Origin of the sequence: Shigella sp. FJ200513 (genome assembly GCF_040495915.1) — a bacterium.
In the GTDB taxonomy this organism is placed as follows: domain Bacteria; phylum Pseudomonadota; class Gammaproteobacteria; order Enterobacterales; family Enterobacteriaceae; genus ECMA0423.
In genome coordinates this window covers 1-48,083 of record NZ_JBDYCV010000023.1, presented here as the reverse complement: position 1 = coordinate 48,083, position 48,083 = coordinate 1, and the positions used below count along the sequence as shown (strand labels likewise).

The 48,083-nt window shown below is 51.7% G+C and carries 39 protein-coding genes, 1 tRNA gene and 5 pseudogenes; 30 read left to right on the top strand and 15 right to left on the bottom strand.

The window, feature by feature from the left end:
- Both ABZJ92_RS07610 and hokA read left to right on the top strand, forming a co-directional pair.
- Nucleotides 1–312, top strand: a 312-nt coding sequence (locus ABZJ92_RS07610; RefSeq protein WP_032170455.1) for an IS3 family transposase, incomplete at its 5' end; no start/stop codon positions are given.
- Nucleotides 313–413: 101 nt separating this feature from the next.
- A complete protein-coding gene (gene hokA, locus ABZJ92_RS07605; RefSeq protein ID WP_001135734.1) occupies nucleotides 414–566 on the top strand; it encodes a type I toxin-antitoxin system toxin HokA in 153 nt (50 codons plus the stop codon).
- Here hokA and ysaE read toward each other — a convergent pair.
- The 3 genes and pseudogenes from ysaE to ABZJ92_RS07590 all read right to left on the bottom strand — a co-directional run bounded on the left by ysaE (nucleotide 543) and on the right by ABZJ92_RS07590 (nucleotide 1,536).
- Nucleotides 543–614, bottom strand: a complete 72-nt coding sequence (gene ysaE, locus ABZJ92_RS07600) for a protein YsaE (protein ID WP_214282303.1) — start codon at nucleotides 612–614, stop codon at nucleotides 543–545. The two genes, hokA and ysaE, sit on opposite strands and share 24 nt — an antisense overlap.
- A 138-nt stretch (nucleotides 615–752) precedes the next feature.
- A complete protein-coding gene (gene cspE, locus ABZJ92_RS07595) occupies nucleotides 753–965 on the bottom strand; it encodes a transcription antiterminator/RNA stability regulator CspE (RefSeq protein ID WP_000014594.1) in 213 nt (70 codons plus the stop codon).
- 280 nt (nucleotides 966–1,245) lie between these two features.
- Nucleotides 1,246–1,536 (bottom strand): annotated as a pseudogene (locus ABZJ92_RS07590) (HTH-type transcriptional regulator).
- A gap of 433 nt (nucleotides 1,537–1,969) precedes the next feature.
- Here ABZJ92_RS07590 and ABZJ92_RS07585 point away from each other — a divergent pair.
- On the top strand, nucleotides 1,970–2,680 hold the full coding sequence (locus tag ABZJ92_RS07585; protein WP_000190516.1) for a DUF3053 domain-containing protein: 711 nt from the start codon (nucleotides 1,970–1,972) through the stop codon (nucleotides 2,678–2,680).
- Nucleotides 2,681–2,729: 49 nt separating this feature from the next.
- Here ABZJ92_RS07585 and ghrB read toward each other — a convergent pair whose 3' ends face one another.
- Nucleotides 2,730–3,704, bottom strand: a complete 975-nt coding sequence (ghrB, locus tag ABZJ92_RS07580) for a glyoxylate/hydroxypyruvate reductase GhrB (protein ID WP_000804996.1) — start codon at nucleotides 3,702–3,704, stop codon at nucleotides 2,730–2,732.
- A gap of 103 nt (nucleotides 3,705–3,807) precedes the next feature.
- Nucleotides 3,808–4,468 (bottom strand): annotated as a pseudogene (locus ABZJ92_RS07575) (OmpA family lipoprotein).
- Between the two features lie 152 nt (nucleotides 4,469–4,620).
- On the opposite strand from ABZJ92_RS07575, the gene ABZJ92_RS07570 reads away from it, so the two are divergent.
- Nucleotides 4,621–6,819 (top strand): molybdopterin-dependent oxidoreductase, encoded by a 2,199-nt coding sequence (locus tag ABZJ92_RS07570; RefSeq protein ID WP_000013926.1) that lies wholly within the window; start codon nucleotides 4,621–4,623, stop codon nucleotides 6,817–6,819.
- On the opposite strand, the gene ABZJ92_RS07565 is transcribed toward ABZJ92_RS07570, so the two are convergent.
- Entirely contained in the window at nucleotides 6,788–7,228 is a 441-nt protein-coding gene (locus ABZJ92_RS07565) for an N-acetyltransferase (protein ID WP_000617478.1), read from the bottom strand. The genes ABZJ92_RS07570 and ABZJ92_RS07565 overlap by 32 nt on opposite strands.
- On the bottom strand, nucleotides 7,225–7,788 hold the full coding sequence (gene tag / locus ABZJ92_RS07560; RefSeq protein ID WP_000438970.1) for a DNA-3-methyladenine glycosylase I: 564 nt from the start codon (nucleotides 7,786–7,788) through the stop codon (nucleotides 7,225–7,227). The genes ABZJ92_RS07565 and tag overlap by 4 nt, the downstream gene beginning before the upstream one ends.
- Nucleotides 7,789–7,945: 157 nt before the next feature.
- Here tag and ABZJ92_RS07555 point away from each other — a divergent pair, with 157 nt between their 5' ends.
- The 9 genes from ABZJ92_RS07555 to dppF all read left to right on the top strand — a co-directional run bounded on the left by ABZJ92_RS07555 (nucleotide 7,946) and on the right by dppF (nucleotide 18,849).
- Nucleotides 7,946–8,644, top strand: a complete 699-nt coding sequence (locus ABZJ92_RS07555; RefSeq protein ID WP_001296791.1) for an autotransporter outer membrane beta-barrel domain-containing protein — start codon at nucleotides 7,946–7,948, stop codon at nucleotides 8,642–8,644.
- Nucleotides 8,645–8,872: 228 nt separating this feature from the next.
- Nucleotides 8,873–10,081 carry an L-lactate MFS transporter gene (locus tag ABZJ92_RS07550; protein ID WP_000189006.1) on the top strand — a complete coding sequence of 403 codons (1,209 nt, stop codon included), beginning with the start codon at nucleotides 8,873–8,875 and terminating at the stop codon, nucleotides 10,079–10,081.
- A gap of 323 nt (nucleotides 10,082–10,404) precedes the next feature.
- Nucleotides 10,405–12,096: a kdo(2)-lipid A phosphoethanolamine 7''-transferase gene (gene eptB, locus ABZJ92_RS07545; RefSeq protein ID WP_001269240.1), complete on the top strand. Its 1,692-nt coding sequence runs from the start codon at nucleotides 10,405–10,407 to the stop codon at nucleotides 12,094–12,096.
- A 91-nt stretch (nucleotides 12,097–12,187) separates the two neighbouring features.
- A tRNA-Pro gene (locus ABZJ92_RS07540) sits at nucleotides 12,188–12,264 on the top strand.
- Between the two features lie 743 nt (nucleotides 12,265–13,007).
- Nucleotides 13,008–14,615: a dipeptide ABC transporter substrate-binding protein DppA gene (gene dppA, locus ABZJ92_RS07535; RefSeq protein ID WP_025745420.1), complete on the top strand. Its 1,608-nt coding sequence runs from the start codon at nucleotides 13,008–13,010 to the stop codon at nucleotides 14,613–14,615.
- A gap of 307 nt (nucleotides 14,616–14,922) precedes the next feature.
- Nucleotides 14,923–15,942 (top strand): dipeptide ABC transporter permease DppB, encoded by a 1,020-nt coding sequence (gene dppB / locus ABZJ92_RS07530; protein WP_000938867.1) that lies wholly within the window; start codon nucleotides 14,923–14,925, stop codon nucleotides 15,940–15,942.
- 9 nt (nucleotides 15,943–15,951) lie between these two features.
- On the top strand, nucleotides 15,952–16,854 hold the full coding sequence (dppC, locus tag ABZJ92_RS07525) for a dipeptide ABC transporter permease DppC (protein ID WP_000084666.1): 903 nt from the start codon (nucleotides 15,952–15,954) through the stop codon (nucleotides 16,852–16,854).
- Nucleotides 16,855–16,864: 10 nt separating this feature from the next.
- The gene (gene dppD, locus ABZJ92_RS07520) at nucleotides 16,865–17,848 is read left to right on the top strand and encodes a dipeptide ABC transporter ATP-binding protein (RefSeq protein ID WP_001196486.1); all 984 of its coding nucleotides are present in this window, start codon (nucleotides 16,865–16,867) and stop codon (nucleotides 17,846–17,848) included.
- On the top strand, nucleotides 17,845–18,849 hold the full coding sequence (dppF, locus tag ABZJ92_RS07515) for a dipeptide ABC transporter ATP-binding subunit DppF (protein WP_000107041.1): 1,005 nt from the start codon (nucleotides 17,845–17,847) through the stop codon (nucleotides 18,847–18,849). The genes dppD and dppF overlap by 4 nt, the downstream gene beginning before the upstream one ends.
- Before the next feature lie 29 nt (nucleotides 18,850–18,878).
- Here dppF and ABZJ92_RS07510 read toward each other — a convergent pair whose 3' ends face one another.
- Nucleotides 18,879–20,150, bottom strand: coding sequence for an SLC5/6 family protein (locus ABZJ92_RS07510; protein WP_005052340.1), 1,272 nt, complete (start codon nucleotides 20,148–20,150; stop codon nucleotides 18,879–18,881).
- Between the two features lie 475 nt (nucleotides 20,151–20,625).
- Between ABZJ92_RS07510 and ABZJ92_RS07505 the strand changes: the two genes are divergently transcribed.
- The 4 genes from ABZJ92_RS07505 to ABZJ92_RS07490 all read left to right on the top strand — a co-directional run bounded on the left by ABZJ92_RS07505 (nucleotide 20,626) and on the right by ABZJ92_RS07490 (nucleotide 22,182).
- Complete coding sequence (locus tag ABZJ92_RS07505) at nucleotides 20,626–20,733, top strand: type I toxin-antitoxin system toxin Ldr family protein (protein ID WP_001295224.1); 108 nt, start codon at nucleotides 20,626–20,628, stop codon at nucleotides 20,731–20,733.
- Between the two features lie 375 nt (nucleotides 20,734–21,108).
- Complete coding sequence (gene ldrD, locus ABZJ92_RS07500; protein WP_000141634.1) at nucleotides 21,109–21,216, top strand: type I toxin-antitoxin system toxic polypeptide LdrD; 108 nt, start codon at nucleotides 21,109–21,111, stop codon at nucleotides 21,214–21,216.
- 375 nt (nucleotides 21,217–21,591) lie between these two features.
- Entirely contained in the window at nucleotides 21,592–21,699 is a 108-nt protein-coding gene (locus ABZJ92_RS07495; protein WP_001295224.1) for a type I toxin-antitoxin system toxin Ldr family protein, read from the top strand.
- Between the two features lie 375 nt (nucleotides 21,700–22,074).
- Nucleotides 22,075–22,182 (top strand): type I toxin-antitoxin system toxin Ldr family protein, encoded by a 108-nt coding sequence (locus ABZJ92_RS07490; protein WP_001295224.1) that lies wholly within the window; start codon nucleotides 22,075–22,077, stop codon nucleotides 22,180–22,182.
- A gap of 86 nt (nucleotides 22,183–22,268) precedes the next feature.
- Here the strand turns inward: ABZJ92_RS07490 and bcsG are convergent, their stop codons facing one another.
- Genes bcsG through bcsE form a run of 3 tightly spaced genes read right to left on the bottom strand, consistent with a single transcriptional unit; the run spans nucleotide 22,269 to nucleotide 25,704 of the window.
- Nucleotides 22,269–23,948 (bottom strand): cellulose biosynthesis protein BcsG, encoded by a 1,680-nt coding sequence (bcsG, locus tag ABZJ92_RS07485; RefSeq protein WP_353765433.1) that lies wholly within the window; start codon nucleotides 23,946–23,948, stop codon nucleotides 22,269–22,271.
- A complete protein-coding gene (bcsF, locus tag ABZJ92_RS07480; RefSeq protein WP_000988299.1) occupies nucleotides 23,945–24,136 on the bottom strand; it encodes a cellulose biosynthesis protein BcsF in 192 nt (63 codons plus the stop codon). The genes bcsG and bcsF overlap by 4 nt, the downstream gene beginning before the upstream one ends.
- Nucleotides 24,133–25,704 carry a cellulose biosynthesis c-di-GMP-binding protein BcsE gene (gene bcsE, locus ABZJ92_RS07475; protein ID WP_001204920.1) on the bottom strand — a complete coding sequence of 524 codons (1,572 nt, stop codon included), beginning with the start codon at nucleotides 25,702–25,704 and terminating at the stop codon, nucleotides 24,133–24,135. The genes bcsF and bcsE overlap by 4 nt, the downstream gene beginning before the upstream one ends.
- Nucleotides 25,705–25,976: 272 nt before the next feature.
- Here bcsE and bcsR point away from each other — a divergent pair, with 272 nt between their 5' ends.
- The 10 genes and pseudogenes from bcsR to ABZJ92_RS07430 all read left to right on the top strand — a co-directional run bounded on the left by bcsR (nucleotide 25,977) and on the right by ABZJ92_RS07430 (nucleotide 38,854).
- On the top strand, nucleotides 25,977–26,165 hold the full coding sequence (gene bcsR / locus ABZJ92_RS07470) for a cellulose biosynthesis protein BcsR (protein ID WP_001063318.1): 189 nt from the start codon (nucleotides 25,977–25,979) through the stop codon (nucleotides 26,163–26,165).
- Nucleotides 26,166–26,176: 11 nt separating this feature from the next.
- Nucleotides 26,177–26,929, top strand: coding sequence for a cellulose biosynthesis protein BcsQ (gene bcsQ / locus ABZJ92_RS07465; RefSeq protein WP_000279535.1), 753 nt, complete (start codon nucleotides 26,177–26,179; stop codon nucleotides 26,927–26,929).
- A pseudogene (gene bcsA / locus ABZJ92_RS07460) lies at nucleotides 26,926–29,543 on the top strand (UDP-forming cellulose synthase catalytic subunit). The gene bcsQ and the pseudogene bcsA overlap by 4 nt, the downstream one beginning before the upstream one ends.
- A 10-nt stretch (nucleotides 29,544–29,553) precedes the next feature.
- Nucleotides 29,554–31,893, top strand: coding sequence for a cellulose biosynthesis cyclic di-GMP-binding regulatory protein BcsB (gene bcsB / locus ABZJ92_RS07455; RefSeq protein ID WP_005099967.1), 2,340 nt, complete (start codon nucleotides 29,554–29,556; stop codon nucleotides 31,891–31,893).
- Between the two features lie 6 nt (nucleotides 31,894–31,899).
- Nucleotides 31,900–33,006, top strand: a complete 1,107-nt coding sequence (bcsZ, locus tag ABZJ92_RS07450; protein WP_005052370.1) for a cellulose synthase complex periplasmic endoglucanase BcsZ — start codon at nucleotides 31,900–31,902, stop codon at nucleotides 33,004–33,006.
- Nucleotides 33,007–33,064: 58 nt separating this feature from the next.
- Nucleotides 33,065–33,400: pseudogene (locus ABZJ92_RS22440) on the top strand (cellulose synthase); the annotation flags it as partial.
- Nucleotides 33,339–33,590, top strand: a pseudogene (locus tag ABZJ92_RS22435) (cellulose synthase subunit BcsC-related outer membrane protein); the annotation flags it as partial. The pseudogenes ABZJ92_RS22440 and ABZJ92_RS22435, both read left to right, overlap by 62 nt.
- A gap of 81 nt (nucleotides 33,591–33,671) precedes the next feature.
- A complete protein-coding gene (gene hmsP, locus ABZJ92_RS07440; RefSeq protein WP_001266306.1) occupies nucleotides 33,672–35,660 on the top strand; it encodes a biofilm formation regulator HmsP in 1,989 nt (662 codons plus the stop codon).
- A 190-nt stretch (nucleotides 35,661–35,850) separates the two neighbouring features.
- Nucleotides 35,851–37,137 (top strand): C4-dicarboxylate transporter DctC, encoded by a 1,287-nt coding sequence (gene dctA / locus ABZJ92_RS07435; protein ID WP_000858217.1) that lies wholly within the window; start codon nucleotides 35,851–35,853, stop codon nucleotides 37,135–37,137.
- Nucleotides 37,138–37,357: 220 nt separating this feature from the next.
- Nucleotides 37,358–38,854, top strand: a complete 1,497-nt coding sequence (locus ABZJ92_RS07430) for a M16 family metallopeptidase (protein WP_001161570.1) — start codon at nucleotides 37,358–37,360, stop codon at nucleotides 38,852–38,854.
- A 95-nt stretch (nucleotides 38,855–38,949) separates the two neighbouring features.
- On the opposite strand, the gene kdgK is transcribed toward ABZJ92_RS07430, so the two are convergent.
- Nucleotides 38,950–39,879, bottom strand: coding sequence for a 2-dehydro-3-deoxygluconokinase (gene kdgK / locus ABZJ92_RS07425; RefSeq protein WP_000037560.1), 930 nt, complete (start codon nucleotides 39,877–39,879; stop codon nucleotides 38,950–38,952).
- Nucleotides 39,880–40,110: 231 nt separating this feature from the next.
- On the opposite strand from kdgK, the gene pdeH reads away from it, so the two are divergent.
- Together pdeH and ABZJ92_RS07415 are read left to right on the top strand one after the other, a co-directional pair.
- The gene (pdeH, locus tag ABZJ92_RS07420; RefSeq protein WP_005106017.1) at nucleotides 40,111–40,878 is read left to right on the top strand and encodes a cyclic-guanylate-specific phosphodiesterase; all 768 of its coding nucleotides are present in this window, start codon (nucleotides 40,111–40,113) and stop codon (nucleotides 40,876–40,878) included.
- A gap of 69 nt (nucleotides 40,879–40,947) precedes the next feature.
- Nucleotides 40,948–43,008 (top strand): AsmA family protein, encoded by a 2,061-nt coding sequence (locus ABZJ92_RS07415; RefSeq protein WP_005052388.1) that lies wholly within the window; start codon nucleotides 40,948–40,950, stop codon nucleotides 43,006–43,008.
- Nucleotides 43,009–43,189: 181 nt separating this feature from the next.
- Here the strand turns inward: ABZJ92_RS07415 and ABZJ92_RS07410 are convergent, their stop codons facing one another.
- From ABZJ92_RS07410 to ABZJ92_RS07400, 3 genes are all read right to left on the bottom strand, one after another.
- Nucleotides 43,190–44,512: an MFS transporter gene (locus ABZJ92_RS07410; protein ID WP_001149006.1), complete on the bottom strand. Its 1,323-nt coding sequence runs from the start codon at nucleotides 44,510–44,512 to the stop codon at nucleotides 43,190–43,192.
- Nucleotides 44,513–44,922: 410 nt separating this feature from the next.
- Nucleotides 44,923–45,936, bottom strand: coding sequence for an inner membrane protein YhjD (yhjD, locus tag ABZJ92_RS07405; RefSeq protein WP_000191257.1), 1,014 nt, complete (start codon nucleotides 45,934–45,936; stop codon nucleotides 44,923–44,925).
- Nucleotides 45,937–45,984: 48 nt separating this feature from the next.
- Nucleotides 45,985–46,884 carry a LysR family transcriptional regulator gene (locus ABZJ92_RS07400; protein WP_000357791.1) on the bottom strand — a complete coding sequence of 300 codons (900 nt, stop codon included), beginning with the start codon at nucleotides 46,882–46,884 and terminating at the stop codon, nucleotides 45,985–45,987.
- Between the two features lie 519 nt (nucleotides 46,885–47,403).
- On the opposite strand from ABZJ92_RS07400, the gene ABZJ92_RS07395 reads away from it, so the two are divergent.
- A complete protein-coding gene (locus ABZJ92_RS07395) occupies nucleotides 47,404–48,006 on the top strand; it encodes a helix-turn-helix transcriptional regulator (RefSeq protein ID WP_001167660.1) in 603 nt (200 codons plus the stop codon).
- Nucleotides 48,007–48,083: the final 77 nt, after the last annotated feature.

The window sequence follows — 48,083 nt, the reverse complement described above, 5'->3', positions numbered from 1 at the left end:
GAGCATCCTGTTCTGCACTCTGACCAGGGATGGCAGTATCGTATGAGAAGATATCAAAATATCCTTAAAGAACATGGTATTAAACAAAGCATGTCCAGAAAAGGCAATTGTCTGGATAATGCTGTGGTGGAGTGTTTCTTTGGAACCTTAAAGTCGGAGTGTTTTTATCTTGATGAGTTCAGTAATATAAGCGAACTGAAGGATGCTGTTACGGAATATATTGAATACTATAACAGCAGAAGAATTAGCCTGAAATTAAAAGGTCTGACTCCAATTGAATATCGGAATCAGACCTATATGCCTCGTGTATAACTGTCCAACTTTTTGGGGTCAGTACAAAGTGAGGCTACCCTATGCCTGAACACCATAAGGTTAGCCTCTTACTCGTTGGAAATCAACACAGGGGGCTGGGAATGCCGCAGAAATATAGATTACTTTCTTTAATAGTGATTTGTTTCACGCTTTTATTTTTCACCTGGATGATAAGAGATTCACTGTGTGAATTGCATATTAAACAGGAGAGTTATGAGCTGGCGGCGTTTTTAGCCTACAAATTGAAAGAGTAAGAGTCTTCGACGGGAAATTATTCCCGCCTTACTTACGGCGTTGCGCATTCTCATTGCACCCATATTTATTCTTCACAAAAATAATAATAGATTTTATTACGCGATCGATTATTTATTTCCTGAAAAAAAATAAAAAAATCCCCGCCAAATGGCAGGGATCTTAGATTCTGTGCTTTTAAGCAGAGATTACAGGCTGGTTACGTTACCAGCTGCCGGGCCTTTAGCGCCGCTTTCGATGGTGAAGGACACTTTCTGACCTTCGTCCAGAGATTTGTAACCATCGTTCTGGATAGCAGAGAAGTGTACGAACACATCTTTAGAGCCATCGTCAGGAGTGATGAAGCCGAAGCCTTTGTCAGCGTTGAACCATTTTACGATACCAGTCATTTTACCGGACATAGTGTATTACCTTTAATAATTAAGTGTGCCTTTCGGCGATATGGCGTGCTTTACAGATTTTGAAGCGTTAAAGGAATGTGCACTACGAGGGGTATCAACGATAACTCTTGAAGGGACTTGCCTTACTACACTGCTTTAATGGTCTGTACGTCAAACCGTTGATGTGCATTAAGCCACTCATTGGCGGGTGATGCAACAATTATTTTTCATATTTATGATTAATCGGTTGGAAAACGGTCCTGTCATCAGGACCGTAAACAGCAATAAAGTGGATAAAAGTCTATTTCATCAACTGCTTACTTAATGCCGGGTTGGCTTGAATCAAACGCATCAATTTTAGTTCGGCACTTGAAGGCTTCACGCGTCTGGATTCCCATTCCTTTACCATGGCGACTGATACGCCCAAAACCCGGGCGAAATCATCGATTTTTAATCCTGTCCCTTTTCATAACTGCTCAATTTCGGTACAGGACGTTGTTCTGTGCGTCAGGGTAATTTTCTGCGTTTCATCTTTAAAAACAATCTGTTCCAGGCTGCTCAACAGCTCATGCATTGGATCTTTATATTCCATTGAAAACTCCTCAAATCACACTGCGGGATCGTGAATTGCATCGAAGCTCATTAAGAATAGTCGGGAAAAGCAGACACAGCGGGGTGAAGTCAGGGCATGCTCTGGCTATGATTCGATTCAGCCTGTCATTTAGCGTGACTTATAGCCACCTAACGATCTGATAAATGCCGATATATCTCTTATCACTCCTGTTTTGTAAAGATTTCGCAAATCTAACCTTCTGCGAAGGCGTAAATCTCTGGCTACAAAAAAGGCAACGGCACTATCATTTTTTAACAATGAAACAACAAATTAACCTTGTTTCATTTTCTCCATGATTTTACCAGGAAGATTACGTAGAAAGGGTATCCTGCAAGCCTGTCCTGGACTATCCTTGTCACGTCAGACACGCGTGTGTCGTTGTGCGCTTTTTTTGGGTGAAAGGAGTAAGAAAATGGCGACAGGAAAGTCCTGCTCTCGCTGGTTTGCGCCTCTTGCGGCGTTATTAATGGTAGTTAGCCTGAGTGGGTGTTTTGATAAAGAAGGCGATCAGCGTAAAGCGTTTATCGACTTCCTGCAAAATACAGTGATGCGTAGCGGTGAACGTCTACCAACCCTGACTGCCGATCAGAAAAAACAGTTTGGTCCTTTTGTCTCTGATTACGCGATTCTGTATGGTTATTCTCAGCAGGTGAATCAGGCGATGGATTCCGGTCTGCGCCCGGTCGTAGACAGCGTTAACGCAATTCGCGTACCGCAGGATTACGTTACGCAAAGCGGTCCGCTGCGTGAAATGAATGGTTCGCTGGGTGTGCTGGCGCAACAACTGCAAAATGCGAAGTTGCAGGCCGATGCTGCGCACTCTGCGCTAAAACAGAGCGATGACCTGAAACCGGTATTTGATCAGGCATTCACCAAAGTGGTAACGACGCCAGCTGATGCATTGCAACCGTTGATTCCGGCGGCACAAACTTTCACGCAACAACTGGTGATGGTTGGAGACTACATTGCTCAGCAAGGTACTCAGGTGAGCTTTGTCGCAAATGGCATCCAGTTCCCGACTTCACAGCAGGCAAGTGAATATAACAAACTGATTGCGCCATTACCGGCACAACATCAGGCGTTTAATCAGGCCTGGACTACAGCAGTTACTGCAACCCAATAAAGAGTAAAAGCCCGAGCGATTATCGGGCTTTACTTCACGCAGTCGCAGCTTAGTCCGCGACGTGAGGATTCACACAGTTCTTCTCAACCTTTCCTTGTAACGCATCAATCAAATTATCCACGGCACAGGCGGCCATGCCATAACGCGTCTCATGGGTGGCAGATCCAATATGCGGTACTGCGACGACGTTGGCCATTGAGAGCAACGGCGAATCTACGGACAGTGGCTCTTGTTCGAAGACATCCAGCCCGGCGGCGTGAATTTCGCCTTTCTGCAATGCTGCGATCAGTGCATTTTCGTCAACCACCGGGCCACGTCCGGCATTAATGAAAATGGCGGAGGATTTCATTTTGGCGAATTGTTCTGCGCCAAACAGATGATGCGTCTCATCAGTTAACGGCAGGATCAGGCAAACGAAATCTGACTCTTGTAACAGAGTATCCAAATCGCAGTAGCGGGCGTTGAAGCGTTCTTCTGCTTCTTTATGGTGGCGGCGCGCGTTATAGAGGATGGGCATGTTGAAGCCAAAGTGCACACGTTGTGCCAGCGCCATGCCGATCCGTCCCATCCCGACAATGCCCAGTGTTTTATGGTGAACGTCAGTGCCGTACCAGTCCGGGCCTATGCTCGCGGTCCATTCGCCTGCTTTTACCCGTTCTGCTACCTCCACAACCCGACGAGCGGTAGACAACACCAGCGCCATCAGCGTATCGGCGACGGTTTCTGTTAATACGGTTGGCGTGTGCATCAGCAGAATTTTTCGGGCGGTAAGCGCATCGACATCAAAATTGTCATAGCCGACGGAGATCGTTGATGTGGCACGCAGTTTCGGCATTTTTTCCAGCAATGCGGCATCTACATTCTCGTTTGAACCCAGTAAACCTTCAGCTTCTGCAAAAATTGCTGCATTTTGAACGACGGTTTGTGGGCTGAGGTTTGCCACCTGGTGAACGGTGAAATGCGCTTGCAGGCGTTGCAGTAAATCATCAGGTAAGGCTTTGTAGAGGATAACGGACGGCTTCATGCTTCTCTCCATTCACTGATAAGGCGATCACCTTAGCCTGAAATATGATGAAGGAAAACTGAAGAATGCCAGGTGATTTCTGCATCACCTGGCATGAAAGGGATTACAGCGGGCTTAAGGTAATTTCTACACGGCGGTTTTGCGCCTTACCTTCTGCGGTGCTGTTGCTGGCGATTGGGTTAGCCGGGCCAAGGCCCTGAGTACGGATGCGGCTGGCGTCCACGCCCTGGGTGATCAACGCGCTGGCAACGGAATCCGCACGCTGCTGGGAGAGACGCATGTTCAGGTCGTGACCCCCCGTGCTGTCGGTATAACCAATCACGTTAACCGCCGTTTTCGGATACTCTTTCAGCACCATTGCCACGCCGGTCAGGGTGTTAGCGCCTGCCGGTTTCAGGGGAGCGCTGCTGCTGTCGAAGGTCACATTGTTCGGCATATTGAGGATAATGTTATCCCCGCTGCGGGTTACGCTAACACCAGTGCCGCGCATTTTGTCACGCAGCTTCGCTTCCTGCACATCCATGTAATAACCCACGCCGCCGCCCAGAGCTGCGCCTGCTGCTGCGCCAATCAGCGCGCCTTTACCGCGATCTTTCTTCGAAGAAGAGAGCGCACCAATACCCGCGCCCACGAGAGAGCCCAGACCTGCGCCGATAGCAGATTTGCCTGCTTCGCGTTCGCCGGTGTAAGGGTTAGTTGTGCAGCCAGATACCGCCAGAGCGCCACTCACTACGGCGGCAAGTAAGATAAACACGTTTCTTCATTGTTAATCCTTAATAACCTTTTTATTCTTTGTCACGGGTTCCGTGGCGGGAGATTATGCCGCGTGAACATGAAGATTATTCCTGGGAATACTCGGAAATTTGTAAGTAATATTTAACTGCTCAATACATCTAACCTTTCAGGAGTCTTCGGTTTGGCCAACTCATCCTCACGATATTCCGTTCTGACTGCCGCCCACTGGGGGCCCATGCTGGTTGAAACCGACGGCGAAACCGTGTTTAGCTCGCGTGGCGCGTTAGCCACAGGAATGGAAAACTCCTTGCAGAGCGCGGTTCGCGACCAGGTTCACAGCAATACGCGGGTACGATTTCCAATGGTGCGCAAAGGCTTTCTCGCGTCACCGGAAAACCCGCAAGGCATTCGTGGGCAGGATGAATTTGTTCGCGTGAGTTGGGATGAGGCGCTGGCAGGCGGTTATACCGGGCATCTGGGGGATTATTCGACCGGTGCGGCACAGGCGATCATGCCGTATGTCGTAGGTGGCAGCGAAGTTTATCAACAGCAAACCAGTTGGCCGCTGGTGCTGGAACATAGCGATGTCGTGGTGTTGTGGAGTGCTAACCCACTCAATACGCTGAAAATTGCGTGGAATGCATCCGATGAGCAGGGGCTTTCTTACTTTTCCGCACTGCGTGACAGTGGGAAAAAGCTGATCTGCATTGATCCAATGCGATCGGAAACCGTCGATTTCTTTGGCGATAAAATGGAGTGGGTGGCACCGCACATGGGCACCGATGTTGCGCTGATGCTGGGGATCGCCCATACGCTGGTGGAAAATGGTTGGCACGACGAAGCGTTTCTGGCGCGTTGCACCACAGGTTATGCCGTCTTCGCCTCTTATTTGCTGGGCGAGAGTGACGGAATAGCGAAAAACGCCGAATGGGCGGCAGAGATTTGTGGTGTTGGCGCAGCGAAAATCCGCGAGCTGGCGGCTATTTTCCACCAAAATACCACCATGCTGATGGCAGGCTGGGGAATGCAGCGCCAACAGTTTGGTGAGCAAAAACACTGGATGATCGTCACGCTGGCAGCAATGTTGGGGCAAATCGGCACACCCGGCGGCGGTTTTGGTCTTTCTTACCATTTTGCCAATGGTGGTGACCCCACGCGGCGTTCTGCGGTGCTCTCTTCCATGCAGGGCAGCTTGCCGGGTGGCTGCGATGCGGTGGATAAAATCCCTGTTGCCCGCATTGTTGAAGCACTGGAAAACCCTGGTGGCGCATATCAACACAACGGTATGAACCGACATTTCCCGGATATTCGTTTTATCTGGTGGGCGGGCGGTGCCAACTTTACTCATCATCAGGATACCAATCGTCTGATCCGTGCCTGGCAAAAACCGGAGCTGGTGGTGATCTCTGAATGCTTCTGGACGGCGGCGGCGAAACACGCGGATATTGTTCTGCCTGCGACTACCTCTTTTGAGCGTAATGATCTCACCATGACCGGTGATTACAGTAATCAGCATCTGGTGCCGATGAAGCAAGTGGTGCCGCCACGCTATGAAGCGCGTAATGATTTTGATGTTTTTGCCGAGTTGAGTGAACGTTGGGAGAAGGGCGGCTATGCGCGGTTTACGGAAGGAAAAAGTCAGCTGCAATGGCTGGAAACGTTTTATAACGTTGCCCGGCAGCGCGGGGCAAGCCAGCAGGTTGAATTGCCGCCATTTGCTGAGTTCTGGCAAGCCAACCAGTTAATTGAGATGCCGGAAAACCCGGACAGCGAGCGGTTTATTCGCTTCGCTGATTTTTGCCGCGATCCGCTGGCGCATCCGTTAAAAACCGCCAGCGGCAAGATTGAAATCTTCTCACAGCGTATTGCCGATTACGGTTACCCGGATTGCCCTGGGCATCCAATGTGGCTGGAGCCGGACGAATGGCAGGGCAATGCCGAACCAGAACAGTTGCAGGTACTTTCTGCCCATCCGGCGCACCGCCTGCACAGCCAGCTGAATTACAGTTCTCTGCGCGAATTGTACGCGGTAGCAAACCGTGAGCCTGTCACCATTCATCCTGACGATGCTCAGGCGCGCGGCATAACCGAAGGGGATATGGTGCGGGTGTGGAACTCCCGTGGGCAGATCCTTGCCGGAGCGGTCATTAGCGAGGGAATTAAACCTGGCGTGATTTGCATTCACGAAGGGGCATGGCCGGATCTGGATTTAACCGCTGACGGTATTTGTAAAAACGGCGCAGTGAACGTGCTGACCAAAGATCTCCCCAGCTCGCGGCTGGGGAATGGCTGTGCGGGTAATACGACGCTGGCATGGCTGGAAAAATACAACGGTCCGGAACTGACACTTACAGCGTTTGAACCACCGGCCAGCTCATAATCCAGGTGGGTAGTTGGGTTTCATCCTGCCATGCGCAATCGACAATGTGAAAACCCTGCGCACGGTAAAAATCTATCGCCGGTTGATTTTTTTGATAAACCTCCAGCATCAGATGGGGATAGCGCTGCTGCACATACTGCATCAGCGCCTTACCAATACCGCGTCTGACGGCCTTCGGTGCGACAAACATTGCTGCCAGAAATCGGCCTTCCATAATGCTGACAAAACCGAGAAGCTTACCGTCCTCTTCCCAGACCCAGTTTTGCGCGTTGGCAAGATAGGCATCCCGCACCAGCGGAATGCAGTCACGCCAGTAATTCGCTTTTATAAAGGGATGCCCCCAGGTTGTACTTTCCAGCCACAGTTCGAGGATCGCGGGGAGTTCTGAACGTTGCGCTTCCCGAATCATGGTTTATTTCCCAGATAGCAACAGCAGCCAACCACATGATCATTCACCAGCCCACATGCCTGCATAAAGGAGTAACAGATTGTGGTGCCGACAAACTTAAAACCACGTTTTTTCAGTGCCTTAGATAGGGCGTCGGAGGCGGACGTAGATGTGGGAATTTCGCTCAACGTTGTGGCTTGTGTCACCTGTGGCTGATGATTTACAAACGACCAGACAAAGTCGGGAAACGGTTCGCCGTTCTGTTCCATTTGCAGGTACGCCCGCGCATTACCAATAATTGCCTGAATTTTCCCTCGATGGCGGATAATCCCGGCGTCCTGTACCAGTCTTTCGACATCCTCTTCCTGCATTGCTGCGACCTTCACCGGATCGAACTGATGAAAGTAGGCGCGATAGTTTTCGCGTTTTTTGAGGACGGTGATCCACGATAACCCAGCCTGCTGCCCTTCAAAGCAGATCATTTCGAACAGTTTTTTACTGTCAGTTTCAGGCACGCCCCACTCATTATCATGGTAGGCAATATAAAGCGGGCCCTGACTCACCCAGCCGCAACGTTCCATACTTTCCCTCGCTATGTACCCGATCGTAAAAATTTCAGCCGCTTTTCTTGACGCATCGGTGAAAAAGTCAATATTTAATACAGGGCTACTATGCCCGATATCCTTCATACAATGACAATAATATTGCCGAATTCGGCTCTTCCCTGGAGTCGTGTTAATGATCATAAAAAAAAGCGGTGGTCGCTGGCAGCTAAGCCTGCTGGCGAGCGTGGTAATCAGTGCCTTTTTTCTCAACACAGCTTACGCCTGGCAACAAGAATATATCGTTGATACGCAACCCGGACATTCCACAGAGCGTTACACCTGGGATAGTGATCATCAACCTGATTACAACGATATTTTGTCGCAACGTATTCAAAGTAGCCAAAGGGCGCTGGGACTGGAAGTCAATCTGGCGGAAGAAACTCCTGTGGATGTGACCAGCAGTATGAGTATGGGCTGGAATTTTCCTTTATATGAACAGGTTACAACCGGCCCGGTCGCGGCATTACATTACGATGGCACAACCACCTCGATGTATAACGAGTTTGGCGACAGTACTACCACGCTGACCGATCCGTTATGGCATGCCAGCGTGAGTAGCTTAGGCTGGCGTGTTGACTCCCGGCTTGGCGATCTCCGACCCTGGGCGCAAATCAGCTATAACCAGCAATTTGGCGAGAATATCTGGAAGGCGCAATCAGGCCTGAGCCGGATGACGGCGACAAACCAGAACGGCAACTGGCTGGATGTCACCGTAGGCGCTGATATGTTGCTCAATCAAAATATTGCCGCCTATGCTGCGCTAACTCAGGCAGAAAATACCACTAATAATAGCGACTATCTGTATACGATGGGGGTTAGCGCCAGATTTTAACGTAACAGTCACAATTGAAACCATTGAATAACAACAGTTGTGGCGATAGTGGGTGCTAACTTACCAAATAATAAATTTGGTGAATAATTGTCGCGTCATTCATTCCTGAACTAAGGCATTTCATTCCGTTCTGATGGCATTTCATGCCGTTTTTCCCCAAGCATAAAATGCACTTCGTTATGGTTGTCGGCAGAGATTTTTCCTTTTTATTACTGCAGGAATACTGCCATGACACCTTCAAATTATCAGCGTACCCGCTGGCTGACACTCATCGGTACTATCATTACCCAGTTTGCGCTGGGGTCGGTTTATACCCGGAGCCTGTTTAATGGCGCGCTTTCTGCCAAGCTGGATGCGCCGGTAAGCCAGGTCGCTTTCTCTTTCGGCTTGTTAAGTCTGGGGCTGGCAATTTCGTCTTCTGTTGCGGGCAAATTGCAGGAACGTTTTGGCGTTAAACGCGTCACCGTGGCTTCCGGCATTTTGCTGGGATTAGGCTTCTTCCTGACCGCGCATTCCAACAACCTGATGATGCTGTGGTTAAGCGCCGGTGTGCTGGTCGGTCTGGCGGATGGCGCGGGTTACCTGCTGACGCTCTCTAACTGCGTGAAGTGGTTCCCGGAGCGTAAAGGTCTGATCTCCGCGTTCGCTATCGGTTCTTATGGTCTGGGTAGCCTGGGTTTCAAATTTATCGACACGCAGCTGCTCGAAACGGTGGGTCTGGAAAAAACCTTTGTGATTTGGGGAGCGATTGCGCTGGTGATGATTGTTTTCGGCGCAACGTTAATGAAAGACGCACCAAAACAGGAAGTGAAAACCAGCAATGGTGTGGTGGAGAAAGATTACACGCTGGCAGAGTCGATGCGTAAACCGCAGTACTGGATGTTAGCGGTAATGTTCCTGACTGCCTGCATGAGCGGCCTGTACGTGATTGGGGTAGCGAAAGATATCGCCCAAAGTCTGGCACACCTTGATGTGGTTTCCGCAGCCAATGCAGTAACGGTTATTTCCATCGCTAACCTTTCAGGTCGTCTGGTGCTGGGCATTCTGTCTGACAAAATTGCCCGTATCCGTGTTATCACCATTGGTCAGGTGATTTCGCTGGTGGGTATGGCGGCCCTGCTGTTTGCACCATTAAATGCAGTGACGTTCTTTGCAGCGATTGCCTGCGTGGCATTTAACTTTGGCGGCACTATTACCGTCTTTCCATCACTGGTCAGTGAGTTCTTCGGCCTCAATAACCTGGCGAAAAACTACGGTGTGATTTACCTCGGTTTCGGTATCGGTAGCATTTTTGGTTCGATTATCGCCTCACTGTTTGGCGGTTTCTATGTGACCTTCTACGTGATTTTCGCCCTGCTGATTCTGTCATTGGCGCTTTCTACGACGATTCGTCAGCCAGAGCAGAAAATGTTGCGTGAGGCGCATGGCTCCCTTTAATGCTCAGCCGCGAGCTACTGGGCTTCAGCTTCCGTGTGCATCAAACGCATCAACGAAATGTATAAACAATGACTCGTAAAATTTGGGCCAGTTAACTGGCCCTTTTTACTGCTTTTTGTAACGCTAAAGTCTCTTTTCAAACTTGCATTTTTGTAAATTTGTGCTTCATGCACACTCTTTCCCCACACTTTTTCGCTTTGCTGTGGTCTACTTATTCGCGCGTGTAGATTTTACTTATCTGACTACCTCCGCACTTTTCCCCTGCCGGGCCTGAAAAGCCGCTAAGCAGGGTGTTATCACCTGTTTGTCCAGGGTTTGTTTGCATGAGATACATCAAATCGATTACACAGCAGAAGCTGAGCTTTTTGCTTGCAATCTATATTGGCCTTTTTATGAATGGCGCGGTTTTTTATCGCCGCTTCGGCAGCTATGCGCACGATTTTACCGTCTGGAAAGGCGTTTCTGCTGTTGTTGAACTGGCCGCCACCGTACTGGTGACCTTCTTTTTACTACGTCTTCTATCGCTGTTTGGCCGCCGCAGCTGGCGTATTCTGGCGTCGCTGGTGGTGCTCTTTTCCGCAGGTGCCAGCTATTACATGACCTTCCTTAATGTGGTCATTGGTTATGGCATCATCGCTTCCGTCATGACCACCGATATCGACCTGTCAAAAGAAGTTGTTGGTCTGAACTTTATTCTCTGGTTAATCGCCGTTAGTGCATTGCCTCTTATCCTTATCTGGAATAACCGCTGTCGCTACACCTTGCTCCGACAACTGCGAACCCCAGGGCAGCGTATTCGCAGCCTGGTGGTCGTCGTACTGGCGGGTATTATGGTTTGGGCACCGATTCGTTTGCTGGATATCCAGCAGAAGAAAGTGGAGAGGGCGACCGGCGTTGATTTGCCGAGTTATGGCGGTGTCGTAGCGAACTCTTATCTGCCATCAAACTGGCTTTCTGCGTTGGGGCTGTATGCCTGGGCGCGGGTCGATGAATCTTCCGATAATAATTCATTGCTTAATCCGGCGAAGAAGTTTACATACCAGGCTCCACAAAACGTTGATGATACTTATGTCGTGTTTATCATCGGTGAAACCACGCGTTGGGACCATATGGGTATTTTCGGCTATGAGCGTAATACCACGCCGAAACTGGCCCAGGAGAAAAATCTGGCGGCGTTCCGTGGTTACTCCTGTGATACCGCAACCAAACTCTCACTGCGTTGCATGTTTGTACGTCAGGGGGGCGCGGAAGATAATCCGCAGCGCACATTAAAAGAACAGAACATTTTCGCGGTTCTGAAGCAGTTAGGATTCAGTTCTGACCTCTACGCTATGCAGAGCGAAATGTGGTTCTACAGCAACACGATGGCAGACAACATTGCTTATCGTGAGCAGATTGGTGCGGAGCCACGTAATCGTGGCAAGCCGGTAGATGATATGTTGCTGGTAGACGAAATGCAGCAATCGCTAGGGCGCAACCCGGATGGTAAGCATCTGATCATTCTGCATACCAAAGGTTCGCATTTTAACTACACCCAGCGTTATCCGCGTAGCTTCGCGCAGTGGAAGCCGGAATGTATTGGTGTTGATAGCGGCTGTACCAAAGCGCAGATGATCAACTCCTATGACAACTCGGTGACCTATGTGGATCACTTTATCTCCAGCGTGATTGATCAGGTTCGCGATAAGAAAGCGATTGTGTTCTACGCAGCTGACCACGGTGAGTCAATTAATGAACGCGAGCACCTGCACGGCACGCCGCGTGAACTGGCACCGCCGGAGCAGTTCCGCGTACCGATGATGGTCTGGATGTCAGATAAATATCTGGAAAATCCGGCCAATGCGCAGGCGTTTGCGCAGCTGAAAAAAGAAGCCGACATGAAAGTGCCACGCCGTCACGTAGAGCTGTACGACACCATCATGGGTTGTCTTGGCTATACTTCACCGGATGGTGGAATTAACGAAAACAACAACTGGTGTCACATCCCGCAGACAAAAGTGGCAGCGGCTAACTAAGCGGCCTGCTGACTTTCTCGCCGATCAAAAGGCATTTTGCTATTAAGGGATTGACGAGGGCGTATCTGCGCAGTAAGATGCGCCCCGCATTCGGTGATTGGCGCAGCCTGGTAGCGCACTTCGTTCGGGACGAAGGGGTCGGAGGTTCGAATCCTCTATCACCGACCAAATTCGAAAAGCCTGCTCAACGAGCAGGTTTTTTTGCATTTGTAGCTCATGAGGATGAGAACCTCCGGGGGCAGGGAGGCTCGACTCGACGTAGGCCTGATAAGACGCGCCAGCGTCGCATCAGGCAACGGCACCGCACTTATTGTCGGATGCGGCGCGACCGCCTTATTCGACCAACACACCACACATTTTCCTGCCAACTTTGCGCCCCATATCTCACTATCCATTAACGGATTTGTGACAGAAACCATTGTCTTTTTTTATATTTGCTTAAATCTTTTTTGCGTTACTTATGGCTGGCGCTGGCATTTTCCGCTGTGCGTTTTAGCGTTCATGGTATTAATCGCTCAGATATCCACCTTTTCCTCAGATTTTTTTCATTAAATGCATAAAACTTAATCACCAAATGTTGCTAAATATTAAGCTGATTGTTCTGGTTATGTTGGAGTAGCACAAATTTCTCTGCTGCAAATAGCTGTTTGAAGTTTTTTTAATCTTTGTTTGTGGATTCTCACCGTTGGTGTAAATCCCGGTTGGCTGTATTGACGTTTTCACATTCTGTTGACAGATTGTAGGTCACGAGGGGCATTTTATGGAGGATCCGCACTGTTACACTGATGTTAATTAGTACGGCATCCCCACCTCATAACGTTGACCCGACCGGGCAAAAAACAAAAAAGGTCAGGCAGCGACAACCCACTGCAAAGGGTTAAAACAACAAACATCACAATTGGAGCAGAATAATGCGTATTTCCTTGAAAAAGTCAGGGATGCTGAAGCTTGGTCTCAGCCTGGTGGCTATGACCGTCGCAGCAAGTGTTCAGGCTAAAACTCTGGTTTATTGCTCAGAAGGATCTCCGGAAGGGTTTAACCCGCAGCTGTTTACCTCCGGCACCACCTATGACGCCTCTTCCGTCCCGCTTTATAACCGCCTGGTTGAATTTAAAATCGGCACCACCGAAGTGATCCCGGGCCTCGCTGAAAAGTGGGAAGTCAGCGAAGACGGTAAAACCTATACCTTCCATCTGCGTAAAGGTGTGAAGTGGCACGACAATAAAGAATTCAAACCGACGCGCGAAATGAACGCCGATGACGTGGTGTTCTCGTTCGATCGTCAGAAAAACGCGCAAAACCCGTACCATAAAGTTTCTGGCGGCAGCTACGAATACTTCGAAGGTATGGGCTTGCCGGAGCTGATCAGCGAAGTGAAAAAGGTGGACGATAACACCGTTCAGTTTGTGCTGACTCGACCGGAAGCGCCGTTCCTCGCTGACCTGGCAATGGACTTCGCCTCTATTCTGTCAAAAGAATATGCTGACGCGATGATGAAAGCCGGTACACCGGAAAAACTGGACCTCAACCCAATCGGAACCGGTCCGTTCCAGTTACAGCAGTACCAAAAAGATTCCCGTATCCGCTACAAAGCGTTTGATGGCTACTGGGGCACCAAACCGCAGATCGATACGCTGGTCTTCTCTATTACCCCTGATGCTTCCGTGCGTTACGCGAAATTGCAGAAGAATGAATGCCAGGTGATGCCGTACCCGAACCCGGCAGACATAGCTCGCATGAAGCAGGATAAATCCATCAACCTGATGGAAATGCCGGGGCTGAACGTCGGCTACCTCTCGTATAACGTGCAGAAAAAACCGCTGGATGACGTGAAAGTTCGCCAAGCACTAACCTACGCGGTGAACAAAGACGCGATCATCAAAGCGGTTTATCAGGGCGCGGGTGTATCAGCGAAAAACCTGATCCCGCCAACCATGTGGGGCTATAACGACGACGTTCAGGATTACACCTACGATCCTGAAAAAGCGAAAGCCTTGCTGAAAGAAGCGGGTCTGGAAAAAGGTTTCTCCATCGACCTGTGGGCGATGCCGGTACAACGTCCGTATAACCCGAACGCTCGCCGCATGGCGGAGATGATTCAGGCAGACTGGGCGAAAGTGGGCGTGCAGGCCAAAATCGTCACCTACGAATGGGGTGAGTACCTCAAGCGTGCGAAAGATGGCGAACATCAGACGGTAATGATGGGCTGGACTGGCGATAACGGGGACCCGGATAACTTCTTCGCCACCCTGTTCAGCTGCGCCGCCTCTGAACAAGGTTCTAACTACTCAAAATGGTGCTACAAACCGTTTGAAGATCTGATTCAACCGGCGCGTGCTACCGACGACCATAGCAAACGCGTTGAACTGTACAAGCAAGCGCAGGTGGTGATGCACGATCAGGCTCCGGCACTGATCATCGCTCACTCCACCGTGTTTGAACCGGTACGCAAAGAAGTCAAAGGCTATGTGGTTGATCCATTAGGCAAACATCACTTCGAAAACGTCTCTATCGAATAATTAAAAGCCATACAAGACTGATGGCAAAGGCAAAACTGCCTGATGTGCTCCGCTTATCAGGCCTACGAAAATTCTGCAATGTATTGAATTTGCACGATTTTGTAGGCCGGATAAGGCGTTAACGCCGCATCCGGCATAAACAAAGCGCACTTTGTCAACAATCTGTATACCCGGTGGCGCTGTGCCTCTGCGTGCAGCGCCATCCGGCAGCAATACTTCATTCTCTGTCCGACAAGGGCGGGAATTGATTTGTGAGCAATACAGACACGCAGTTCCAGGCTGCGAGTCACTATAGAGAATCCGGGTTATGTTGCAGTTTATTCTCCGACGTTTGGGACTCGTCATCCCCACGTTTATCGGTATTACCCTTCTCACATTTGCCTTTGTCCACATGATCCCGGGCGATCCGGTGATGATCATGGCAGGCGAACGTGGGATCTCCCCTGAGCGTCACGTGCAGCTGCTGGCTGAACTCGGCTTAGATAAACCGATGTGGCAGCAGTATCTCCATTACATTTGGGGCGTAATGCACGGCGATCTAGGCATTTCAATGAAAAGCCGAATTCCAGTATGGGAAGAGTTCGTGCCGCGCTTTCAGGCCACGCTGGAACTTGGCGTCTGCGCGATGATTTTTGCTACGGCAGTCGGTATTCCGGTTGGTGTGCTGGCTGCGGTTAAACGCGGTTCCATTTTCGATCACACTGCAGTTGGCCTGGCGCTGACCGGCTACTCGATGCCGATCTTCTGGTGGGGCATGATGCTGATCATGCTGGTTTCGGTGCACTGGAACCTGACGCCCGTCTCCGGTCGCGTGAGCGATATGGTGTTCCTCGATGACTCCAATCCGTTAACCGGTTTTATGCTAATCGACACCGCCATCTGGGGTGAAGACGGCAACTTTATCGATGCCGTCGCCCATATGATCTTGCCCGCCATTGTGCTGGGTACTATTCCGCTAGCGGTCATTGTGCGTATGACACGCTCCTCGATGCTGGAAGTGCTGGGCGAGGATTACATCCGCACCGCGCGCGCCAAAGGGCTAACCCGCATGCGGGTGATTATCGTCCATGCGCTGCGTAACGCGATGCTGCCGGTAGTGACCGTTATCGGCCTCCAGGTGGGAACATTGCTGGCGGGGGCGATTCTGACCGAAACCATCTTCTCGTGGCCCGGTCTGGGGCGCTGGTTGATTGACGCACTGCAACGCCGCGACTATCCGGTAGTGCAGGGCGGCGTATTGCTGGTGGCGACGATGATTATCCTCGTCAACTTGCTGGTCGATCTGCTGTACGGCGTGGTGAACCCGCGTATTCGTCATAAGAAGTAAGGGGACATCATGTCACAGGTTACTGAAAATAAAGTGATTAGCGCACCGGTGCCGATGACCCCGTTACAGGAGTTCTGGCACTATTTTAAACGCAACAAAGGCGCGGTCGTCGGGCTGGTTTACGTCGCCATCGTGCTGTTCATCGCGATCTTTGCCAACTGGATTGCGCCTTATAACCCGGCGGATCAGTTCCGCGATGCGCTGCTCGCCCCGCCAGCCTGGCAGGAAGGCGGCAGTATGGCACACTTGCTGGGCACCGATGACGTCGGTCGTGATGTGCTGTCGCGGCTGATGTACGGCGCGCGTTTATCGCTGCTGGTTGGCTGTCTGGTGGTGGTGTTGTCGCTGATTATGGGCGTTATTCTCGGCCTGATCGCCGGTTACTTCGGCGGCCTGGTTGATAACATTATCATGCGCGTGGTCGATATCATGCTGGCGCTGCCAAGTCTGCTGTTGGCACTGGTGCTGGTGGCGATTTTCGGCCCGTCGATTGGTAACGCCGCGCTGGCGCTGACCTTCGTTGCCTTGCCGCACTATGTGCGCTTAACCCGCGCCGCCGTGCTGGTGGAGGTGAATCGCGATTACGTCACCGCCTCTCGCGTGGCAGGTGCCGGGGCGATGCGCCAGATGTTTATTAACATCTTCCCGAACTGCCTTGCGCCGCTGATTGTTCAGGCGTCGCTCGGTTTCTCTAACGCCATTCTCGATATGGCTGCTCTTGGTTTCCTCGGCATGGGGGCACAGCCGCCAACGCCTGAGTGGGGCACCATGCTCTCCGACGTGTTGCAGTTCGCGCAAAGCGCCTGGTGGGTCGTGACCTTCCCTGGTCTGGCGATCCTGTTGACGGTGCTGGCATTTAACCTGATGGGTGACGGTCTGCGTGACGCGCTCGATCCCAAACTAAAGCAGTAAGAGGTTCGAGATGGCGTTATTAAATGTAGATAAATTATCGGTGCATTTCGGCGACGAAAGCGCACCGTTCCGCGCCGTAGACCGCATCAGCTACAGCGTAAAACAGGGCGAAGTGGTCGGGATTGTGGGTGAGTCCGGCTCCGGTAAGTCGGTCAGTTCACTGGCGATTATGGGGCTGATTGATTATCCGGGCCGCGTAATGGCAGAAAAACTGGAGTTTAACGGCCAGGATTTGCAGCGTATCTCAGAAAAAGAGCGCCGCAACCTGGTGGGTGCCGAAGTGGCGATGATCTTCCAGGACCCGATGACCAGCCTTAACCCGTGCTACACCGTGGGTTTCCAGATTATGGAAGCGATTAAAGTGCATCAGGGCGGCAACAAAAGTACCCGCCGTCAGCGGGCGATTGACCTGCTGAATCAGGTCGGTATTCCCGATCCGGCTTCGCGTCTGGATGTTTACCCGCATCAGCTTTCCGGCGGCATGAGCCAGCGCGTGATGATCGCCATGGCGATTGCCTGTCGGCCAAAACTGCTGATTGCCGATGAACCGACCACCGCGCTGGACGTGACCATTCAGGCGCAAATCATCGAACTACTGCTGGAGCTACAGCAGAAAGAGAACATGGCGCTGGTGTTAATTACCCATGACCTGGCGCTGGTGGCGGAAGCTGCGCATAAAATCATTGTGATGTATGCAGGTCAGGTAGTAGAAACGGGCGATGCACACGCCATCTTCCATGCGCCGCGTCACCCGTATACTCAGGCATTGCTGCGTGCGCTGCCAGAATTTGCTCAGGACAAAGAACGTCTGGCGTCGTTGCCAGGTGTTGTTCCCGGCAAGTATGACCGCCCGAACGGCTGCCTGCTTAACCCGCGCTGCCCCTATGCCACTGACAGATGTCGCGCTGAAGAACCGGCGCTGAATATGCTCGCTGATGGGCGTCAGTCCAAATGCCATTACCCACTTGATGATGCCGGGAGGCCCACACTATGAGTACGCAAGAGGCCACCTCGCAACAACCGCTGTTGCAGGCTATCGACCTGAAAAAACATTATCCGGTGAAGAAAGGCATGTTCGTGCCGGAACGTCTGGTGAAGGCGCTGGACGGCGTTTCGTTTAACCTTGAACGTGGCAAAACGCTGGCAGTAGTGGGCGAATCTGGCTGCGGTAAATCGACCCTCGGTCGGTTGCTGACGATGATCGAAACGCCCACCGGCGGCGAGCTGTATTATCAGGGGCAGGATCTGCTCAAGCACGATCCGCAGGCGCAGAAGCTGCGTCGGCAGAAAATCCAGATCGTCTTCCAGAATCCCTACGGTTCGCTGAATCCGCGTAAGAAAGTTGGGCAAATTCTCGAAGAGCCGCTGCTTATTAACACCAGCTTAAGCAAAGAACAGCGTCGGGAAAAAGCCCTGTCGATGATGGCAAAAGTCGGCCTGAAAACCGAGCACTATGACCGCTATCCGCACATGTTTTCCGGCGGACAACGTCAGCGTATCGCTATTGCCCGTGGTCTGATGCTCGACCCGGATGTGGTGATTGCCGATGAGCCGGTTTCTGCGCTGGACGTCTCAGTGCGTGCGCAGGTGCTGAATCTGATGATGGATTTGCAGCAGGAGTTGGGGCTTTCTTATGTCTTTATCTCCCACGACCTGTCGGTTGTGGAGCACATTGCTGATGAAGTGATGGTGATGTACCTAGGCCGCTGCGTGGAGAAAGGAACGAAGGACCAAATCTTCAATAACCCGCGCCATCCGTACACCCAGGCGCTGCTCTCCGCGACGCCACGCCTGAACCCGGACGATCGTCGTGAACGCATCAAACTCACCGGTGAACTGCCAAGCCCGCTGAATCCTCCGCCGGGTTGCGCCTTCAACGCCCGCTGTCGTCGGCGCTTCGGCCCCTGCACCCAGTTGCAGCCGCAGCTAAAAGACTACGGAGGTCAACTGGTAGCTTGTTTTGCTGTTGATCAGGATGAAAATCCGCAGCGTTAACTCACAAAACCGGGGCCATGCGCTCCGGTTTACTCAATCAGCTTCAACAGTGGCGACAAGCATAGCAAAATGCCGTAAAGCAGAATCAGCCAGGCTTTAAATCCGCGAAGTTTTTCCAGTTGTGCGACTTTATAGATCAGGAAAAACGGAATGAGGCACGACACAATGCCATATAACGGGCTTCCCAACTGAAAGAACACCAGCACTGATACACGAAACGAAACCCAAATCGTCAACGTAATGACGATAAAAGCGCAGATCGCCAGAGTCAGCATGCGTGAGTTAATTTTCTTGGTATCAATAATTCGGCTTAACAGATTGAGAATAATGCCTTTAATAGCCTCGTGGAAACCGAGATAAATGCCAAAGAATGCGGTCAGTACGGCAAAGATATTCAGCACCGTAGAGGTGATATGAATGATATGTCCAGGGATCACCTGCGCGGCCAGTGCCAGTGCCGAGATATTTTGTTCAAAGGCAGAAACGGCTTCTTCGTGGCTAATTGAGAAGGTAAACGAAAAGGCAAAAAACAGGATCACCGCGATGAGCGTGATATAACTAATTCGGTGGGTACGCAGCGCGAGCCGGGTTGCCAGTACTTTATCTGCTTCCCGTTTACGATAGGCAATATTCATTGGGTTAAGTACCTGAATAAATACCGCAGAAAAGAAGCAAAATGGAATGGTAAGCAGGACATCGCGGAAAAAGACGGAGGCTTGCGGGAAGGCGGTTATATTGGCGAAATTCCAGTGCGGGATCATCGCAAAACCGAACACGACAATAATCCCTACTTTGACCACCACCATTGGCCCAGAAATCTTAAACAGTAATCGTTCACCACCAGACGCAATCGCTATCAGTACGGCGAAAATAGCGACTTTATAAAGTAGAGATTGTGAAAGATCGGCATCGGTTAAACCGAAGGTTTTCAGGTACGAGGCGCTGTCGAAAACCACGGAGAGAGAGTAGATAAAAATCCCGTGGATAATCATCAAAAAGTAGATAACCCCGAGGAAAATTCCCCAGTTCTTCCCCAGGTAATGACTGATAATATCGGTGTAGTCATTACAGGAATCGCTTTCAGAAAGGGTTTTTAAATAAATGTCCTGCACTACCCAGGTGACAGGATAAGCAATGATCGCTGCGGTAATAAATACCCAAATTCCCTTCAAGCCAATTTGTACTGGCATCAGCACGGTTCCGGCACCAATCGCCATGCCTATGCATAATAAAACCCAGCCGAAGTCGTAGCGTGTAAACGGCAATTTCTGATTGTGTTTCGATAGTGTGTTGTGCTGCATAAAGTCCTGTCCAGAAAGAAGTCGGCCTCGCAAAAATGAATAAACCCAGTTTCTCTTGCGCAACAGGTGGAGAAGTCGAATACGCAGTATGTAAAAAATGAGGCAACAGATTCACTGGGGAGGTCGCGAGGAGGCGCAATTCTACAAAATTGCGCATTTCACTACCAGTCTGGAGTCAGCCCGGATATGAACTGCAACTATTGCAAATAAAGAAATTAAGCTGGAAGGCATCGCGCAATGAGGAAGATTGCCGGGTGCTGACAGTAAAAAGCAATCGTAGAATCAGCGTCAAGCCGGAAGGATTCCGGTGAGGCGCAATGTTGCGGGGGCTTAATCCCTGGTGGCATTGGTTGCTGGAGAGAGAAAACCCCCGCACGTTGCAGGTATGTACCTGACAACATAACGGGGGCTAATCTTGAACCTAGACCACTCAAGAATAGCCGCGAAACGTTGTCATTACAACACAGGCGGCTATATGACGCTCGCAGAGCTGGGCATGGCCTTCTGGCATGATTTAGCGGCTCCGGTCATTGCTGGCATTCTTGCCAGTATGATCGTGAACTGGCTGAACAAGCGGAAGTAGCGTGTCATGTGGGCGTCAGGCTGCCGTAATGGCAATTTGCGCCCGGACCAGGCCGCAGGGGTGAAACTCTGCGGCCTTTTTCGTAAGAAAAATGCAACGGTTGCAAGCGGATAATATTCTGCGGAATGCGCAGCACAGAGTGAAGATGAGACGGATTCCGGAACAGAAAAACAGTCGTAGAATCAGCGTCAAGCCGGAAGGATTCCGGTGAGGCGCAATGTTGCGGGGGCTTAATCCCTGGTGGCATTGGTTGCTGGAGAGAGAAAACCCCCGCACGTTGCAGGTATGCACCTGACAACACCACGGGGGCCATTCTTGCATCCAAACAATACAAGAATAGCCGCGAAACGTTGTCATTACAATACAGGCGGCTATATGACGTTCGCAGAACTGGGCATGGCCTTCTGGCATGATTTAGCGGCTCCGGTCATTGCTGGTATTCTTGCCAGTATGATCGTGAACTGGCTGAACAAGCGGAAGTAACGTGCCATGCGGGCGTCAGGCTGCCGTAATGGCAATTTGCGCCCGGACCAGGCCGCAGGGGTGAAACTCTGCGGCCTTTTTCGTAAGAAAAATGCAACGGTTGCAAGCGGATAATATTCTGCGGAATGCGCAGCACAGAGTGAAGACGTGACGGATTCCGGAACAGAAAAACAGTCGTAGAATCAGCGTCAAGCCGGAAGGGTTCCGGTGAGGCGCAATGTTGCGGGGGCTTTATCCCTGGTGGCATTGGTTGCTGGAGAGAGAAAACCCCCGCACGTTGCAGGTATGCACCTGACAACATCACGGGGGCCATTCTTGAACCTGAACAACTCAAGAATAGCCGCGAAACGTTGTCATTACAACACAGGCGGCTATATGACGCTCGCAGAACTGGGCATGGCCTTCTGGCATGATTTAGCGGCTCCGGTCATTGCTGGCATTCTTGCCAGTATGATCGTGAACTGGCTGAACAAGCGGAAGTAACGTGTCATGCGGGCGTCAGGCTGCCGTAATGGCAATTTGCGCCCGGACCAGGCCGCAGGGGTGAAACTCTGCGGCCTTTTTCGTAAGAAAAATGCAACGATTGCACGCGGATAATATTCTGCGGAATGCGCAGCACAGAGTGAAGACGTGACGGATTCCGGAACAGAAAAACAGTCGTAGAATCAGCGGCAAGCCGGAAAGGTTCCGGTGAGGCGCAATGTTGCGGGGGCTTTATCCCTGGTGGCATTGGTTGCTGGAGAGAGAAAACCCCCGCACGTTGCAGGTATGCACCTGACAACATCACGGGGGCTAATCTTGAACCCAAACAACTCAAGAATAGCCGCGAAACGTTGGCATTACAACACAGGCGGCTATATGACGCTCGCAGAACTGGGCATGGCCTTCTGGCATGATTTAGCGGCTCCGGTCATTGCTGGCATTCTTGCCAGTATGATCGTGAACTGGCTGAATAAGCGGAAGTAACGTGTCATGCGGGCGTCAGGCTGCCGTAATGGCAATTTGCGCCCGGATCAGGCCGCAGAGGTTAAACTCTGCGGCCTTTTTCGTGCTTACTGCGGGTAAGGCACCCAGTCGCCGCCGTTCAGGCGAACGTACGGTTTATCTTGGTATTGAATAACTACTGCATTTGAGTTCTCGGAGACCGGTGCTGTTTGTGGCAACCCACTGGTGAGTTTTTTCCAGTCAACATTGTCTTCGGTGAAAATCTTGCCATCAAGAACGCGAACCACCAGATCGGAGATAGCCAGGAAGCTGCTCGGTTGGTCAATGACAATCGGTGCCCCCTGATGTGGTGCCTTCATGCCGAAGAATTTCACCCCAACGGGGACGTCTGTGATAGACGGGCTAGGGATATCACGTAGGCCAGATACCTGCATTCTGTCGCCCTTCAGCGCGCCGCCGTGTTCCGGCACCACGACCACCATCACTTTATGACCCGATTTCTCCAGTTCAGTAAAGAAGGCGTCCAGTTCATCAAAGAATTTCTGCGCCCGCGCTTTGTAATCCGCTGTTTTGCTGACCCCCGGATAATGGTTGCCGTCATGCAGTGGAAGCGTGTTGTAGAACGTGGCACTACGGCTGTTTTTATCTTTTTCGGTAACGTCCAGCCAGCGGTTAAGCACGGCGGTATCGTCATAAACCGGCGAACCATCAAAGCCCAGCAAAATAACCGGCAGATTTGTTTGATCCATCAATTCAGTCTGCATGCCGCCATTTTCGCGAACTTCTTTCAAAAAACCGCCGAACTGGCCGTTATGTCCCATCATCAGGTGCTGGGTAAAGCCCAGTTTCGAAAGGTTATCAAACAGATAGCAGTCGTTATTTGCCGGTTGATACAGATTAGTGTGCGAAGTCTGCCCGCAGCTGGCGCGCAGTAAACGGATCGCCGCCGGGCCACTGTAGGAGGTGGCGGAGTTAAAGTTCTTGAAATCAATATCGAAATGCGACCACAGTGGATGCGACATCAACCCGGCGGCTTCTATATCCGACCAGGAAAGCGAACAGATGTTAATCACCAGTAGTTCAAATGGCTGAGCATCAGCGGGCAGCGAAGACGGGAAGGTCGATTTACGTTTCGCCTCCGCGTTATAGAAATTATTCAGCCAGGCGTTAAGGTTCGCCGTTGTTGGCGGTGCAGTTTGTGCGGGCATATCACCCACTACCGGTGCGCCACCCGTCGCCGCAACGGTTGCCGCTGCGTTACCACCCGTCGTTGTTACAGTGGTCGTCGGTTGTCCGGCTGGCCACAAGGAGAAACTTGGTCCCGCCAGGGTAAGTACGTTCAGCCATAGCAGTATGGCAACCACAAAAACGGTAATGCGAATCCATTGTGACAGGAATAACCAGGCCACTAATAAAACAAAAATGGCCCCAATCATCTGCCAGTTAATAAAGCGTGTGACAAGGTCGATTAAATAATCGGTACTGAACCCCGCCACCTGCGAACCCTGGCTCATTATGCTTTCCGGGCCAGGCAACCAGATGTCATGCCAGAACAAAGCAAAGCCGATCGGCAGGGCAATCCAGTGGCGCAAGCGATGCAGGCTGTAACGCGGAATGGGCATCAGCAGAAACGCGGCAAACACCAAATTGAGGAGCGGGTGGAAGTTAAGATATCCCGCCCACAACAGGCCAAACTTAACCAGAAAATAGAAGTTCCAGCCGGAAAGGCCGCGCCAGTATTGCCAGAGGGAAGAAGGCATGGCGGTATTTTGCGTAAATTGAGTCATTTTTTGGTTGCCCTGGCTTTTTCCGTGCGGCGTAACGTCCCGGCCGGTTTAACATAACGAGGTTTAGCAAAGAACAAACGTAAGGTGTCGCGAATGCGTCGCAAAGAGTGCCGCGCCAGATAGCCCAGCGGGAAAAATATCAGTGCGCAAACGATAATAATTTCAATGATATCGCTGATGGTCATCATGATGAGCGCTCCACAGCATCATCTAACAGTCGCATGGGTTCTGGTATTCGTCGCCAGTGGCGACCATCGTGCTCGGCATTGATGACCGGTTTAGAACTTTGCGTTAAAGGCAGCGGCATTCCCCATTGTTCTGGGGCAAGCAGGCGCATCTGCACCAGCTCGGCACTGATTTGATCATCTTCAAACCAGACCATACGGTTTGAGAAAATGTCGCCAGTAGGCAATGGGAAAATATGATTCAACGCGGTATCCAGATCGTTAATCCGACAGAATGAGAGAAACAGCACCAGCCGATTACCGCCAATGGTCATGATATCGCCGGTACGGTTAGGGCGACATAGCGTCAGGGCTTGCTCAACGCGGATACCCGGTACCGGACGTAGGGCAACCAGAACGCCTTTACCGTGGGCAGGCAAGAGAGGGTTATTCATCATGTTGTTGACGGCATTACAGAACACATCCCACTTCTGGAAACCACGCAGTTTGAGCGGCTGGGTCATTGACAGCAAGGTAGTGATATCTTCCGGTACATAGCGACTAAACTTCTGCCCTTGCACGCTTTCGATCATCGTCAGACAACGGGAGAGTGGCGCATTCCACGGAATAACCATATTTGCACCGCAGGCCAATAACAAACGTTCATCGGTGGCGCGCAGGCTAGCGGTATTTTCCCGCACGAGGATTTTCATCGCACTACCGCGCTGGCGACGCAGGGTATGAATGCTGCGGGCCAGTGGCTCGATTTGCGCATTTTGCTGTAAAGAAAAGACCACCGTCGCCGCCTGAGCGGTACGGGCTTCATTGAACAGGACTTCGTTATTGTTGAACAGTTGCCAGTGTTCCGATAGCGGCGGCGCACCTTCCAGTACAGCAACATTACTCAGAATGCGTTTTTCGTCGCTGCGTGGTTGGATCTCCGCCTCTTCGCTTTGAACTAATGTCCAGATACCATTTTGTTGCTGAACGCTAAGCTGCTGACGGGCGCTGACCCCTTTTTCGTTGCACCAGAAGGCAATATCCAGCAAATGTTGGTCACCCTGAAAACGCAAACTGGCAAGACCAAAAAGTGAACGGTATTCCTCAAGCAACAATGAAAATTGTTTATCGTTATTATTTCCGGGATTAATTACCAAAAGCGAACAATGGTTTAACCTGCTCCATTTATTCATTTTATCCAACCATGAGCGAAGCCGCTCGGCAGGAATATTTTGCCATGCGTTATTTGCGCAAACAAGAATAAAAAGGTAATTATGGGGATCAATAGAACACTGCAAATCACGGGCCAAATAGTATAGACCTTTTTCATGATTTAGCATTGAAAATAATTTTATTTTTTCCGGCCCTTGAGAATCATCTAATTGAAAGATTTTCGCCGGATCGCTGTCCATGCTAATGACCGCGACGTGTGCGGTTTCAGCCTGGGATGCAATTGTTTGATTCGCCAGACTGATAGCATCTTCATGGCGATCGACGTTAAACCACCAGACGCCGCCTGCTGGCATATGTCGCAGCTCATCCCATAATGATGAGATACCGATAGAGAATACAGGGTCCACAATGTCCCTCATGTCACCATTTTGTCTGATTATCAGTTTACTAGCGAAAGCTAAGAAATAAACCTACCATTGAAATTAAAACTTATCAGATTTAGCATGTGAATCAATTTAGAAGGTCACAAGACGTGTGATTTTAGTCTTTTCGTTTTTAACTTTTTCTGTTGCGTAACGGAAAGTCAAAAAGTGAGCAAATTCCCGTCTCGCCGTAAACAATAAACCGGCGAAATGCTCACGGTTAGAATTGTCTCATGAATGGTACGGTTATTTCATAGGGATCAAGCAAAATGAATAACAATGAACCAGATACTCTGCCTGATCCCGCGATAGGCTATATCTTCCAGAATGATATTGTGGCGTTAAAGCAGGCATTTTCACTGCCTGATATTGATTATGCCGATATTTCCCAACGCGAACAGTTGGCCGCGGCATTAAAACGCTGGCCGTTGCTGGCAGAGTTTGCGCAACAAAAGTAGGGGATTGGTGAATGGCCGTACTGGGATTGCAGGGGGTGCGGGGAGGCGTGGGGACAACAACCATCACCGCCGCATTAGCCTGGTCATTACAAATGTTGGGAGAAAATGTCCTGGTGGTCGATGCCTGCCCGGACAACTTGTTGCGCCTGTCATTTAATGTTGATTTTACCCACCGTCAGGGCTGGGCCAGAGCGATGCTGGATGGCCAGGACTGGCGTGACGCTGGGTTGCGCTACACCTCGCAGCTCGATTTGCTGCCTTTTGGTCAGTTATCCATTGAAGAACAAGAAAATCCACAGCACTGGCAAACCCGGCTGAGCGATATTTGCTCCGGCTTACAGCAACTAAAAGCCAGCGGGCGTTACCAGTGGATTTTAATCGACTTACCGCGTGATGCCTCGCAGATAACCCACCAGCTGCTGAGTTTGTGCGAGCACTCGCTGGCAATCGTCAATGTGGATGCCAACTGCCATATCCGACTGCATCAGCAAGCGCTGCCGGATGGCGCACATATTTTGATTAATGACTTCCGTATTGGCAGTCAGGTTCAGGACGATATTTACCAGCTTTGGTTGCAAAGCCAGCGCCGATTACTGCCGATGCTCATTCATCGTGATGAAGCGATGGCTGAATGCCTGGCGGCTAAGCAACCAGTAGGTGAATATCGCAGTGATGCGCTGGCGGCTGAAGAGATACTGACGCTGGCGAACTGGTGCCTGTTGAACTACTCCGGGCTGAAAACGCCAGTCGGGAGTGCATCATGAGTATCCTGACCCGGTGGTTGCTTATCCCGCCGGTCAACGCGCGGCTTATCGGGCGTTATCGCGATTATCGTCGTCACGGTGCGTCGGCTTTCAGCGCGACGCTCGGCTGTTTCTGGATGATCCTGGCCTGGATTTTTATTCCGCTGGAGCACCCGCGCTGGCAGCGTATTCGCGCAGAACATAAAAACCTGTATACGCATATCAACGCCTCGCGTCCGCGTCCGCTGGACCCGGTCCGTTATCTCATTCAAACATGCTGGTTATTGATCGGTGCATCGCGCAAAGAAACGCCGAAACCGCGCAGCGGGCATTTTCAGGTCTGCAAAATATTCGTGGACGTTACCATCAATGGATGAACGAGCTGCCTGAGCGCGTTAGCCATAAAACACAGCATCTGGATGAAAAAAAAGAGCTCGGTCATTTGAGTGCCGGGGCGCGGCGGTTGATCCTCGGTATCATCGTCACCTTCTCGCTGATTCTGGCGTTAATCTGCGTTACTCAGCCGTTTAACCCGCTGGCGCAGTTTATCTTCCTGATGCTGCTGTGGGGGGTAGCGCTGATCGTACGGCGGATGCCGGGGCGCTTCTCGGCGCTAATGTTGATTGTGCTGTCGCTGACCGTTTCTTGCCGTTATATCTGGTGGCGTTACACCTCTACGCTGAACTGGGACGATCCGGTCAGCCTGGTGTGCGGGCTTATTCTGCTCTTCGCTGAAACGTACGCGTGGATTGTGCTGGTGCTCGGCTACTTCCAGGTAGTATGGCCGCTGAATCGTCAGCCGGTGCCATTGCCGAAGGATATGTCGCTGTGGCCGTCAGTGGATATCTTTGTCCCGACTTACAACGAAGATCTCAATGTGGTGAAAAATACCATTTACGCCTCGCTGGGTATCGACTGGCCGAAAGACAAACTGAACATCTGGATCCTCGATGACGGCGGCAGGGAAGAGTTTCGCCAGTTTGCGCAAAACGTGGGGGTGAAATATATCGCCCGCACCACTCATGAACATGCGAAAGCGGGCAACATCAACAATGCGCTGAAATATGCCAAAGGCGAGTTCGTGTCGATTTTCGACTGCGACCACGTACCAACGCGATCGTTCCTGCAAATGACCATGGGCTGGTTCCTGAAAGAGAAACAGCTGGCGATGATGCAGACTCCACACCACTTCTTCTCGCCGGACCCGTTTGAACGCAACCTGGGACGTTTTCGTAAAACGCCGAACGAAGGCACGCTGTTCTATGGTCTGGTGCAGGATGGCAACGATATGTGGGACGCCACTTTCTTCTGCGGTTCCTGTGCGGTGATTCGTCGTAAGCCGCTGGATGAAATTGGCGGCATTGCTGTCGAAACCGTGACTGAAGATGCGCATACTTCTCTGCGTTTGCACCGTCGTGGCTATACCTCCGCGTATATGCGTATTCCGCAGGCGGCGGGGCTGGCGACCGAAAGTCTGTCGGCGCATATCGGTCAGCGTATTCGCTGGGCGCGCGGGATGGTATAAATCTTCCGTCTCGATAACCCGCTCACCGGTAAAGGACTGAAGTTTGCTCAGCGGCTGTGCTACGTCAACGCCATGTTCCACTTCTTGTCGGGCATTCCACGGCTGATCTTCCTGACTGCGCCGCTGGCGTTCCTGCTGCTTCATGCCTACATCATCTATGCGCCAGCGTTGATGATCGCCCTATTCGTGCTGCCGCATATGATCCATGCCAGCCTGACCAACTCGAAGATCCAGGGCAAATATCGCCACTCTTTCTGGAGTGAAATCTACGAAACGGTGCTGGCGTGGTATATCGCACCACCGACGCTGGTGGCGCTGATTAACCCGCACAAAGGCAAATTTAACGTCACCGCCAAAGGTGGACTGGTGGAAGAAGAGTACGTCGACTGGGTGATCTCGCGGCCCTACATCTTCCTTGTTCTACTCAACCTGGTGGGCGTTGCGGTAGGCATCTGGCGCTACTTCTATGGCCCGCCAACCGAGATGCTCACCGTGGTCGTCAGTATGGTGTGGGTGTTCTACAACCTGATTGTTCTTGGCGGCGCAGTTGCGGTATCGGTAGAAAGCAAACAGGTACGCCGATCGAACCGCGTGGAGATGACGATGCCCGCGGCAATTGCCCGCGAAGATGGTCACCTCTTCTCGTGTACCGTTCAGGATTTCTCCGACGGTGGTTTGGGGATCAAGATCAACGGTCAGGCGCAGATTCTGGAAGGGCAGAAAGTGAATCTGTTGCTTAAACGCGGTCAGCAGGAATACGTCTTCCCGACCCAGGTGGCGCGCGTGATGGGTAATGAAGTTGGGCTGAAATTAATGCCGCTCACCACCCAGCAACATATCGATTTTGTGCAGTGTACGTTTGCCCGTGCGGATACATGGGCGCTCTGGCAGGACAGCTACCCGGAAGATAAGCCGCTGGAAAGTCTGCTGGATATTCTGAAGCTCGGCTTCCGTGGCTACCGCCATCTGGCGGAGTTTGCGCCTTCTTCGGTGAAGGGCATATTCCGTGTGCTGACTTCTCTGGTTTCCTGGGTTGTATCGTTTATTCCGCGCCGCCCGGAGCGGAGCGAAACGGCACAACCATCGGATCAGGCTTTGGCTCAACAATGATGATAACGCGATGAAAAGAAAACTATTCTGGATTTGTGCAGTGGCTATGGGGATGAGTGCGTTCCCCTCTTTCATGACGCAGGCGACGCCAGCAACGCAACCACTGATCAATGCTGAGCCAGCTGTAGCCGCCCAGACGGAACAAAATCCGCAGGTGGGGCAAGTGATGTCAGGCGAGCAGGGAGCTGATGCCCCCATCGTGGCGCAGAACGGTCCTTCGCGTGATGTGAAGCTGACCTTTGCGCAAATCGCGCCGCCGCCGGGCAGCATGGTGCTACGTGGTATTAACCCGAACGGCAGCATTGAGTTTGGTATGCGCAGCGATGAAGTGGTGACGAAGGCGATGCTCAACTTCGAATACACGCCATCGCCATCGTTACTGCCTGTCCAGTCGCAGTTAAAGGTTTATCTCAATGATGAGCTGATGGGCGTGCTGCCAGTGACCAAAGAACAGTTGGGTAAAAAAACGCTGGCGCAAATGCCCATTAATCCACTGTTTATTACCGACTTCAACCGTGTGCGGCTGGAGTTTGTCGGCCATTATCAGGACGTGTGCGAAAACCCGGCCAGCACCACGCTTTGGCTGGATGTTGGGCGGAGCAGTGGACTGGATCTGACCTATCAGACCCTGAATGTGAAGAATGACCTGTCACACTTCCCGGTGCCATTCTTTGACCCGCGCGATAACCGTACTAACACCTTGCCGATGGTCTTTGCGGGTGCGCCGGATGTTGGGCTGCAACAAGCATCTGCCATTGTCGCCTCGTGGTTTGGTTCGCGTTCTGGCTGGCGTGGGCAGAACTTCCCGGTGCTCTATAACCAATTGCCGGATCGCAATGCCATTGTCTTTGCAACCAACGACAAACGGCCGGACTTCCTGCGCGATCATCCGGCGGTAAAAGCCCCGGTGATTGAGATGATTAACCATCCGCAGAATCCTTACGTCAAACTGCTGGTGGTGTTTGGTCGTGACGACAAAGACCTGTTGCAGGCAGCGAAAGGTATCGCTCAGGGTAACATTCTGTTCCGTGGTGAAAGCGTGGTAGTGAATGAAGTGAAACCGCTGCTACCGCGTAAGCCGTACGATGCGCCGAACTGGGTACGTACCGATCGTCCGGTCACATTTGGCGAACTGAAAACCTATGAAGAACAGTTACAATCCAGCGGCCTTGAGCCAGCAGCGATTAACGTTTCGCTAAACCTGCCGCCGGATCTCTACCTGATGCGCAGTACCGGCATTGATATGGATATTAATTACCGCTACACCATGCCGCCGGTGAAAGACAGTTCGCGGATGGATATCAGCCTGAATAACCAGTTCCTGCAATCCTTCAACCTGAGCAGCAAACAGGAGGCGAACCGTCTGCTGCTGCGTATTCCGGTATTACAAGGTTTGCTGGATGGCAAAACAGATGTCTCTATTCCGGCGCTGAAACTGGGCGCGACCAACCAGCTGCGCTTCGACTTTGAGTATATGAACCCGATGCCAGGCGGTTCGGTAGATAACTGTATTACCTTCCAGCCGGTGCAGAATCATGTGGTGATTGGTGACGATTCCACCATCGACTTCTCGAAGTATTACCACTTCATCCCGATGCCGGATCTACGCGCCTTTGCTAACGCGGGCTTCCCATTCAGCCGGATGGCGGATCTGTCGCAAACCATCACCGTGATGCCGAAAGCGCCTAACGAAGCACAGATGGAAACGTTGCTGAATACTGTTGGTTTTATCGGCGCACAGACGGGCTTCCCGGCGATTAATCTGACGGTGACCGATGATGGCAGCACCATTCAGGGCAAAGATGCCGACATCATGATCATCGGTGGTATCCCGGACAAACTGAAAGACGATAAGCAGATCGACCTATTGGTGCAGGCGACCGAAAGCTGGGTGAAAACACCGATGCGCCAGACCCCGTTCCCCGGCATTGTGCCGGACGAGAGCGATCGCGCGGCAGAAACCCAGTCAACGCTGACCTCTTCCGGTGCGATGGCGGCGGTGATTGGCTTCCAGTCGCCGTATAACGACCAGCGCAGCGTGATTGCGCTGTTGGCAGATAGCCCACGCGGTTATGAAATGCTTAACGATGCGGTGAACGATAGCGGCAAACGCGCCACCATGTTCGGTTCGGTCGCGGTGATCCGCGAGTCCGGTATCAACAGCCTACGTGTTGGCGACGTTTATTACGTAGGTCATCTGCCGTGGTTCGAGCGCTTGTGGTATGCGCTGGCAAACCATCCGATTCTGCTGGCGGTGCTGGCGACTATCAGTGTGATATTGCTGGCATGGGTACTGTGGCGTCTGCTGCGAATTATTAGTCGTCGTCGTCTTAACCCGGATAACGAGTAATTGAAGATGAATGTGTTGCGTAGTGGAATCGTGACGATGCTGTTGTTGGCTGCCTTTAGTGTTCAGGCAGCCTGTACCTGGCCTGCCTGGGAGCAGTTTAAAAAGGATTACATCAGTCAGGAAGGGCGCGTCATCGACCCCAGCGACGCGCGCAAAATCACCACCTCCGAAGGGCAAAGTTACGGTATGTTCTTTGCCCTGGCGGCTAACGACCGTGCAGCTTTCGATAATATTCTCGACTGGACGCAGAACAATCTCGCTCAGGGTTCTTTAAAAGAACGTTTGCCCGCCTGGCTGTGGGGCAAGAAAGAGAACAGTAAGTGGGAAGTGCTGGACAGCAATTCGGCCTCCGATGGTGATGTCTGGATGGCCTGGTCGTTGCTGGAGGCGGGGCGTTTGTGGAAAGAGCAGCGTTATACCGACATCGGCAGCGCGTTGCTAAAACGTATCGCGCGGGAGGAAGTGGTGACGGTGCCTGGGCTGGGTTCCATGTTGTTACCGGGCAAAGTGGGTTTTGCTGAGGATAACAGCTGGCGTTTTAACCCCAGCTACATGCCGCCGACGCTGGCGCAGTATTTCACCCGCTTTGGCGCGCCGTGGACCACGCTGCGCGAAACCAATCAACATTTATTGCTGGAAACCGCCCCGAAAGGCTTTTCGCCAGACTGGGTGCGCTATGAGAAAGACAAAGGCTGGCAGCTAAAAGCCGAAAAAACATTGATCAGCAGCTACGACGCTATCCGCGTTTACATGTGGGTAGGCATGATGCCTGACAGCGATCCGCAAAAAGCGCGGATGCTCAACCGGTTTAAACCGATGGCGACATTCACTGAGAAAAACGGTTATCCGCCGGAAAAAGTGGATGTGGCTACGGGGAAAGCGCAGGGTAAAGGACCGGTCGGTTTTTCTGCCGCCATGCTGCCTTTTTTACAAAACCGCGATGCGCAGGCAGTTCAGCGCCAGCGCGTGGCCGATAACTTTCCCGGCAGCGATACCTATTACAACTATGTGCTGACCCTGTTTGGACAAGGCTGGGATCAACACCGTTTCCGCTTCTCGACAAAAGGTGAGTTATTACCTGACTGGGGCCAGGAATGCGCAAATTCACACTAAACATATTCACGCTTTCCCTCGGTCTGGCCGTCATGCCGATGGTCGAGGCAGCACCAACCATCAGCAGACCCTGCGGATGGACAGCGGCAACACTAATGCCGTGCGCGGGCTGGCGAATATTTACCGCCAGCAGTCGCCAGAAAAAGCTGAAGCGTTTATCGCCTCGCTCTCTGCCAGCCAGCGGCGCAGCATTGATGATATCGAACGCAGCCTGCAAAACGACCGTCTGGCACAGCAGGCAGAGGTACTGGAAAACCAGGGCAAATGGGCGCAGGCGGCAGCACTTCAGCGGCAACGACTGGCGCTGGGCCCCGGCAGCGTATGGATTACTTACCGACTGGCAGGAAGAAGCTGCGCGGCAATCCAACGATGGCGGCAGCAGTCAGGGCTTCGGCTACACGGCGCGGGCATTACTTGAACGACGTGTTACTTCCAACTGGTTTGTTGGCACGGCAATTGATATCCAGCAGGTGAAAGATTACGCACCCAGCCATTTCCTGCTCTACGTACGTTATTCCGCCGCCGGATGGCAGGGTGACATGGATTTACCGCCGCAGCCGCTGATACCTTACGCCGACTGGTAAGTTTTCAGATAGCGCCTCTCTTAATGCCGCTGCGATCGGGTATACTCGGGCGGCAATCTGGGATTTCCGGGGGGAGACAATTTGCGCGTAAGTCGCTCGTTAACAATCAAGCAGATGGCAATGGTGGCAGCCGTTGTCCTGGTGTTCGTTTTTATTTTTTGCACCGTTTTGCTGTTCCATCTGGTCCAGCAGAATCGCTATAACACGGCTACGCAACTGGAAAGCATTGCTCGCTCTGTCCGCGAACCCTTATCTTCAGCTATTTTGAAAGGCGATATTCCCGAAGCGGAAGCTATTCTTGCCAGCATTAAACCGGCAGGCGTGGTCAGCCGTGCCGATGTAGTGCTGCCTAACCAGTTCCAGGCGCTGCGTAAAAGTTTTATTCCAGAGCGTCCGGTGCCGGTAATGGTTACTCGCCTGTTTGAGCTACCGGTTCAAATCTCGCTGGGCGTCTACTCGCTCGAACGTCCGGCAAATCCGCAGCCAATAGCCTATCTGGTGCTACAGGCGGATTCCTTCCGTATGTATAAGTTCGTGATGAGCACTCTCTCAACGTTAGTGACCATTTACTTACTTTTGTCGCTTATCCTGACCGTCGCCATCAGCTGGTGCATTAACCGCCTGATTTTGCATCCGTTACGCAATATTGCTCGCGAACTTAACGCCATCCCAGCCCAGGAGCTTGTTGGTCACCAACTGGCATTACCGCGTCTGCATCAGGACGATGAAATCGGTATGTTGGTGCGCAGTTACAACCTCAACCAGCAATTGCTGCAGCGCCATTATGAAGAACAGAACGAAAATGCGATGCGCTTCCCGGTGTCGGATTTGCCGAACAAAGCCTTGCTGATGGAGATGCTGGAGCAGGTTGTCGCGCGTAAACAAACCACCGCGCTGATGATCATCACCTGTGAAACCCTGCGTGATACTGCGGGCGTGCTGAAAGAGGCGCAACGAGAAATTCTGCTGCTGACGCTGGTGGAAAAACTCAAATCGGTACTGTCGCCACGTATGATCCTCGCGCAGATTAGCGGTTATGACTTTGCTGTCATTGCCAACGGTGTACAGGAACCGTGGCACGCAATCACTTTGGGTCAGCAAGTACTCACTATCATGAGCGAGCGCCTGCCGATTGAACGTATTCAACTCCGTCCGCACTGTAGCATTGGCGTGGCGATGTTCTACGGCGATCTCACCGCCGAACAGCTTTACAGTCGCGCTATTTCTGCGGCATTTACCGCTCGCCATAAAGGCAAGAATCAGATTCAGTTCTTTGATCCGCAGCAGATGGAAGCAGCCCAGAAGCGGTTGACGGAAGAGAGCGATATCCTTAATGCACTGGAAAATCATCAGTTTGCAATTTGGTTACAGCCACAGGTCGAGATGACCAGCGGTAAACTGGTCAGTGCGGAAGTGTTACTGCGTATCCAGCAACCGGATGGCAGTTGGGACCTGCCGGATGGCTTAATCGATCGCATTGAGTGCTGTGGGCTGATGGTTACCGTCGGTCACTGGGTGCTGGAAGAGTCCTGTCGATTGCTTGCAGCCTGGCAAGAGCGCGGCATTATGCTGCCCTTGTCGGTAAACCTCTCTGCGCTGCAACTGATGCACCCGAATATGGTGGCGGATATGCTGGAACTGTTAACCCGCTATCGCATTCAGCCGGGAACACTGATTCTGGAAGTGACAGAAAGCCGACGTATTGACGACCCTCATGCTGCGGTGGCAATCCTCCGTCCGCTGCGCAATGCCGGAGTTCGGGTGGCGCTGGATGATTTCGGCATGGGCTACGCAGGGCTGCGTCAGCTGCAGCATATGAAATCGTTGCCAATCGACGTACTGAAAATCGACAAAATGTTTGTTGAAGGCTTGCCGGAAGATAGCAGCATGATTGCTGCAATTATCATGCTGGCGCAGAGCCTGAACTTACAAATGATTGCCGAAGGCGTGGAGACTGAAGCACAACGAGACTGGCTGGCAAAAGCGGGCGTTGGTATTGCCCAGGGCTTCCTTTTTGCTCGCCCACTCCCTATTGAAATCTTCGAAGAGAGTTACCTGGAAGAAAAGTAGCTACCCCAAACTGATTACAAAACTTTAAAAAGTGCTGGTTTGTGCGAGCCAGCTCAAACTTTTTAACCTTTTTGTTTCAATTATGATCCAGGTACATTTCTGTGATGTTGTCTGGGTGTTATTTTAAGGCCGCAGGTACCCCCCCCCCCCATAACCTTACAAGACCTGTGGTTTTACTAAAGGACACCCTATGAAAACCTCTCTGTTTAAAAGCCTTTACTTTCAGGTCCTGACAGCGATAGCCATTGGTATTCTCCTTGGCCATTTCTATCCTGAAATAGGCGAGCAAATGAAACCGCTTGGCGACGGCTTCGTTAAGCTCATTAAGATGATCATCGCTCCTGTCATCTTTTGTACCGTCGTAACGGGCATTGCGGGCATGGAAAGCATGAAGGCGGTCGGTCGTACCGGCGCAGTCGCACTGCTTTACTTTGAAATTGTCAGTACCATCGCGCTGATTATTGGTCTTATCATCGTTAACGTCGTGCAGCCTGGTGCCGGAATGAACGTCGATCCGGCAACGCTTGATGCGAAAGCGGTAGCGGTTTACGCCGATCAGGCGAAAGACCAGGGCATTGTCGCCTTCATTATGGATGTCATCCCGGCGAGCGTCATTGGCGCATTTGCCAGCGGTAACATTCTGCAGGTGCTGCTGTTTGCCGTACTGTTTGGTTTTGCGCTCCACCGTCTGGGCAGCAAAGGCCAACTGATTTTTAACGTGATCGAAAGTTTCTCGCAGGTCATCTTCGGCATCATCAATATGATCATGCGTCTGGCACCTATTGGTGCGCTCGGGGCAATGGCGTTTACCATCGGTAAATACGGCGTCGGCACACTGGTGCAACTGGGGCAGCTGATTATCTGTTTCTACATTACCTGTATCCTGTTTGTGGTGCTGGTATTGGGTTCAATCGCTAAAGCGACTGGTTTCAGTATCTTCAAATTTATCCGCTACATCCGTGAAGAACTGCTGATTGTACTGGGGACTTCATCTTCCGAGTCGGCGCTGCCGCGTATGCTCGACAAGATGGAGAAACTCGGCTGCCGTAAATCGGTGGTGGGGCTGGTCATCCCGACAGGCTACTCGTTTAACCTTGATGGCACATCGATATACCTGACAATGGCGGCGGTGTTTATCGCCCAGGCCACTAACAGTCAGATGGATATCGTCCACCAAATCACGCTGTTAATCGTGTTGCTGCTTTCTTCTAAAGGGGCGGCAGGGGTAACGGGTAGTGGCTTTATCGTGCTGGCGGCGACGCTCTCTGCGGTGGGCCATTTGCCGGTAGCGGGTCTGGCGCTGATCCTCGGTATCGACCGCTTTATGTCAGAAGCTCGTGCGCTAACTAACCTGGTCGGTAACGGCGTAGCGACCATTGTCGTTGCTAAGTGGGTGAAAGAACTGGACCACAAAAAACTGGACGATGTGCTGAATAATCGTGCGCCGGATGGCAAAACGCACGAATTATCCTCTTAATCTCACCACTTATGCCCGCACTCCCTTCCCCGAGTGCGGGTGTTTGCGCATAATTGACCCCTGTGCCTGAACTTACCACCTGGGTGAGTTCAGGTTTATTTCACTTCTTCCGTGACATTTTCATGTTCTTGCGGTCTAACACGAAGTGTTTTTAACGTCATTTAGACTGACCGACAACGGGCAGTTTTTTTATTACCAGGATAGTTGATCAGGGGTTCACATGCAGGGCATAAAAATTCGACTTTTAGCGGGCGGTTTGCTGATGATGGCCACTGCTGGCTATGTGCAGGCAGATGCGCTCCAGCCTGATCCAGCATGGCAACAGGGGACGCTTTCCAACGGTTTACAGTGGCAAGTGCTGACCACCCCCCAGCGTCCCAGCGATCGTGTTGAAATTCGCCTGCTGGTTAATACCGGTTCGCTCGCCGAAAGTACACAACAGAGCGGTTACAGTCACGCCATCCCTCGTATTGCGCTAACGCAAAGCGGTGGCCTTGACGCAGCACAGGCGCGTTCATTGTGGCAGCAGGGGATCGACCCTAAACGCCCGATGCCGCCGGTAATTGTCTCTTATGACACCACGCTGTTTAATCTGAGTTTGCCCAATAACCGTAACGATTTGCTGAAAGAAGCGCTCTCTTATCTGGCAAATGCCACTGGCAAATTGACCATCACACCAGAAACCATCAACCACGCGCTGCAAAGTCAGGACATGGTGGCAACCTGGCCTGCCGATACTAAAGAGGGCTGGTGGCGCTATCGTCTGAAAGGGTCAACCTTGTTAGGTCACGATCCTGCCGATCCGCTGAAACAACCCGTTGAAGCGGAAAAAATTAAAGATTTCTATCAGAAATGGTACACCCCGGATGCAATGACGCTACTGGTGGTGGGAAACGTGGATGCGCGCTCGGTTGTCGACCAAATCAACAAAACGTTTGGCGAACTGAAAGGCAAACGTGAAACGCCAGCTCCGGTGCCGACGCTTTCTCCGCTGCGTGCGGAAGCGGTGAGTATTATGACTGACGCGGTGCGTCAGGACCGGTTATCTATCATGTGGGATACGCCGTGGCAGCCGATTCGTGAATCAGCCGCACTGCTGCGCTACTGGCGTGCGGACCTGGCCCGCGAGGCGCTGTTCTGGCATGTTCAGCAAGCGTTAAGCGCCAGTGACAGCAAAGACATCGGTCTTGGATTTGACTGCCGTGTGCTGTATCTGCGTGCGCAGTGTGCCATCAACATCGAATCACCAAACGACAAGCTGAACAGCAACCTTAATCTGGTGGCGCGTGAACTGGCGAAGGTTCGCGATAAAGGTCTGCCGGAAGAAGAGTTCAATGCGTTAGTGGCGCAAAAGAAACTGGAGCTGCAGAAACTGTTTGCCGCCTATGCACGGGCTGATACCGATATTCTGATGGGCCAGCGGATGCGTTCGTTGCAAAATCAGGTCGTCGATATCGCGCCGGAGCAGTATCAGAAACTGCGGCAGGATTTCCTTAACAGCCTGACTGTGGAGATGTTAAATCAGGATCTGCGTCAGCAGTTGTCGAATGATATGGCGTTAATACTGCTGCAGCCGAAAGGCGAGCCGGAATTTAACATGAAAGCGTTGCAGGCGGCCTGGGATCAAATCATGGCCCCATCTACCGCCGCTGCGACCACCTCTGTCGCCACGGATGACGTACATCCTGAAGTGACGGATATTCCACCTGCACAGTAATGCCTGATGGTGATGAGTTAGCACAACCATCAGGTATTTATGGATGAGCTGGATAGAGGGGTAACACTTTATCCAGCCTTTTGCATATGCTGCGTTTACGCTGGCATCGCCTCACGCGGGATAATCGCGCCGCGATACTGAATAACGGTACTTGCGGTCAGGTGCCCGCGTTTCGCCGCGTTTTCCGCACTGCCGCCCGTCAAACGTACCGCCAGATAACCGGCGCTGAAAGAGTCGCCAGCTGCGGTGGTATCGATCACTTTTTCTTTCGGCAGTTTCACCGCCGGAACATCAACTAACGCTTCACCAGCAATGGACACCAGGCAAGAATCCGCCCCGCGTTTCACCACCACTTCTTTCACGCCCGCGTTATGGGTGCGCGCAATGACGTCTTCCACCGGCTGTTGACCCCACAGCGCGTCTTCGTCGTCCAGCGTCAGGAAGGCGATATCCGTGCATTCCAGCATTTGCTGGTACACCTGCTGTGTCTCTTCTTTGCTGGCCCACAGGCGCGGACGATAGTTATTGTCGAAAATCACTTTTCCGCCTTTGGCGCGGCATTCGCGCAGCAGGGAAAGCAGCTTTTCGCGGCTGGTCGGGCTTAAGATCGCCAGGCTAATCCCGCTCAGGTAGAGATAATCGAAATTCGCCAGCTCTTCGCAAATCGCCGCAGACTGCTCGCTCGCCAGCCAGAATTTGGCGGCGGCTTCGTTACGCCAGTAGTAGAACGTACGTTCGCCGGTGCTGTCGGTTTCAATGTAGTAAAGGCCCGGAAGACGGTTTTCCATCCGTTGGGTCAGGGAAGTATCAACGTTCTCGCCGTGCCAGGCGTCCAGCATCTGCTGGCTAAAACTGTCCGTTCCCAGCGCCGTTACGTAATGAACGGTTAATGCCGCAGGATCGACCTGACGGGCGATATAGACGGAAGTGTTCAGGGTATCGCCGCCGAAACCGCGCTTAACGTCCGCGCCTTTCTCGGAAAGCTCAATCATGCATTCGCCAATCACGGCAATCTTTTTGGACATAGTCGTGAACCTGATCTGTAAAAAATTAGCGTTAGTTTGCGCTGTGGTGGTTTGCTGGTCAACCATATTAAAACAGTGTTCCATTATTTTTTTGAGCCAGAACGTATTCCTGAAAGATTCCGTTGTGGAGTGAGGAAATTTACCCCGGCCAGGCGGTAAAGTTCTGCCCTTACGCGCCGATAATCTTTGTCGAGTCCGGGCAGCATCACTTTTAAACACAGGACATCTTTGATGATAAGGCAGGTTATCCAGCGAATAAGCAACCCTGAAGCAAGCATCGAGAGCTTGCAGGAACGGCGTTTTTGGTTGCAGTGTGAGCGTGCTTACACCTGGCAGCCGATCTATCAAACATGCGGGCGGTTAATGGCCGTGGAGCTATTAACGGTGGTCACGCATCCCTTGAACCCTTCGCAACGCCTGCCGCCGGATCGCTATTTTACTGAAATCACCGTCAGCCATCGGATGGAGGTTGTGAAAGAGCAGATTGATTTGCTGGCGCAAAAAGCCGACTTCTTTGTAGAGCACGGCCTGCTGGCATCGGTCAATATTGATGGCCCTACGCTCATCGCCCTGCGTCAGCAACCAAAAATCCTGCGCCAGATTGAGCGTCTTCCCTGGCTGCGTTTCGAACTGGTGGAGCATATCCGTCTGCCGAAAGATTCAACCTTTGCCTCGATGTGTGAATTTGGCCCGCTGTGGCTGGATGATTTTGGTACCGGGATGGCAAATTTCTCTGCACTAAGTGAAGTGCGTTATGACTACATCAAAATCGCGCGAGAACTGTTTGTGATGCTGCGTCAGTCGCCGGAAGGCCGCACACTCTTTTCTCAGCTTTTACATCTAATGAATCGCTATTGTCGCGGGGTGATTGTCGAGGGCGTAGAAACACCGGAAGAGTGGCGTGATGTTCAGAACTCGCCCGCATTCGCCGCACAAGGCTGGTTTCTTTCACGCCCGGCACCGATGGAAACGCTGAATACGGCGGTTCTGGCGCTATAAGCTGCCTCATTTTCCGCCGGGCTGGACTATCTTTAGGACTGGCACAGGAAGAATATGAGGAAGCGAACGATGAGCAAGGCAGGCAAAATAACCGCTGCGATTTCAGGGGCTTTCTTGTTGTTGATTGTCGTGGCGATCATTTTGATTGCAACTTTTGACTGGAATCGACTCAAACCGACCATCAACCAGAAAGTCTCTGCGGAGTTGAATCGTCCGTTCGCTATCCGTGGCAATCTGGGCGTGGTGTGGGAGCGGCAAAAACAAGAAACTGGCTGGCGCAGCTGGGTGCCGTGGCCTCATGTACATGCAGAAGACATCATTCTTGGTAATCCACCGGATATTCCCGAAGTCACGATGGTGCATTTGCCGCGAGTAGAGGCAACGCTGGCACCGCTGGCGCTGCTGACCAAAACGGTCTGGCTGCCGTGGATCAAGCTCGAAAAGCCCGACGCGCGCCTGATTCGCCTCTCTGAAAAGAACAATAACTGGACGTTTAATCTTGCCAACGATGACAACAAAGACGCGAATGCAAAGCCGTCGGCATGGTCGTTTCGGCTGGATAATATTCTTTTCGATCAAGGGCGGATCGCCATTGATGACAAAGTAAGCAAAGCGGATCTGGAAATTTTTGTTGATCCGTTAGGCAAGCCGCTGCCATTCAGCGAAGTTACTGGATCGAAAGGTAAAGCGGATAAAGAAAAGGTGGGCGATTACATTTTTGGCCTGAAGGCGCAGGGACGTTATAACGGTGAACCGCTCACGGGTACGGGAAAAATAGGCGGTATGCTGGCGCTGCGTGGCGAAGGGACGCCGTTTCCGGTACAGGCTGATTTCCGTTCAGGTAATACCCGTGTTGCTTTTGATGGCGTCGTGAATGACCCAATGAAGATGGGCGGTGTCGATTTACGGCTTAAATTTTCTGGCGATTCACTGGGTGATCTCTATGAACTGACGGGCGTTCTGCTGCCCGATACCCCGCCGTTTGAAACGGATGGTCGGCTGGTAGCGAAAATCGACACTGAAAAATCGTCGGTCTTTGATTATCGCGGTTTTAATGGGCGAATTGGCGATAGCGATATCCACGGTTCTCTGGTCTACACCACCGGAAAGCCACGACCAAAACTGGAAGGTGATGTCGAGTCGCGGCAATTGCGGCTGGCGGACCTGGGACCGTTGATTGGCGTTGATTCCGGGAAAGGGGCAGAAAAGTCGAAACGGTCTGAACAGAAGAAGGGCGAAAAAAGCGTTCAGCCTGCGGGCAAAGTGCTGCCTTATGACCGCTTCGAAACCGATAAATGGGACGTTATGGATGCCGATGTTCGCTTCAAAGGGCGGCGCATTGAGCATGGCAGTAGCCTGCCGATTAGCGATCTTTCTACTCATATCATCCTCAAAAATGCTGACCTGCGCCTGCAACCGCTGAAATTTGGCATGGCGGGCGGCAGCATTGCGGCGAATATTCATCTGGAAGGCGATAAAAAGCCGATGCAGGGGCGGGCAGATATTCAGGCTCGTCGACTGAAACTGAAAGAACTGATGCCCGATGTGGAACTGATGCAGAAGACGCTGGGGGAAATGAACGGTGACGCGGAACTACGCGGTAGCGGTAACTCGGTGGCGGCGCTTTTAGGCAACAGTAACGGCAACCTGAAACTGTTGATGAATGACGGGCTGGTGAGCCGCAACCTGATGGAGATTGTTGGGCTGAATGTCGGCAACTACATTGTCGGTGCGATATTTGGTGACGATGAGGTGCGGGTGAACTGCGCGGCGGCGAATCTGAATATTGCCAACGGCGTGGCGCGCCCGCAGATTTTTGCTTTCGATACTGAGAACGCGTTGATTAATGTTACCGGCACGGCAAGTTTTGCTTCGGAACAGCTGGATTTGACTATTGATCCGGAGAGTAAAGGGATTCGGATTATCACACTGCGTTCGCCGCTGTATGTGCGTGGGACGTTTAAAAATCCGCAGGCTGGGGTGAAAGCCGGACCGCTGATTGCCCGTGGTGCTGTTGCTGCGGCACTGGCAACGCTGGTAACACCGGCGGCGGCGTTACTGGCACTGATCTCACCTTCCGAAGGGGAGGCTAATCAGTGTCGGACGATATTGTCGCAGATGAAGAAGTGATGATAATTGCCGGATGTCTGACATCCGGCAATTAAACAGATTTAGATTTTTGGCAAAGTGTGCTTTGTTCATGCCGGATGCGGCGTGAACGCCTTATCCGGCCTACAAATCCTTGTGAATTCAATATATTGTATGGAAATTCAGTCCTGATAAGCGTAGCGCATCAGGCTTTTCACACTTATTACAACGACTGATGTCGCGTCTCATGGGTCAGCAGCAGGGCGATTAACGTCAAGCCAGCCATCGCCGCCAGATATAACCCCACCGCACCTAACCCGTAGTTAGCCTGCAACCAGGCTGCGATATACGGCGCAACGGAAGCCCCGAGAATCGACGATACGTTGTAAGAGAACGATGCTCCGGTGTAACGCACTTCTGTCGGAAACAGCTCTGGTAACAGCGCACCCATCGGCCCGAAGGTCAGCCCCATCAGACTTAACCCCAGCAGCAGGAAGGCAAAAACCAGAATCGGGTTGCCAGAACCGAGCAGCGGGTTAAAGGCGAACAGCGCGAACAGGATGATCAGCGTGGTGATGATCACCATGCTTTTACGGCGACCAAAGGCATCAGCCAGTAATCCGGCGACTGGCACCATCACGCCAAAACCAATAACTGCCATCATCAGCATCCACAACACTTCGTTACGCGGCAGGCCAAGCCCAACTGGCGCGGCGGCGGTACTGAAGGTCATAGAGTAGACCGTCATGATGTAAAACAGCGTATAGGTTGCCAGCATAATGAACGTACCCAGTACGGTTACGCGAACATGTTTGGTCAGCAGCGTACCCAGCGGGATCTTCACCTGTTTTTTCGCTTTAGCGACTTTCTCAAACACCGGCGACTCATGCAGCGACACGCGAACATACAGGCCGATAATGACCAGCACCGCCGAGAAGATAAATGGCACACGCCAGCCCCAGCTCATAAACTGCTCATCGGTCAGTAGCCAGGAAAGCAGCAAGAAAGTGCCGTTGGCAAAGAAGAAGCCAATCGGTGCGCCTAGCTGTGGGAAGGAGCCATACAGTGCACGTTTGCGCGGTGGGGCGTTTTCAGTCGCCAGCAGCGCCGCGCCGCCCCATTCACCGCCTAAGCCCAGACCCTGACCAAATCGAGCCAGCGCCAGCAGCAGTGGGGCGAAAATACCAATCGTGGCATAGCCCGGCAGCAGACCAATCACCACGGTCGAAATCCCCATCGTTAGCAACGAGGCGACCAGCGTCGCTTTACGCCCAACGCGATCGCCAAAATGACCAAAAACGGCAGAGCCAATGGGGCGCGCGACGAAGGCGATGGCGAAGGTGGCGAGCGACTGTAGCGTTGCTGCCGTTGGATCGCCCTGCGGGAAGAAGATATGCGGAAACACAATAACGGCCGCAGTGGCGTAAATGTAAAAGTCGAAGAACTCAATGGCCGTGCCAATGAGAGAGGCGACAAGGACTTTATTACGCGAGTTGATCGGCGTGTATTCTTGTTCGTGGTCGAGTGTTGTGGCTGTTGCTTGCATAATCTTTTCTTATTTTTTGGCTAACGAATAGCCATATTACGCACAGCAAAAGTGATATTTCAATGTGTAACAAATCGCGGAAATGGTCAAAAACCAGGCAAAAAGGGGATAATGTTTAGGCCAGTGATTTTTCTTCTATGAAATGCTTCACATAATTTTATAAATAGTGGATAAAACTGGTTTCAGGTTAAATAAAAGTTACCAACTGGATTTATATGCTGGGGTTATGAGTTGGAGTGAAATTGTTTGCTCCCAAATAGATGGCTGAAGAGGCTCTGGGGAAGAGTTTCAAGAGGTTATGTGCGCATTATAGCCGGATGCGATGCTGGCGCATCTTATCCGGCCTACGGGGAGCCAGGCCGAATAAAATCGTATGCCGGATAAGGCGTTTACGCCGCATCCGGCCTATTTTAAGGCTGCGTTTTCCCTGGCATTCGCGGGTCGTCTTTATATTCGGCGGTGGCAATCCACGCCGCGCAAAACAGCGTCAAACGGGCGAAGAAGTAGAAAAATGCCATCAGCCCCAGCACGGAACCAAATGCTGCGCCAGAGGGGGATTTCATCAGCGATGGCAGGGTGTAGGTCATCACGATTTTAATCACTTCAAAACCAATAGCAGCCAGAAATGTTCCGCGAATCAGGGCTTTTTTGCGCGGACGGTGGCGCGGCAACCGCCAGAAGATCCAGAAGAAAAGCAGATAGTTGGCGAAGATGGAAATCGCCAGGCCAATCAATCGCCACGTCGGTTTCAGCCACTCAATGCTGTTCAGGTGCAGGGCGCTAATAATCATTTGCTGCGCCGAACCGGCAACCGAGGTGATCGAAAGCGTCACAATCAGCGCAATCAACAAACCAATCAGTGAAATAAAATCACGCAGATATTTTACCCAGAACTTCTCCTGATCTTGCGGCGAGCGTTCCCAGACATCGCGCGACTGGGCACGAATCGCTTCACGCAGGTTACCCATCCAGTTGATGCCGGAATAAAGTGCCACCGCCAGGCCGACAAGCCCTACAGTCGTACGCTGCTGAACGGCGGTGTTGATGGTGTTTTTCAACGTGGCGGCTAGTGTCGGATCGCTGATGTTTTGCAGAATTTTGTCGAAGATATCCTGTAGCAACATCGGATGGGAGGCCAGCACAAAGCCCCCTGCGGCAAACGACACCATCAAAATCGGGATCATCGACAAAAATGAGAAATAGGTGATAGCCGCACCAAACTGGTTACCCAGCCGATCGTTAAAGCGTTCTGTCGCGCGAATAAGGTGCGCAATAACCGGTTGGCGTTGGACTTTTTCGGCAGTGGTGGTGACGGTTTCCAGCGCCTGGCTAACTTTGCCGCCTTTCTCGCTATTATCCAACTGCTTAATCGGCTCGTGCTCCAGATCCTGGGTGGGACGTTTGATCTCGTTTTCCTGCGTCATCCGCTCTTTTGTCCTTCTGTCGTGGTCATTCTTAAAAAGTATAGTCGGTCAGTCCAGGTGCTCTTTCATTACGCCAGCCAGCCACTGCATAAACAGGTTTACACGCCGGGAAAGCTCCCGACGCTGCGGGTAAACCAGCGAAAGGGAGAGCGGCTCGGCACGGTAGCCTGGCAACACTTCAATAAGCCGCCCGGCACGCAGGGCTTCGCGCACGGCAATGCGCGGGATCTGAATAATCCCCAGACCGGCAAGACCGGCGGCGAGATAGTTTTCGCTACTGTTTACCGTCAACATGCCGCCAGACTTAAACCACTGGACGCCATTAACGCTGGCAACCTCAAAACCTAACGGATGTACACCCAGGTGCGGTGTATAACGCACTATTGCGTGTGAAGTCAGATCATCGGGGCTTTGCGGATAACCAAAGCGCGTCAGATAGTGCGGACTGGCACAGTTGACCATGGTTAGTTTGCCGAGGGGACGGGCGATAACGCCATCTTCCGGTAACGCGCCAGTGCGTATCACGCAATCAAAACCATCATGAAGAATATCTACCGGACGGTTATGGCTACTCAGTTCCAGCTCAATTCCCGGATGCTGATAGAGAAATTCCGACAGACGCGGCAGTAACAGGTTTTTCGCGATTCCTGACGGGATGTCGATGCGTAATTTACCGCTGATACTGGTGGCATCCTGTTGAAACAGACCGTCCAGTTCGCTGAGATTACTCAACACATCTTTTGCCCGTTGATAATAGGTCATGCCTTCTGGCGTGAGTTTGACCCGTCGCGTAGTGCGCTGGAGAAGCTGGGTGCCAAGTTGATGTTCCAGTGCCTGTATCTGGCGCGAAACACTTCCCTTTGGCAAAGCAAAGAAATCCGCCGCGCGGGAAAAACTTTCCAGCTCCGCGACTTTGATGAACAACTGCATTGCGTGAATTTTATCCATTTCTTTGACCGATTGTTGTTCACAGCGAAACAGTAACGCGCATATCGCATTGTTTATTGTTTTTTCTAACATCTAATGCCGGGTTTCACAATGTTGTCATGACGAATGTGGCGATTTCTCAGCAGGAAAAGGGCGGAATAGCTTTATGAGAAAGGTGAATCCCCTTAAACAGAGCGTATTTTTCAGTGATTCCCTTTAAAGTGAATAGAGGACGTATTGGCTATTTGTGCTTATTTTTGTCTCATTGCCATTTGTTATTTTGGCTTGTAGTCGCGGAATTTCATTTTTAATTGCATGCGTACTAACCACCAATATAAGGAAATCCTCAAAATTGTTTTAAATAGTGCCCTCGACATGTAATTTCAGGCGTTTAGCTGTAACTATTTATATCGGTAACTATTTTCTACGCGTCATCTCTGTAGAATGGCCACCGCCAAATGGCGAATTCTTATTTTTTCTCGCGGGTAATACCCTTCCACTACTTAAGTCTTTTTAACGTATTCAGGTGGAGATTCAGTTATGCAAATAGTCATGTTTGACAGGCAGTCAATATTTATTCATGGAATAAAAATCAGTTTACAGCAGCGTATTCCAGGAGTGAGTATTCAGGGGGTCAGTCAGGCAGACGAGTTATGGCAAAAGCTGGAAAGTTACCCTGAAGCCTTAGTTATGCTCGATGGCGATCAGGATGGTGAGTTTTGCTACTGGTTGCTGCAAAAAACCGTGGTGCAGTTTCCTGAGGTTAAGGTGTTAATCACGGCGACGGATTGCAATAAACGGTGGTTACAGGAAGTTATCCATTTTAATGTGCTGGCCATTGTGCCTCGCGATTCAACCGTCGAGACATTTGCGTTGGCGGTAAATAGTGCGGCGATGGGGATGATGTTTCTGCCTGGAGACTGGCGGACGACGCCGGAAAAGGACATTAAAGATCTCAAATCGTTAAGCGCCCGCCAGCGGGAGATTTTAACCATGTTAGCGGCGGGCGAATCAAATAAGGAGATCGGCAGAGCGCTGAATATCAGTACCGGAACGGTAAAAGCGCATCTGGAATCCCTGTATCGCCGTCTGGAAGTGAAAAATCGCACCCAGGCGGCAATGATGTTAAATATCTCCTCCTGAAGTAATGCCAGTCAGTTAAGCAACTGACTGGCTCTTTTTCGGGGCTGTGGGGTATTTCCAGGGCCTCTCCTTTACCA

Excerpts from the sequence above, each read along its gene's own strand:
- hokA (WP_001135734.1), top strand. The coding sequence starts at position 414 with ATGCCGCAGAAATATAGATTACTTTCTTTAATAGTGATTTGTTTCACG.
- cspE (WP_000014594.1), bottom strand. The coding sequence starts at position 965 with ATGTCCGGTAAAATGACTGGTATCGTAAAATGGTTCAACGCTGACAAA.
- ABZJ92_RS07585 (WP_000190516.1), top strand. The coding sequence starts at position 1,970 with ATGGCGACAGGAAAGTCCTGCTCTCGCTGGTTTGCGCCTCTTGCGGCG.
- ghrB (WP_000804996.1), bottom strand. The coding sequence starts at position 3,704 with ATGAAGCCGTCCGTTATCCTCTACAAAGCCTTACCTGATGATTTACTG.
- ABZJ92_RS07565 (WP_000617478.1), bottom strand. The coding sequence starts at position 7,228 with ATGATTCGGGAAGCGCAACGTTCAGAACTCCCCGCGATCCTCGAACTG.
- tag (WP_000438970.1), bottom strand. The coding sequence starts at position 7,788 with ATGGAACGTTGCGGCTGGGTGAGTCAGGGCCCGCTTTATATTGCCTAC.
- ABZJ92_RS07555 (WP_001296791.1), top strand. The coding sequence starts at position 7,946 with ATGATCATAAAAAAAAGCGGTGGTCGCTGGCAGCTAAGCCTGCTGGCG.
- ABZJ92_RS07550 (WP_000189006.1), top strand. The coding sequence starts at position 8,873 with ATGACACCTTCAAATTATCAGCGTACCCGCTGGCTGACACTCATCGGT.
- eptB (WP_001269240.1), top strand. The coding sequence starts at position 10,405 with ATGAGATACATCAAATCGATTACACAGCAGAAGCTGAGCTTTTTGCTT.
- dppA (WP_025745420.1), top strand. The coding sequence starts at position 13,008 with ATGCGTATTTCCTTGAAAAAGTCAGGGATGCTGAAGCTTGGTCTCAGC.
- dppB (WP_000938867.1), top strand. The coding sequence starts at position 14,923 with ATGTTGCAGTTTATTCTCCGACGTTTGGGACTCGTCATCCCCACGTTT.
- dppC (WP_000084666.1), top strand. The coding sequence starts at position 15,952 with ATGTCACAGGTTACTGAAAATAAAGTGATTAGCGCACCGGTGCCGATG.
- dppD (WP_001196486.1), top strand. The coding sequence starts at position 16,865 with ATGGCGTTATTAAATGTAGATAAATTATCGGTGCATTTCGGCGACGAA.
- dppF (WP_000107041.1), top strand. The coding sequence starts at position 17,845 with ATGAGTACGCAAGAGGCCACCTCGCAACAACCGCTGTTGCAGGCTATC.
- ABZJ92_RS07510 (WP_005052340.1), bottom strand. The coding sequence starts at position 20,150 with ATGCAGCACAACACACTATCGAAACACAATCAGAAATTGCCGTTTACA.
- ABZJ92_RS07505 (WP_001295224.1), top strand. The coding sequence starts at position 20,626 with ATGACGCTCGCAGAGCTGGGCATGGCCTTCTGGCATGATTTAGCGGCT.
- ldrD (WP_000141634.1), top strand. The coding sequence starts at position 21,109 with ATGACGTTCGCAGAACTGGGCATGGCCTTCTGGCATGATTTAGCGGCT.
- ABZJ92_RS07495 (WP_001295224.1), top strand. The coding sequence starts at position 21,592 with ATGACGCTCGCAGAACTGGGCATGGCCTTCTGGCATGATTTAGCGGCT.
- ABZJ92_RS07490 (WP_001295224.1), top strand. The coding sequence starts at position 22,075 with ATGACGCTCGCAGAACTGGGCATGGCCTTCTGGCATGATTTAGCGGCT.
- bcsG (WP_353765433.1), bottom strand. The coding sequence starts at position 23,948 with ATGACTCAATTTACGCAAAATACCGCCATGCCTTCTTCCCTCTGGCAA.
- bcsF (WP_000988299.1), bottom strand. The coding sequence starts at position 24,136 with ATGATGACCATCAGCGATATCATTGAAATTATTATCGTTTGCGCACTG.
- bcsE (WP_001204920.1), bottom strand. The coding sequence starts at position 25,704 with ATGAGGGACATTGTGGACCCTGTATTCTCTATCGGTATCTCATCATTA.
- bcsR (WP_001063318.1), top strand. The coding sequence starts at position 25,977 with ATGAATAACAATGAACCAGATACTCTGCCTGATCCCGCGATAGGCTAT.
- bcsQ (WP_000279535.1), top strand. The coding sequence starts at position 26,177 with ATGGCCGTACTGGGATTGCAGGGGGTGCGGGGAGGCGTGGGGACAACA.
- bcsB (WP_005099967.1), top strand. The coding sequence starts at position 29,554 with ATGAAAAGAAAACTATTCTGGATTTGTGCAGTGGCTATGGGGATGAGT.
- bcsZ (WP_005052370.1), top strand. The coding sequence starts at position 31,900 with ATGAATGTGTTGCGTAGTGGAATCGTGACGATGCTGTTGTTGGCTGCC.
- dctA (WP_000858217.1), top strand. The coding sequence starts at position 35,851 with ATGAAAACCTCTCTGTTTAAAAGCCTTTACTTTCAGGTCCTGACAGCG.
- ABZJ92_RS07430 (WP_001161570.1), top strand. The coding sequence starts at position 37,358 with ATGCAGGGCATAAAAATTCGACTTTTAGCGGGCGGTTTGCTGATGATG.
- kdgK (WP_000037560.1), bottom strand. The coding sequence starts at position 39,879 with ATGTCCAAAAAGATTGCCGTGATTGGCGAATGCATGATTGAGCTTTCC.
- pdeH (WP_005106017.1), top strand. The coding sequence starts at position 40,111 with ATGATAAGGCAGGTTATCCAGCGAATAAGCAACCCTGAAGCAAGCATC.
- ABZJ92_RS07415 (WP_005052388.1), top strand. The coding sequence starts at position 40,948 with ATGAGCAAGGCAGGCAAAATAACCGCTGCGATTTCAGGGGCTTTCTTG.
- ABZJ92_RS07410 (WP_001149006.1), bottom strand. The coding sequence starts at position 44,512 with ATGCAAGCAACAGCCACAACACTCGACCACGAACAAGAATACACGCCG.
- yhjD (WP_000191257.1), bottom strand. The coding sequence starts at position 45,936 with ATGACGCAGGAAAACGAGATCAAACGTCCCACCCAGGATCTGGAGCAC.
- ABZJ92_RS07400 (WP_000357791.1), bottom strand. The coding sequence starts at position 46,884 with ATGGATAAAATTCACGCAATGCAGTTGTTCATCAAAGTCGCGGAGCTG.
- ABZJ92_RS07395 (WP_001167660.1), top strand. The coding sequence starts at position 47,404 with ATGCAAATAGTCATGTTTGACAGGCAGTCAATATTTATTCATGGAATA.